53 protein-coding genes and 1 pseudogene (1 of these 54 cut by a window edge) are annotated in these 56,533 nt (G+C 61.6%); 20 read left to right on the plus strand and 34 right to left on the minus strand.

What is annotated here, in order from left to right; genetic code table 11:
- Positions 1-109: 109 nt before the first annotated feature.
- A complete protein-coding gene (locus ACODSV_RS20285; RefSeq protein ID WP_489046239.1) occupies positions 110-1,078 on the minus strand; it encodes a LysR family transcriptional regulator in 969 nt (322 codons plus the stop codon).
- 183 nt (positions 1,079-1,261) lie between these two features.
- On the opposite strand from ACODSV_RS20285, the gene ACODSV_RS20290 reads away from it, so the two are divergent.
- From ACODSV_RS20290 to ACODSV_RS20305, 4 genes are read left to right on the plus strand one after another with little or no spacing between them, the layout of a single operon-like run.
- Positions 1,262-2,797: an efflux transporter outer membrane subunit gene (locus ACODSV_RS20290; protein WP_024073537.1), complete on the plus strand. Its 1,536-nt coding sequence runs from the start codon at positions 1,262-1,264 to the stop codon at positions 2,795-2,797.
- A gap of 10 nt (positions 2,798-2,807) precedes the next feature.
- Complete coding sequence (locus tag ACODSV_RS20295) at positions 2,808-4,985, plus strand: FUSC family protein (protein ID WP_150055772.1); 2,178 nt, start codon at positions 2,808-2,810, stop codon at positions 4,983-4,985.
- Positions 4,975-5,175, plus strand: coding sequence for a DUF1656 domain-containing protein (locus ACODSV_RS20300; RefSeq protein WP_010565658.1), 201 nt, complete (start codon positions 4,975-4,977; stop codon positions 5,173-5,175). The genes ACODSV_RS20295 and ACODSV_RS20300 overlap by 11 nt, the downstream gene beginning before the upstream one ends.
- 10 nt (positions 5,176-5,185) lie before the next feature.
- The gene (locus ACODSV_RS20305; RefSeq protein WP_024073539.1) at positions 5,186-6,046 is read left to right on the plus strand and encodes an efflux RND transporter periplasmic adaptor subunit; all 861 of its coding nucleotides are present in this window, start codon (positions 5,186-5,188) and stop codon (positions 6,044-6,046) included.
- Between the two features lie 13 nt (positions 6,047-6,059).
- Here ACODSV_RS20305 and ACODSV_RS20310 read toward each other — a convergent pair whose 3' ends face one another.
- The 20 genes and pseudogenes from ACODSV_RS20310 to yaaA form a co-directional block, all read right to left on the minus strand.
- A complete protein-coding gene (locus ACODSV_RS20310) occupies positions 6,060-6,962 on the minus strand; it encodes an HlyD family secretion protein (protein WP_150055773.1) in 903 nt (300 codons plus the stop codon).
- Positions 6,959-7,609: pseudogene (locus ACODSV_RS20315) on the minus strand (ABC transporter ATP-binding protein); the annotation flags it as partial. The gene ACODSV_RS20310 and the pseudogene ACODSV_RS20315, both read right to left, overlap by 4 nt.
- A 109-nt stretch (positions 7,610-7,718) precedes the next feature.
- Positions 7,719-8,849, minus strand: coding sequence for an ABC transporter permease (locus tag ACODSV_RS20320; RefSeq protein WP_024073542.1), 1,131 nt, complete (start codon positions 8,847-8,849; stop codon positions 7,719-7,721).
- Positions 8,849-10,195, minus strand: coding sequence for an efflux transporter outer membrane subunit (locus ACODSV_RS20325; RefSeq protein ID WP_263398857.1), 1,347 nt, complete (start codon positions 10,193-10,195; stop codon positions 8,849-8,851). Before ACODSV_RS20325 ends, ACODSV_RS20320 begins: the two co-directional genes overlap by 1 nt.
- 307 nt (positions 10,196-10,502) lie before the next feature.
- Positions 10,503-10,904: a hypothetical protein gene (locus ACODSV_RS20330; RefSeq protein ID WP_024073544.1), complete on the minus strand. Its 402-nt coding sequence runs from the start codon at positions 10,902-10,904 to the stop codon at positions 10,503-10,505.
- The gene (locus ACODSV_RS20335) at positions 10,905-11,717 is read right to left on the minus strand and encodes an SDR family oxidoreductase (RefSeq protein WP_150055775.1); all 813 of its coding nucleotides are present in this window, start codon (positions 11,715-11,717) and stop codon (positions 10,905-10,907) included.
- 14 nt (positions 11,718-11,731) lie between these two features.
- Positions 11,732-12,196 carry a hypothetical protein gene (locus ACODSV_RS20340; RefSeq protein WP_024073546.1) on the minus strand — a complete coding sequence of 155 codons (465 nt, stop codon included), beginning with the start codon at positions 12,194-12,196 and terminating at the stop codon, positions 11,732-11,734.
- Positions 12,197-12,459: 263 nt separating this feature from the next.
- Positions 12,460-13,911, minus strand: coding sequence for a mannose-1-phosphate guanylyltransferase/mannose-6-phosphate isomerase (locus ACODSV_RS20345; protein WP_150095607.1), 1,452 nt, complete (start codon positions 13,909-13,911; stop codon positions 12,460-12,462).
- Between the two features lie 148 nt (positions 13,912-14,059).
- Positions 14,060-14,713, minus strand: a complete 654-nt coding sequence (locus tag ACODSV_RS20350; RefSeq protein WP_150055749.1) for an alginate O-acetyltransferase AlgF — start codon at positions 14,711-14,713, stop codon at positions 14,060-14,062.
- Positions 14,714-14,729: 16 nt separating this feature from the next.
- The gene (locus ACODSV_RS20355) at positions 14,730-15,914 is read right to left on the minus strand and encodes an alginate O-acetyltransferase (protein WP_024073550.1); all 1,185 of its coding nucleotides are present in this window, start codon (positions 15,912-15,914) and stop codon (positions 14,730-14,732) included.
- Between the two features lie 11 nt (positions 15,915-15,925).
- Complete coding sequence (locus ACODSV_RS20360) at positions 15,926-17,458, minus strand: MBOAT family O-acyltransferase (RefSeq protein ID WP_024073551.1); 1,533 nt, start codon at positions 17,456-17,458, stop codon at positions 15,926-15,928.
- Between the two features lie 230 nt (positions 17,459-17,688).
- Positions 17,689-18,798, minus strand: coding sequence for a mannuronate-specific alginate lyase (locus tag ACODSV_RS20365; protein WP_093235455.1), 1,110 nt, complete (start codon positions 18,796-18,798; stop codon positions 17,689-17,691).
- Between the two features lie 8 nt (positions 18,799-18,806).
- A complete protein-coding gene (locus ACODSV_RS20370) occupies positions 18,807-20,255 on the minus strand; it encodes an alginate O-acetyltransferase (protein ID WP_150054418.1) in 1,449 nt (482 codons plus the stop codon).
- Between the two features lie 11 nt (positions 20,256-20,266).
- Positions 20,267-21,856 carry a mannuronan 5-epimerase AlgG gene (gene algG / locus ACODSV_RS20375; protein WP_150054419.1) on the minus strand — a complete coding sequence of 530 codons (1,590 nt, stop codon included), beginning with the start codon at positions 21,854-21,856 and terminating at the stop codon, positions 20,267-20,269.
- Positions 21,856-23,343: an alginate export family protein gene (locus tag ACODSV_RS20380; protein WP_150054420.1), complete on the minus strand. Its 1,488-nt coding sequence runs from the start codon at positions 23,341-23,343 to the stop codon at positions 21,856-21,858. The genes algG and ACODSV_RS20380 overlap by 1 nt, the downstream gene beginning before the upstream one ends.
- Positions 23,340-24,731, minus strand: coding sequence for an alginate biosynthesis TPR repeat lipoprotein AlgK (gene algK / locus ACODSV_RS20385; RefSeq protein WP_150054421.1), 1,392 nt, complete (start codon positions 24,729-24,731; stop codon positions 23,340-23,342). Before algK ends, ACODSV_RS20380 begins: the two co-directional genes overlap by 4 nt.
- A gap of 2 nt (positions 24,732-24,733) precedes the next feature.
- Positions 24,734-25,900, minus strand: a complete 1,167-nt coding sequence (locus ACODSV_RS20390) for an alginate biosynthesis protein Alg44 (protein ID WP_024073557.1) — start codon at positions 25,898-25,900, stop codon at positions 24,734-24,736.
- A 38-nt stretch (positions 25,901-25,938) separates the two neighbouring features.
- Positions 25,939-27,420: a mannuronan synthase gene (gene alg8 / locus ACODSV_RS20395; RefSeq protein WP_162163588.1), complete on the minus strand. Its 1,482-nt coding sequence runs from the start codon at positions 27,418-27,420 to the stop codon at positions 25,939-25,941.
- 83 nt (positions 27,421-27,503) lie between these two features.
- On the minus strand, positions 27,504-28,820 hold the full coding sequence (locus ACODSV_RS20400) for a nucleotide sugar dehydrogenase (protein ID WP_150054422.1): 1,317 nt from the start codon (positions 28,818-28,820) through the stop codon (positions 27,504-27,506).
- 900 nt (positions 28,821-29,720) lie between these two features.
- Complete coding sequence (gene yaaA, locus ACODSV_RS20405) at positions 29,721-30,500, minus strand: peroxide stress protein YaaA (RefSeq protein WP_150056412.1); 780 nt, start codon at positions 30,498-30,500, stop codon at positions 29,721-29,723.
- Positions 30,501-30,729: 229 nt separating this feature from the next.
- Here yaaA and ACODSV_RS20410 point away from each other — a divergent pair, with 229 nt between their 5' ends.
- The 5 genes from ACODSV_RS20410 (at position 30,730) to moaE (ending at position 34,850) form a co-directional block, all read left to right on the plus strand.
- The gene (locus tag ACODSV_RS20410) at positions 30,730-31,854 is read left to right on the plus strand and encodes a polysaccharide deacetylase family protein (protein ID WP_024073561.1); all 1,125 of its coding nucleotides are present in this window, start codon (positions 30,730-30,732) and stop codon (positions 31,852-31,854) included.
- A 348-nt stretch (positions 31,855-32,202) separates the two neighbouring features.
- Complete coding sequence (locus ACODSV_RS20415) at positions 32,203-33,597, plus strand: PhoH family protein (RefSeq protein WP_024073562.1); 1,395 nt, start codon at positions 32,203-32,205, stop codon at positions 33,595-33,597.
- 88 nt (positions 33,598-33,685) lie between these two features.
- The gene (gene moaC / locus ACODSV_RS20420) at positions 33,686-34,159 is read left to right on the plus strand and encodes a cyclic pyranopterin monophosphate synthase MoaC (protein ID WP_150055853.1); all 474 of its coding nucleotides are present in this window, start codon (positions 33,686-33,688) and stop codon (positions 34,157-34,159) included.
- A complete protein-coding gene (gene moaD / locus ACODSV_RS20425) occupies positions 34,156-34,398 on the plus strand; it encodes a molybdopterin converting factor subunit 1 (protein WP_150055854.1) in 243 nt (80 codons plus the stop codon). Before moaC ends, moaD begins: the two co-directional genes overlap by 4 nt.
- A 2-nt stretch (positions 34,399-34,400) precedes the next feature.
- Complete coding sequence (moaE, locus tag ACODSV_RS20430) at positions 34,401-34,850, plus strand: molybdopterin synthase catalytic subunit MoaE (protein ID WP_150055855.1); 450 nt, start codon at positions 34,401-34,403, stop codon at positions 34,848-34,850.
- A gap of 130 nt (positions 34,851-34,980) precedes the next feature.
- Here moaE and rhlB read toward each other — a convergent pair whose 3' ends face one another.
- Both rhlB and ACODSV_RS20440 read right to left on the minus strand, forming a co-directional pair.
- Complete coding sequence (gene rhlB, locus ACODSV_RS20435) at positions 34,981-36,456, minus strand: ATP-dependent RNA helicase RhlB (protein WP_024073566.1); 1,476 nt, start codon at positions 36,454-36,456, stop codon at positions 34,981-34,983.
- 96 nt (positions 36,457-36,552) lie between these two features.
- Positions 36,553-37,209: an alpha/beta hydrolase gene (locus ACODSV_RS20440; protein ID WP_150055239.1), complete on the minus strand. Its 657-nt coding sequence runs from the start codon at positions 37,207-37,209 to the stop codon at positions 36,553-36,555.
- A gap of 345 nt (positions 37,210-37,554) precedes the next feature.
- On the opposite strand from ACODSV_RS20440, the gene ACODSV_RS20445 reads away from it, so the two are divergent.
- The 4 genes from ACODSV_RS20445 to ACODSV_RS20460 all read left to right on the plus strand — a co-directional run bounded on the left by ACODSV_RS20445 (position 37,555) and on the right by ACODSV_RS20460 (position 41,724).
- Complete coding sequence (locus ACODSV_RS20445) at positions 37,555-38,586, plus strand: amino acid ABC transporter substrate-binding protein (protein WP_024073568.1); 1,032 nt, start codon at positions 37,555-37,557, stop codon at positions 38,584-38,586.
- Positions 38,587-38,658: 72 nt separating this feature from the next.
- Positions 38,659-39,840 (plus strand): amino acid ABC transporter permease, encoded by a 1,182-nt coding sequence (locus tag ACODSV_RS20450; RefSeq protein WP_069075299.1) that lies wholly within the window; start codon positions 38,659-38,661, stop codon positions 39,838-39,840.
- Positions 39,841-39,850: 10 nt separating this feature from the next.
- Positions 39,851-40,948, plus strand: coding sequence for an amino acid ABC transporter permease (locus tag ACODSV_RS20455; protein WP_150055238.1), 1,098 nt, complete (start codon positions 39,851-39,853; stop codon positions 40,946-40,948).
- An 11-nt stretch (positions 40,949-40,959) separates the two neighbouring features.
- On the plus strand, positions 40,960-41,724 hold the full coding sequence (locus ACODSV_RS20460) for an amino acid ABC transporter ATP-binding protein (RefSeq protein WP_003171943.1): 765 nt from the start codon (positions 40,960-40,962) through the stop codon (positions 41,722-41,724).
- Between the two features lie 50 nt (positions 41,725-41,774).
- Here ACODSV_RS20460 and ACODSV_RS20465 read toward each other — a convergent pair whose 3' ends face one another.
- Positions 41,775-42,257 (minus strand): type II toxin-antitoxin system MqsA family antitoxin, encoded by a 483-nt coding sequence (locus ACODSV_RS20465; protein WP_024073571.1) that lies wholly within the window; start codon positions 42,255-42,257, stop codon positions 41,775-41,777.
- The gene (locus ACODSV_RS20470) at positions 42,254-42,565 is read right to left on the minus strand and encodes a type II toxin-antitoxin system MqsR family toxin (protein ID WP_024073572.1); all 312 of its coding nucleotides are present in this window, start codon (positions 42,563-42,565) and stop codon (positions 42,254-42,256) included. The genes ACODSV_RS20465 and ACODSV_RS20470 overlap by 4 nt, the downstream gene beginning before the upstream one ends.
- A 159-nt stretch (positions 42,566-42,724) precedes the next feature.
- Here ACODSV_RS20470 and ACODSV_RS20475 point away from each other — a divergent pair, with 159 nt between their 5' ends.
- Both ACODSV_RS20475 and ACODSV_RS20480 read left to right on the plus strand, forming a co-directional pair.
- Positions 42,725-43,384, plus strand: a complete 660-nt coding sequence (locus ACODSV_RS20475; RefSeq protein ID WP_150055237.1) for a FadR/GntR family transcriptional regulator — start codon at positions 42,725-42,727, stop codon at positions 43,382-43,384.
- Complete coding sequence (locus ACODSV_RS20480; protein ID WP_150055236.1) at positions 43,374-44,639, plus strand: CynX/NimT family MFS transporter; 1,266 nt, start codon at positions 43,374-43,376, stop codon at positions 44,637-44,639. The genes ACODSV_RS20475 and ACODSV_RS20480 overlap by 11 nt, the downstream gene beginning before the upstream one ends.
- A gap of 28 nt (positions 44,640-44,667) precedes the next feature.
- Here the strand turns inward: ACODSV_RS20480 and ACODSV_RS20485 are convergent, their stop codons facing one another.
- From ACODSV_RS20485 to ACODSV_RS20525, 9 genes are all read right to left on the minus strand, one after another.
- Complete coding sequence (locus ACODSV_RS20485) at positions 44,668-45,318, minus strand: DUF1120 domain-containing protein (RefSeq protein ID WP_150055235.1); 651 nt, start codon at positions 45,316-45,318, stop codon at positions 44,668-44,670.
- Positions 45,319-45,381: 63 nt separating this feature from the next.
- The gene (locus tag ACODSV_RS20490; RefSeq protein ID WP_150055234.1) at positions 45,382-46,005 is read right to left on the minus strand and encodes a DUF1120 domain-containing protein; all 624 of its coding nucleotides are present in this window, start codon (positions 46,003-46,005) and stop codon (positions 45,382-45,384) included.
- Between the two features lie 10 nt (positions 46,006-46,015).
- Positions 46,016-47,143: a DUF1120 domain-containing protein gene (locus tag ACODSV_RS20495; RefSeq protein ID WP_150055233.1), complete on the minus strand. Its 1,128-nt coding sequence runs from the start codon at positions 47,141-47,143 to the stop codon at positions 46,016-46,018.
- A gap of 11 nt (positions 47,144-47,154) precedes the next feature.
- Positions 47,155-49,593, minus strand: coding sequence for a fimbria/pilus outer membrane usher protein (locus ACODSV_RS20500; RefSeq protein ID WP_150055232.1), 2,439 nt, complete (start codon positions 49,591-49,593; stop codon positions 47,155-47,157).
- A gap of 139 nt (positions 49,594-49,732) precedes the next feature.
- The gene (locus tag ACODSV_RS20505) at positions 49,733-50,449 is read right to left on the minus strand and encodes a fimbria/pilus chaperone family protein (protein ID WP_150055231.1); all 717 of its coding nucleotides are present in this window, start codon (positions 50,447-50,449) and stop codon (positions 49,733-49,735) included.
- A 78-nt stretch (positions 50,450-50,527) separates the two neighbouring features.
- On the minus strand, positions 50,528-51,154 hold the full coding sequence (locus ACODSV_RS20510) for a DUF1120 domain-containing protein (RefSeq protein WP_150055230.1): 627 nt from the start codon (positions 51,152-51,154) through the stop codon (positions 50,528-50,530).
- A gap of 56 nt (positions 51,155-51,210) precedes the next feature.
- Positions 51,211-51,837 (minus strand): DUF1120 domain-containing protein, encoded by a 627-nt coding sequence (locus ACODSV_RS20515; protein WP_150055229.1) that lies wholly within the window; start codon positions 51,835-51,837, stop codon positions 51,211-51,213.
- A gap of 176 nt (positions 51,838-52,013) precedes the next feature.
- Positions 52,014-52,637, minus strand: coding sequence for a DUF1120 domain-containing protein (locus ACODSV_RS20520; RefSeq protein WP_150055228.1), 624 nt, complete (start codon positions 52,635-52,637; stop codon positions 52,014-52,016).
- An 87-nt stretch (positions 52,638-52,724) separates the two neighbouring features.
- A complete protein-coding gene (locus ACODSV_RS20525; protein WP_150055227.1) occupies positions 52,725-53,354 on the minus strand; it encodes a DUF1120 domain-containing protein in 630 nt (209 codons plus the stop codon).
- Positions 53,355-53,731: 377 nt separating this feature from the next.
- On the opposite strand from ACODSV_RS20525, the gene ACODSV_RS20530 reads away from it, so the two are divergent.
- From ACODSV_RS20530 to ACODSV_RS20550, 5 genes are all read left to right on the plus strand, one after another.
- Positions 53,732-54,541: an Hpt domain-containing response regulator gene (locus ACODSV_RS20530; RefSeq protein ID WP_150055226.1), complete on the plus strand. Its 810-nt coding sequence runs from the start codon at positions 53,732-53,734 to the stop codon at positions 54,539-54,541.
- A gap of 192 nt (positions 54,542-54,733) precedes the next feature.
- The gene (locus ACODSV_RS20535; RefSeq protein WP_150055225.1) at positions 54,734-55,369 is read left to right on the plus strand and encodes a response regulator; all 636 of its coding nucleotides are present in this window, start codon (positions 54,734-54,736) and stop codon (positions 55,367-55,369) included.
- A gap of 92 nt (positions 55,370-55,461) precedes the next feature.
- On the plus strand, positions 55,462-55,932 hold the full coding sequence (locus tag ACODSV_RS20540; protein ID WP_138816733.1) for a nuclear transport factor 2 family protein: 471 nt from the start codon (positions 55,462-55,464) through the stop codon (positions 55,930-55,932).
- 40 nt (positions 55,933-55,972) lie between these two features.
- On the plus strand, positions 55,973-56,245 hold the full coding sequence (locus ACODSV_RS20545; protein ID WP_024073588.1) for a GIY-YIG nuclease family protein: 273 nt from the start codon (positions 55,973-55,975) through the stop codon (positions 56,243-56,245).
- A gap of 76 nt (positions 56,246-56,321) precedes the next feature.
- On the plus strand, positions 56,322-56,533 hold the start of the coding sequence (locus tag ACODSV_RS20550) for a glutathione S-transferase family protein (RefSeq protein WP_150055224.1). It continues 724 nt past the right edge of the window; 212 of the gene's 936 nt are visible here — the first part of the coding sequence; its start codon is at positions 56,322-56,324; its stop codon lies off the right edge, out of view.

Genomic DNA, 56,533 nt, shown 5'->3' on the forward strand with positions numbered 1-56,533 from the left:
GCTGCCTGGCACACTGCAGCGTTCTTATTGGGGCTGCTGCGCAGCCCAACGCGGGGCAAGCCCGCTCGCCACACCAACCCGCTCACTACACAAGTGGGGTCGTTTAATATCAGTTCGCCATCCGCACGCTGCCCAGGCTGCCGCTCACCTCATACGCCACCAGTTCCGCCTGGTGCGCCGCCAGAATCTCCGGCAGCGAGCCGCGCAGGTATTCCACCCACGTCTTGATCTTCGCATCCAGGTACTGGCGCGACGGGTAGATGGCGTACAGGTTCAATTCCTGGGACCGGTAGTTGGGCATGACCCGCACCAGCGTGCCGTTGCGCAAGCCTTCGATGGCGGCGTACACCGGCAGCAGGCCGACGCCCATGCCGCTGGTGATCGCGGTTTTCATCGCGTCGGCCGAGTTCACCAGGAACGGCGAGGTGTTGATCGCTACGCTTTCCTGGCCTTCGGGGCCGTTGAAGGTCCATTTGTCCAGTTGGATCACCGGGCTGACCAGGCGCAGGCACGCGTGGTTGAGCAAGTCATGGGGGCGTTGCGCGCAGCCCTTGGCCTTGACGTAATCCGGCGAGGCACAGGCGATGCTGTAGGTAATGCCCAGGCGCTGGGACACGAAACCCGAATCCGGCAGCTCGCTGGCCAGCACGATGGACACGTCGTAGCCCTCGTCGAGCGGGTCTGGCACGCGGTTGGCCAGGGTCAGGTCGAAGGTCACGTCGGGATGAGTACGGCGGTAGCGCGCAATCGCATCGATGACGAAATGCTGGCCGATACCGGTCATGGTGTGCACTTTCAACTGCCCGGCCGGGCGTGCATGGGCGTCACTGGCCTCGGCCTCGGCCTCCTCGACATAGGCCAGGATCTGTTCGCAGCGCAGCAAATAACGTTTGCCGGCTTCTGTCAGTGCGATGCGTCGGGTGGTGCGGTTGAGCAAGCGGGTTTGCAGATGGGCCTCCAGGTTGGAGACTGCGCGCGAGACGTTGGCAGTGGTGGTGTCCAGTTGGGCGGCGGCGGCGGTGAAGCTGCCGGCTTCGGCCACGCAACTGAAAGCGCGCATGTTTTGCAAAGTGTCCATGGAGTGTTCTCAGGGGAGATAACAAATTGTGACAGAAAGTTACGCCGTCCAGTGATCCCTACCAACGGATTATCGCCTGAACGGTAACAAAGATTCACAGGAATACCAGCTTATCGCCATTCCCCTGGCCGCCTAGAATTGCGCCACCTTCCCCGCAACACCCACCTCAGGAATTCGTTCGCCGTGCCGCGTCGCATCAGCAGAGAGCTGAAGACTCTCATTTACAGGGAGCTGAAGGCTCTCAGTGTTTGCGCCTTATCGTTAGCAATCAGCGGCTGCATCGGAACCGGAGGAATCGCCCCCCAAGGCCAGGCCCTCGACGCCAATCAATTGGCCACCGACGAGGCGATCCAGAGCGCCGCCCGCGACGCCCACTGGCCCACCGCCCAATGGTGGCAAGCCTACGGCGACCCGCAATTGAACCGCTGGGTCGACCTCGCTACGCGTGACAGCCCAAGCATGGCCATCGCCGCTGCTCGGGTGCGCGAAGCGCGGGCCATGGCCGGGATTGCCGAGTCGGCCGAGTCGTTGCAGATCAACAGTGACACCACCCTCAAACGCCACAACTGGCCGAACGATCAGTTCTACGGCCCGGGTGCATTGAGCGGTTCCAACACCTGGGACAACAATACGTCCCTGGGCTTCAGCTACGCACTCGACCTGTGGGGCCGTGAAAGCAATGCCACCGAACGTGCCGTCGACCTGGCGCACATGAGCGCGGCCGAAGCCCGCCAGGCTCAGCTGGAATTGCAGAACAACGTGGTACGCGCCTATATCCAGCTGTCGTTGCACTACGCCAACCGCGATATCGTCGCGGCGACGTTGGCCCAGCAACAGCAGATTCTCGACCTGGCCAATAAGCGCCTGAACGCCGGGATCGGCACCCATTTCGATGTCAGCCAGGCCGAAACCCCGCTGCCGGAAACCCACCGTCAATTGGATGCGCTGGACGAAGAAATCGCCCTGAGCCGTAACCAACTGGCTGCGTTGGCGGGCAAGGGGCCGGGGGAGGGCGCGCAGTTGCAACGCCCCACGTTGTCCCTTGCGGCCCCCCTGAAGTTGCCATCGAGCCTGCCGGTGCAACTGCTTGGCCAGCGTCCCGACGTGGTCGCCAGCCGTTGGCAGGTCGCGGCGCAAGCCCGTGGCATCGATGTGGCGCATGCCGGTTTCTATCCCAATGTCGACCTGGTCGGCAGCCTCGGCTACATGGCCACCGGCGGTGGCCTGCTGGGCTTTCTCGCCGGCAAGAAATTCAATTACAACGTCGGCCCGGCGATCACCTTGCCCATTTTCGACGGCGGCCGCCTGCGGGCAGAGTTGGGCGAGGCCAGCGCCGGCTATGACATCGCCGTGGCGCGCTACAACCAGACCCTGGTCAATGCGCTCAAGGGCATCAGCGACCAGTTGATCCGCCGCGAATCCATGGACAAGCAAGCGGGTTTCGCCGCGCAGTCGGTGGCCTCGGCGCAGAAAACCTACGACATCGCGATGATCGCCTACCAGCGTGGCCTTACCGACTACCTCAATGTGCTGAACGCCCAGACCCTGTTGTTCCGCCAGCAGCAAGTCGAGCAACAGGTGCAGGCCGCCCGCTTGAGTGCGCATGCCGAACTGGTGACCGCCCTGGGCGGCGGCGTCAGAGCCGGCGACGACGTACCGCAGGACACCAGGACCCTCCCGAGCAAAACCCCTGCGGCGCTTGCCGTGTTTGATCACTGAGTAGGCGTTCATGACTCCCTTGCCTGCACCGCTGCGCTGGCTGCACTCCCTTGAGTGGCGCCGTGGCTTTTTCGACTGGGCACGCAGTGATGGCGTGACTTGGGTGTACATCTTCAAGGTACTGATCGCTGCCTTCCTCACGCTGTGGCTGGCCATGCGCCTGGAACTGCCGCAACCGCGCACCGCGATGATCACCGTGTTTATCGTGATGCAACCGCAGAGCGGCCAGGTGTTCGCCAAGAGCTTCTATCGTTTCCTCGGCACCCTCGCGGGGTCGGCGGTGATGGTGTTGTTGATTGCGTTGTTTGCGCAGAACACCGAGTTGTTCCTGGGGGCGCTGGCGATCTGGGTCGGCATTTGCACCGCTGGCGCGACACGCAATCGCAACTTTCGCGCCTACGGGTTTGTACTCGCGGGCTATACAGCGGCGATGGTCGGCCTGCCGGCCCTGGCCCATCCCGACGGCGCCTTTATGGCGGCGGTATGGCGGGTGTTGGAAATCTCCCTGGGGATTCTCTGCTCCACGCTGGTCAGCGCCGCGATCCTGCCGCAGACCTCCAGCGCCGCGATGCGCAATGCGTTGTACCAACGCTTCGGCGTGTTCGCGCTGTTCGTCACCGATGGCCTGCGTGGGCGCAGCCAGCGTGAAGGGTTCGAGGCCACCAATGTGCGCTTTATCGCCGAAGCCGTGGGCCTGGAAGGGTTGCGCAGCCTCACCGTATTCGAAGACCCGCACATGCGTCGACGCAACGGCCGGCTCAGTCGTCTCAACAGCGAGTTCATGAGCATCACCACGCGCTTCAATGCCTTGCACCAGTTGCTCGAACGCCTGCGCGCCGACGCTGCCGATCACGTTGTCGCGGCGATCAAGCCGGGGTTGCAGGACCTTGCCGAAGTGCTCGACGGTTTCTCCGGGCGTGCCCTGACCAGCCCCGACGCCGCGCGCCTGGTCAACCAGCTGAGCTCCTACAAGGATGGCCTGCCCGCCAAGGTGCGCAGCCTGCGCGCGATCTTCCAGGAGGGGCACCCGAGCGAGGCCGAGCAGCTGGATTTCCACACCGCCTACGAGCTGCTCTACCGCTTTGTCGACGACCTGCACAACTACGCGCAGACCCACGCCTCCCTGGCCGACCACAGCCATGCGCGCGAACAGTGGGACGAAACCTTCAGCCCGAAAACCAACTGGCTGGCCTGCGCCGCCTCGGGTATTCGCGCATCGTTCATCCTGATCGTGCTCGGCAGTTACTGGGTTGCCACCGCCTGGCCCAGCGGCGCCACCATGACCATGATCGCCGCCGCCACCGTCGGCCTGTCCGCCGCCACGCCCAACCCCAAGCGCATGGCGTTCCAGATGGCCTGCGGCACGTTCATCGGCGCGCTGGTCGGCTTTGTCGAAATGTTCTTCGTGTTCCCCTGGATCGATGGCTTCCCGTTGCTGTGCGTGATGCTCGCGCCGGTGATCATCCTCGGCGCCTTCCTCGCTTCACGCCCGCAATACGCCGGGGTGGGCGTCGGCCTGCTGATCTTTTTCAGCACCGGTTCGGTGCCGGATAACCTCACGGTCTACAACCCCTACAGCTTTATCAATGACTACATCGCCATGATCCTCGGCATGCTGGTGTGCGCGGCGGCGGGGGCGATCATCCTGCCGCCCAACAGCCGCTGGCTGTGGCGCCGCCTGGAGCAGGACCTGCGCGAGCAAGTGGTGTATGCGATCAGCGGCAAGCTCAAGGGCCTGGCATCGAGTTTTGAAAGCCGTACCCGCGACCTGCTGCACCAGGCCTACGGCCTCGCCGTCGGCCAGCCGCAGGTGCAACGCGATTTGCTGCGCTGGATGTTCGTGGTGCTGGAAGTCGGCCACGCGATCATCGAGTTACGCAAGGAACAGGCGATCCTGCCGGTGCACCCGGCCTATGCCGAATCCCAGCCGTGGCGCCAGGCGATCCGGGTAATGGGGCGCTCGCTGGTGCGACTGTTCCTGCAACCCAGCGCGAGCAACCTGGAGCGCGGGCTGATTGCCGTCGACCACGCGATCAGCCGTGTACAGGCCACCGACGAACCCTTCGCCCCGCACTTCGACACATCCGCCCTGCGCCGGGTGAAGAGCTACCTGCACTTTATCCGCACCTCGTTGCTGGACCCGCAATCGCCGTTGGCGGCCCTCAAAGGATCCCCGCATGCCTCGTGAAATCGCCTTCCACGGCGTCTATATGCCGACCATGACCCTGATGTTCTTGATCGCGGCGGGCCTGGCCTGGGCGCTTGATCGCTTCCTGGCCGGGTTCGACCTGTACCGTTTTTTCTGGCACCCGGCGTTGCTGCGCCTGAGCCTGTTCGTTTGCCTGTTCGGCGCCCTGGCGCTGACCGTCTACCGTTGAGAATGCCCCGATGAAAAAGTTTTTCAGCCTGCTTGCGACCTTGCTGGTACTGGCTTTGGCAATCTGGATTGGCCGCACGCTGTGGGTGCATTACATGGAGACACCCTGGACCCGCGACGGCCGTGTGCGCGCCGACATCATCAACGTCGCGGCCGACGTCACCGGCGAAGTGGTCGACGTGCCGGTGCGCGACAACCAGTTGGTGAAAAAGGGCGACCTGCTGATGCAGATCGACCCCGAGCACTACCGCATCGCCGTCAAGCAGGCGCAGTCCCTGGTGGCGTCCCGCAAAGCCACCTGGGAAATGCGCAAGGTCAACGCTCACCGCCGTGCCGACCTCGACGCCCTGGTGATCTCCAAGGAAAACCGCGACGACGCCAGCAACATCGCCGACTCGGCCCTGGCCGACTACCAGCATGCGCTGGCGCAACTGGAAGCCGCCGAACTGAACTTGAAGCGCACGCAAGTGGTGGCGGCCGTCGACGGTTACGTCACCAACCTCAATGTGCATCGCGGCGACTACGCGCGCATCGGTGAAGCGAAGATGGCCGTGGTCGATATGAATTCGTTCTGGGTCTACGGCTTCTTCGAAGAAACCAAGCTGCCCCACGTGAAAGTCGGTGACAAAGCCGATATGCAACTGATGAGCGGCGAGACGTTGAAGGGGCACGTAGAAAGCATCTCGCGCGGCATCTACGACCGCGACAACCCGGAGAGTCGCGAGTTGATCGCCGATGTGAACCCGACCTTCAACTGGGTGCGCCTGGCCCAGCGCGTGCCGGTGCGGATTCATATCGATGAAGTGCCCGAAGGCGTGTTGTTGGCGGCGGGGATCACCTGCACGGTGATTGTCGACCCTCTCCAGCACTGAACGTGACCATTACCTACGGCCCAAACCTTACCAGCATGCGTTGTCCCACCCGCAGCGACTGCGGCGCCGGTTGATCGAACGCCAATATGCATTCAACCGTACGTGTATTGGCCCTGACCAAGGCGTCGTCTTCCAGGGTGCTGTTGCCCAGTACCGCGCTGATCCGCACCACATGGGCGGACAGCACAACGGAGCCTGCGGCGCTGTCATCGGTGACTTCGGCCTTCATCCCGGGGAGCACCACGCCGGTGAAGGACTCATTGAGCTCGGCCCTGACGATACGCGCCTGGTTCGGCAGCAACACGAAGGCCGGCCCGGACTGTGCGGAGACCGCGGCGCCGGGTTGAATCAGGCGACGAACCACTTCGGCGTCGACCGGCGCGCGCAGACTGTGTTTCGCCAGTTCGTAGCGTGCCGCAGTCAGCTTGTTCGCCGCGACTTCAGCGTCTGTCTGGGTCTTTTCAATCTCGTCGCGCAAGCGCTCGGCGGCCTCGTGGGCCTCATCGGCACTCTGGCTGTCGCCGGCGCCTGCCTTGGCGGCGGTGGTCAGGCGGCTGGCCTGCTGCTCGGCAAACTTAAGCTGCCTTGCCAACTGTTTGGCTTGAGTCTGCACCTGTCGTTGCTCGGTCAGCGCGGCGCTGACCGTCAGCTGTGCCAGTTCGCTGTCCAACGTGGCGAGTAATTGGCCTTTCTTGACCTGTTCGCCCTCCGCCACCTTGATCTCGGCGACCACGCCGTCGCGGCCCACGCCGAGCTTGAGCAAACCGCCTTCCACATCGATACGGCCGCGAGCGACGGCCAGGTAGGCGGGGGCCGATGACGTCGGCTGAGGGGGCGCATCTTCACGGGAGCAGGCGCTCAGCAATACAAGTGCGGTATTCAGAAGCAGCCAAGAGCGAAGCGAACGCGCGTTCATACAGAATGTTCCTGGGTACCGACCGTAGCGGCCGGTGGGAAGGGAAGGGATTGATCGTTCAAAATGCGGCCGTCCTCGATGGTCAACACGCGGTCGGAGTTACTGATCAGGCGCGGATCGTGGCTGACGCACAGCACCGTGGTCCCGCGTGTGCGAGCGATGCGGTGCAAAATATCGATCACGATTTGACCGTTGGCCGCATCGAGGGCGCTGGTCGGTTCGTCGGCGAACAACAACTCGGGGGCCTTCGCCACGGCGCGTGCAATGGCTACGCGCTGCTTTTCGCCGCCGGACAATTCGGCCGGGCGCAGTTTCATGCGCGAGCCCAGACCGACATCCTCCAGCGCCTCAATGGCGCGCGCTCGGACTTCCGTGCTCGGCAGCCCCAGGTAGCTCAAGGGCAGTTCGACCTGTTGCTGCGCAGTCAAGGCTGGAAACAGGTTGAACCCCTGGAATACGAAGCCGGTGTGCCGCAGGCGAAAATACTCCAGGGCCCGCGTGTCGAGGCTTGAAAGGTCGTGCCCCAGGGCCGATGCGCTGCCGCGGTCGGGCTGCTGCAAGCCACTGAGAATCGCCAGTAGCGTGCTTTTGCCACAGCCGGACGGACCTGAGATCAGGGTCAGTTCGCCGGGTCGTATCGCCAAGCTAATGTCATGCAGCACTGGGGTTACGACCCGGCCCGAGGTGAATGATTTACTGATATTGCTGGCTTGCAGGGTGAAGGGTGGGGCGGATGTCAGGAGGCTCATGGCAGTGCTATCTCAGAAGGCTGGCCGGGTCGGCATGGCGTAAGGTGCGGATGGCCGCCAGGCCCGACACAAGTGCCAGGAGCATGCTCAGGAACAGGCAGGCTACGGCCGCGACGGGCGAGAGCTGCACCGGCACGTTGTAGTGCGCCGCCAGGGCGAAGAACAGGCCTGCAAGCACCGAACTGCCCAGCAGCCCCAGTGCCCCGACCCAGAAAGCCTGCTCCATGACCACTTTGCGCAGGGCGTTCACGCCGACGCCAAGGGCGTTCAAGGTGGCGTACTCGCGGATGGAACCCACGACGGCGGCGACCAGCGTCTGGCTGGTGATGACCGCGCCCACCAGGAACACAATCGCGGCCAGAAACAGCACGCCGGCCCCGGCACCGGTGTCGAACATCCAATACATCTGCGAGCGTTGGGCGAACTGTTTTGCGGTCCATACCGCGTAGTTGCCGAACGCGCGGCCGTCGCTCAGGCGCGCGGCAACAGCGCCTGCCTGAGCGGGATCGCGCACTTTGGCCACCAGGTAGGTAATGCGGTCCGCTGCCGTGGTGGTGTCGAGCTGTCGGGCAGTGGCCAGCGACGCCAGCACGTTGACCCCGCCCAGCGCGCGCAGGCCGCTGGTGACGCCCACCACGCGCACACGTTGCCCGTTGATGGTCGCGGCGTCCCCCAGGTTCACGCCCAGGGTGCTCAGGTCGGCGCGGTCAACGATCACCGCGCCGGGCTCGGCCAGGCGGGCGCGCAGTGCCGTCGGCAGGGCGCGCGCAAACATCAGGCCGTCTGGCCCGGCGTCGATGCCGCTGACAAACACCGACACGCCACCGGTATCTCGCGCACCGCGCCAATCGGCGTCGACCCAGCGAAACGACTCGACGCGCAGTACGTCGGCGTCCATGCGCAGGCGCATTTCCACGCCCGCATCGATCGGTCTCCCGAGGTTGACGCTTTGCGTGCCGGGGTAACCGACCCAGAGGTCAGCCGTAGAGCCGGTGATATAGACGCTGGCACTGCCGAAAATACCCAGCACCAGCGCGGCCTGGAGCAACTGCAGCAACCCCGCGAAGCCCACGGCAATCATCGCGGGCAGGAAGCGCCGCCATTCGTGGACCAGTGTCAGACGGGCAAGCGCCACCATCAGTCAGCATCCTTCAAGGTCGGGTTCGGTAACGGCGCGCCGCCCAGGGCTTTATAAAGCGCGATGTAGGCGATGTCCCGTTCGGTGCTTGCGCTGTCGGCCTGTTGCATGGTTTGGAGCGCCTGCACGTTGGCGGTCGTCAGCTCCAGTGGGCTCATGAGCCCCAGGCGTGCCCGGTGTTGCAAGGTCTCTAGGTGGGTCTGTGTCGCCCTCTGGGCCTGGCGCGAGGCGTGCTCGCGCAGGCGCGTTTGTTCGAGGTCACTCAGGGCGATTTCGGCTTCGGCGACGCCTTGCAACACCGCCTGGCGATAAGCCAGAACCGCGGCCTGCAACAGGTGGCCTTTGGCGCGCGCGGTGGCGACACGTTGGCCCCAGTCGAACAACGGGATACTGATCCCCGGCCCTGCGGAGAAAATGCTGTTGCCGTTGGGCGTGTGCTTGCGGTTGCTGGCAATGTTCAGCGACCACTGCAATGAGGCGCCCAGGCTGAGGTGCGGGTAGATATCGGCACGGCTCATCCCCAACTCCCCGGCGGCCACGAGCACCTCGGCCTCGGCGTTGGTAATTTCCGGGCGTGTGCGCAGCAGGTCCGCCGGCACGCTGTTGAGTTGCCATTGGCCGAGTGTGGGCTGTGGTCCGGGCTGCAGCCAGCGAGGGTCGGGCCCGGGGCGACCGGCCAACAGCGCCAACTGCTGCACATGGCGTTGGATCTGTTGTTGTGGTGCGCTCAGTTGCCTCTCGGCGCGCGCCAGGTCAGCCTCGGCGTCCGCCACGTCAGCGTGCGGCGCCAGGCCAAGTTGCTCGCGCACACGCAGCAGCGCCAGTTTTTCCTGCTGCGCGTCACGAATGGCCGTCAGCGCGCGTTCGGCTTGTTGCGCCGAACGCAGCTCAACCCACTGCCGGGTGACCTCGGCGACCAGCGACACCTGGACGCTGCGCAAGTCGGCGGCCACCAGCGCCTGGTTACCCTCGGCGATGCGATCCGCGCTCTGCCTGGCCCCGAACAGTGGCAGTTCCCACTGCGCATCGAAGCCGATCAAGAAGTACGAACTGCTGGTGTCCGGGCTTATCGCGTCGTGGGTCTTGATCCCGAGCGAGGGCAGATAGGGGGCTTGCGCATGTTGGCTCAACACACGCGCAGCCCGCAGGCGCTCGACTGCGGCGGCGACGTCGAGGTTGTTTTGCAATGCCTGATCCACCAGGGTATCGAGTTCAGGATCATTGAATGCCTGCCACCACCGATTGAGGTCGGGCCTGGCCGGCGCCAGAGGGGACGGTGCGTTGCGCCATGCCTCGGGCGCGGGCGGTTTCAACGCGGGCAGAGGCGCGACCGAACAGCCTGTCACCGCAGTTAACCCCAGTGACAGTGTGAGCAGCGTCCGACAGGCGCGCGATGTGTTTGAAGGCTTGATAGGGGTCACCCAAGAGGTACCGGAACGGCTGTGCTGAATCGATGCGGACAGCGATCAACGACAAGCGGGCATGAGGTCTGAGCGCGTTGCGTCAGAAGTCAGCGCGTGACTCTAGCGAGAGTGTCCGTTCAGTTCTGTAGCGAAATTGTATTGACACCCATGAGGGGGGCTCGGGGCGATGGGCTGCGCGCGCAAGCGTGGGGGCGCTTGCGCACGTATTGGCGGGGTGTTGCCTATGGGGTCAGGCCTGGCAGTACGTCTCGTGCAAATGACGCCACAGCAGCGCGCCGCTGGCCTGTTTCTCGAAGACCACCGTGGCCCGGCGATCGGTCTGGGTGCCGCTGTCGTCGATCTGATGTTCGCGGTAACTGACGACGGCGCCGCGTGCATGCCGGTCAATGCCGATCAGTTCGCTCAAGGTGATCTTCAACCCTGGCCGCTGCCCGCCCAGGCGGGTGAACAGGTACTTGACCCCTGCCGCGTTCATGCGTGTGCCGGTGGAGGGTGCAATCATGCTGAACTCCGGCGAGAAGCGCGCGAGCAGCCTCTGCAGGGTGTCTTCAGGTGCCACGCCGGCAAACCACTGTTCGATCTCGACGTGGGTCTGGATCACTTCCTCGAAAAAGTCGCTGTAGTCGATCATTTACAAACTCCTATTCAAACCAAAGCGTTTTTTCAACACGGTTTCCAATAATCCTTTGGGCAACAACGCCGCCATCAACGGCAACGCCCGACTGCCATTGCCCGCGCGCAACAGGCGCGGCGGCTGCGGTTGTTGCACGGCCTTGAGCACATCCGCTGCAAACACGCTGGCCGGGGTGGGCTTGTCCTGGGAGGCCTGGCTGCGTGCCCGGATACCCTCGCGCAACGGCCACCACGGCGATTGTTCGTTGATCAACAGCTCAGCCTGGGCCCCGGCGTTTTTTGCAAAGCTTGTATTAATGGCGCCGGGCTGCACTTCCATCACGCGGATGCCAAACGGCGCCAGTTCCATGCGCAATGCATCGCTCAGCGCATGCACCGCCGCCTTGGAGGCGCAGTAGGCGCCAGCGAACGGCGTGACCAATACGCCGGAAACGCTGCCGATATTCACCACCAGGCCTTTGCTGCGGCGCAGGGCCGGGAACAGCGCCTGGGTCACGCCGACGAGGGCAAATACATTGGTCTCGAACTGGCGCTGTATCGCCTCGGTGCCGCCATCAAGCAGCGGGCCCATGGCGCCGTAGCCGGCGTTGTTGACCAGCACATCCAGCTCGCCCAGTTGTTCGGCCAGGCGCTGCAATGCGGCGCTGTCGTTGACGTCGAGTTCGACGGCATTAAAACCCGCGGCGGCGAGGGCGGTGACGTCTTCCGGGCGGCGGGCGCTGGCCCACACGTTGAAACCGGCGGATTTGAAGGCATCGGCCAGGGCGCGGCCAATACCGCTGGAGCAACCGGTGATCAGTACGTTGGGCATGGATCAGTCCTTTGTCAGTCCGAGAAACTGCCTTGCAGGTGCTCGGCGCGAAATTCCAGGGTTTGTGGGCGATAGCCGGGGCGCAGGGGCGGGGTGGGCAGGCAGTCGTCCCAGGTGGCGCCGGCCTGCAACTCGCCGGGGCCACGATAGCGGGGGGCCGCGTAGACGTTATCGGCCAGGTTGACCGTGTCACCCGGCGCATAGGCGGCGACGCGCCAGCGCAGTTCGGTCAGCGGTACGTCGTTGCCGTTGTTCAGGGTCAGTTTCAGTGGGCGGTCGGCGGGGCATTCCTGCGGGGCGTAGCTGATGCGCAACTCCAAGCGCGCCAGTTGCGAGGCTTCGCGGTTGTCCAGCCAGACCACCCAGACCGCGACAAGGCCCAGGCCGGCAGCGGCGGCCAGTGACACTGGCAACGCCTTGGCCGGGTAGCGCAGCAGGAGGATCAGCCAGGTGATGATCAGGAGAACGCCGAAGAACATGGAGACCACCTCGAATAGGGAACGAGCATCCTAACTTAAGCGTAGGTGGGATTGGCTACCTTGAGTGCTGTGGTGGCCGGGTGGGCCTCATCGGGGGCAAGCCCCCTCCCACACTTGAATGTATTCACAGATCAACGGTGGGAGGGGGCTTGCCCCCGATGAGGCCCTCACAGCCAGCACAAATCCCCAACAAAAAGCCCCCACCCAACCCACTGCGGATAGGGGACGCAATGGGTTGGGCGAGGGCTTCTTGTACGACTGTTTTACTGCGCGATAGTTTTCACCGACACGCCACGTTCAACCGGCGTCGAGCGACCGTAGATATCTTCAAACCGCTCGATATCGTCTTCGCCCAGATAGCTGCCCGATTGCACTTCGATGATCTCCAGCGGGATCTTGCCCGGGTTGCGCAGGCGGTGCACCGAGGCGATCGGGATGTAGGTGGATTGGTTCTCGGTGAGCAGGAACACGTTCTCGTCACAGGTCACTTCGGCCGTGCCGCTGACCACGATCCAGTGTTCGGCGCGGTGGTGGTGCATCTGCAGCGACAGGCATGCGCCCGGCTTGACCGAGATGTGCTTGACCTGGAAGCGCCCGCCCATGTCCACCGAGTCGTAGGAGCCCCACGGACGGTAGACTTCGCAGTGGTTCTGGGTTTCGCTGCGGCCCTGTTCGTTGAGGGTCGCGACCATCTGCTTGACGCCCTGGACCTTGTCCTTGTGGGCAATCATCATCGCGTCCTTGGTTTCCACTACCACGATGTTGTCCAGGCCGATCACCGACACCAGCTTGCCGTTGCCATGGATCATGCAGTTCTTGCTGTCCTGGATCACGACGTCGCCCTTGGTGACGTTGCCGTTGATGTCTTTATCGTTGACCGCCCACAGCGAGGCCCAGCAACCCACGTCGCTCCAGCCGGCACTCAGCGGTACCACGCAGGCGCGTTGGGTTTTTTCCATCACGGCGTAGTCGATGGAGTTGTCCGGGCAGCAGGCGAAGGTGGCTTCGTCGAAGGTCACGGTATCGGCGGTCTGCTCGCTGCGTTCCAGGGTCAGCACGCAGGTGTCGTAGATGTCCGGATCGTGTTTTTTCAGCTCTTCGAGGAAACGGCTGGCGCGGAACAGGAACATGCCGCTGTTCCAGAAGTAACCGCCGCTTTTGACGAACTCGATGGCGCGTTTTTCATCGGGTTTTTCCACGAACTGTTGCACGCGGCTCACGCCTTCGGGCAGCAGCGAATCGTTGGTGGACTTGATGTAGCCATAGCCGGTTTCCGGGCGGGTCGCCGGCACGCCGAACAGCACCATCTCGCCTCGCTCGGCAGCCACGGTGGCCAGGGCCAGGGCGCGTTGCAGGGCTTTCTGGTCGTCGATCACGTGGTCGGCGGGCAGGACCAGCATCAATTCGTCGCGGCCTTCGTTGACCAGCATCATCGCGGTCAGGGCCACGGCCGGCGCGGTGTTGCGGCCGAAGGGTTCCATCAGGATGCGCTGGGCTTCCAGCTTGCGCACGCTCAGTTGCTCGTTGACGATGAAACGGTGGTCCTTGTTGCAGACCACGATCGGCGCGTCCATGCCTTCGAATACCAGGCGTTCCAGGGTTTGCTGGAACAGCGTGTGCTCGCCGGTCAAGGCCAGGAATTGTTTCGGGAACTGTTTACGGGAAAGCGGCCAAAGACGTGAGCCGCTACCACCGGAAAGGATTACTGGGATCATGTGTTTCTCCTTGAATCAATTTGGGTCAGAGCCTGTGGGAGGGGGCTTGCCCCCGAAAGCGGTGTGTCAGTCGGCACATTGGCTGATGAACCACCGCATTCGCGAGCAAGCCCGCTCTCACAGGGGGAGCGTCAATTTCAGAATCCAATCAGCGGGTCGACACTGGGCGCTTGACCCAGACTGGCGAGATGCTCGAACCGGAGCCCGTCACATACAGCACCGCCGCTTCACCACGTTCCAACGCAACCGGCTTCACATCGCCGACTTTCTTGTCACCGTCATACAACGCCAGGCTCACCTTCACCGGGTTGATTTCACGCTCGCCACGGCCCTTGGCCGCCACGGACTTGACCACTTCGGTCTTGCCGTCAGCGGTTTTCAGGGTCAGGGCCTTGTCGCTGAGGTTCTGTACGCGCACCAGGGATTTCTGCTTGTTCTTGAACGGCGGTTCTTCGATCAACTGAGGCTGGCCGCTGCCGTTGTTGACCAGGGTGTAGTAGTGATCGGCGGCGAGTTTGACCGGCACGGTCTGGCTGCCGACCTTGGCGCTGTAGTCGCCGCCGGGCATGAAGCTGAAGTCGCTGCTGGCCAGTGGGGCCACTTCGTTGAGGTTGGTGCTGCCAACTGTCGCGCTGACTTCCTGGTTGGAGGCGTTATAGACGCGCACGAAGCTTGAGCCTTTCGGTGCGACTGGGCCGTACAAGGCGGCGTCACCGGCGAAGGCGGACAGGGATACCACGCTCATACCGGCAGCCAGGGCCAGAGTCTTGGCGAGACGACGCGGAGTAGTAGTGAAAGTCATGTGAGTTACCTCTCTTTCAGTTTTGCGCCCGGTCGGGCGTCTCGGATTTTTGGTGTTTAACTGGGGTGTTCAGTGCCATGTTTTGTTGGCGCGAACCGGCTTGTTTAAGTTGCGCAACCCACGATGGGTCGGCATCACCGATTTCGTTGTTCACGGGCAGATAACGTTCAGGAAACTCCCAGATCAGCACTTGTGGCGGGCTGTTCTTGAAGTCGTCACTTTTCAGGTAGCTGAGCATCGGCAGGATCGGGCCGTGGCCGTCTTCGGCGTAGCTGACCACGTCGCTGCCCAGGGCTTGCTTGAGCGCACCGACGAAGTTCCAGTTGGGGTTGGCGCTGTAGCTGGTGCCCACCAGTGCTACCGGGGTTTCGCTGTCGGTGAACAGTGCGTCGTCGCCCTTGGTTTCGGCCAGGTGCGTCACGCGTTTTTCCAACGGCTCCTTCGGTGGCATCAGGTTTTCGAACAGTGGGTCCAGGGGCAGGAACAGACGCAGGTCGCCTTTATGCGGTTCGGTCTTTTCGGCTTCGGTGACAAAGCGCTGCGGTTCGCCGTTCAGTGGGGTTTTGTCGGCAATGGTTTTAGCCAACTGCTTGGCGGCGATTTCGGCGCCGTCCGGGGTCCAGTGGGTGTCGGTACGCAGGAACACTTGCTTGCCGCCCAGCTTGGCCTGTTGCAGCGGGCCCAGCAGGTCGGGGGCGATGATGTGGTCGGCGGCGACACGGGCGTGGAAGTCCTGGTACAGGTTGGCGTGGATACTCGCCGGTTTCACTTCGCCCAGGTGTTCCGGGTACAGGCGTACCTTGGCCGGAATGATCGCCATCACCAGCTCAATGCCTTGGGCCTTGAGTTTCTGGCGCACGCCTTCGACCAGGGCGTAGTTGCCTTCCAGGTTCTGGTCTTCGTTGACGGCGGGGTTGAACTCCTCGTCGCTGTACAGCCAGTGATCGCGACCCAGCACCACGCCAGGGCGGCCTTCATTGAACAGCTTGTAGTCCAGCGCGGCCCAGAGGTTGGTGCCGATGCGCTTGATCGGGAACTGGTCGTCGTAGTGCGTCTCGACGGCCTTGGTCCAGCGACCGTTGAGCACGGTCGCATCAGCGTTGGTGCTGAAGCCGAAGAAACTGCGCATCGACCAGGCGCCCAGGGCCAGCAGCACCAGCAGGAACAGTGCGATATAGAGGACGCGGAATGAACGGGTCATGGTCGGCTCCCTCAGAATTGGAAGTAAAGGAACGGCGAGAAGCTCTGCGCCGATAGTTTCAGGATCGATGCCACGAACAGCAGCAGCACCGCAGCGCGCATGGCGTAGCGTGGCCAGTCAGCGGTCCAGTAGGCCGGTTGCACGGCGGCGTCTTTGCCCACGGTGAAACCGGGTTGGTGGATGCTGCCCGGGTCGTCGCCAGGCACGGCCTTGATCAGGCTCGGGTCGGCCGGCTTGGTTTTTTCGGCGGGGCGGTTGGTGTAGAAGTCGCGCAGGCCGAAGAATGCCAAGGTTGCGTACGCCACCACCAGGGTTGCCACTTGCAGGCCCGTGAGGTTGGCGCGGTTGAGTTCCGAGAGCGACCACTCGCCAAAGCTGAACATCGCGCCGTACATACGGCCGGCCACATGCAGGTTTTCGGAACGGAAGATGACCCAGCCCATCACCACCAGCAGGAAGGTGAAGGCCCAACGGACAACGTTGAAACTGCGTGGTGCGGTGTTGAGGCCGATGGCTTTCTCAATCGCCAGCCACATGCCGTGCCAGGCACCCCACACGATGTAGGTGATGTTCGCACCGTGCCACAGGCCACCGAGCAGCATGGTCAGGAACAGGTTGCGGTAAGTGGTCAGCGTGCCTTTGCGGTTGCCGCCCAGGGTGATGTACAGGTAGTCACGCAGCCAGGTCGACAGGCTGATGTGCCAGCGCCGCCAGAACTCGGTGATCGACTGGCTGATGTACGGCTGCTTGAAGTTTTCCATGAAGCGGAAACCCATCATCAAGCCCAGGCCGATCGCCATGTCGCTGTAGCCGGAGAAGTCGAAGTACAACTGCGCGGTGTAAGCCAGCGCGCCAAGCCAGGCATCGCCGGTGGTGGGGTTTTGCAGGGCAAAGCAGTGGTCAGCCACCACCGCCAGGGTGTCGGCGATAAACACCTTCTTGATGAAACCCTGCATGAACCGCGTGCAGCCCTCGGAGAACTTGTCGAGGGTATGGGTGCGGTTATTGAACTGGTCGGCCAGGTCGCGGAAACGCAACACCGGGCCGGCGATCAGGTGCGGGAAGATCGCCACGAACGCCGCAAAGTCGATGAGGTTGCGCGTCGCCGGGGTATCGCCACGGTACACGTCGATGATGTAGCTGATGGACTCGAAGATGTAGAACGAGATCCCGATCGGCAACAGCACGTGGGTGAGGATGAACGGCTCGAGACCCACCGACTTCATCATCACGTTGATGCTGTCGACACCGAAGTTGGCGTACTTGAAGTAGCCGAGGATGCACAGGTCAACGGCCACGCCAAGCAGCAGCCAACGTTGGGCCGGCTTGGTACGCACGCCGGCTGCACCGACCTTGAGGCCGATCCAGTAGTTCCACAGCGTGACGGCCGCGAACAGCGCCAGGAAGTCCACTCGCCACCAGGCGTAGAACACGTAGCTGGCAATCAGCAGCAGCAGATTGCGATAGCGTTGCCCGCTCAAGTAGTACAAGCCGAGAAAGATCGGCAAGAACAGAAACAGGAACACATTGGACGAGAAAACCATCCCGATCTCTCCATGTTTAACCAACAGTCAAGGGCCAGAGCCCCCCCAAACCCCCCCACGATGTCGGGGGAGGTTGTATTGCAATCTCACTGTCGAAACCGGCGTCAAATGTGGGAGGGGGCTTGCCCCCGATGGTGGTGAGTCAGTCACCGGATGCATCAACTGATACACCGCTATCGGGGGCAAGTCGAATCGTCGCACCGCCCCTCCCACATTTTTACCGAGTTCACTCAGGAACCTTTGTTGCCTTTCTCATGTGTCGGGTCGTAGACCTTGGTCAGGTCGCCGCCGAGGCGGAAGGTCTTGAACGGCTGCATCCCGTGCTTGCGTTCGAGTACATCCGGCGCGCAGGTGTAGAGGGTGCAGAAGGGTTCGAGCCAGGCGAATTTCATGTCTTCCTTGAGATCCTTCATGTCCTGTTCCTTGCCGTTCTTCTGTTCGAAGATCTCCGGATCCTTGACCCCGGCCAGCACCTTGTCGCCCAGGCGCTTGAGCGCGCCGTTGTTTTCCTGGCGCAGGTCAACCCCGTTGACCAGGGCAAAACTGGCGATCATCGACAGCGGCGGCAGCGCGTAGTTGTGGTACGACAGGGCGCGTTGCTGACGCTTCAACTCGTTGGGCAAAAAGCCCTGGTCATCGACCTGGTTGACGCCGACCTTGTATTCCTTCACGGCCCAATCAAACAGGTCGCGACGGTTGGTGGCGATGGAGGTTGCCATCACCGACCAGGCGGCCCAGTAGGAGTGGTTGTTGGTTTTTTCCAGCGGCAGGTTGTCCCAGTCGCTGACCACCTGGTCCGCCAGCTTGTTGAACCAGGCTTCGATCAGTTGCGATTCCTGCTGGTGGTTGGCCAGCGGATGCGAGTCGGAGAACTTCAGGCGGACATAGGCCGAGGCCATGCTGCCCAGTGCCCATTTGCGCATGGACTTGCCGGTGTGGTTGAAGTCCTTGGACATCAACGCGTCAGCCTTGGCCCAGCTGGTCAACCAGTTGAGCGTGCATTCCAACTGCTCCGGACGACCGTCGCGCATGAACTGCATCACGCGCTTGCTGGTGTCTTTTTCCAGCTTGGTGATGTCGGCGGTGCTGTCGCGAAAGGCTTTTTCCGACTGCACATTCAGCGTGGAGCGGGCCTTGTCGGAGCCTTCGTACTTGCTGCGAAATTGCAGTGGGCCGGTGTACGGCGTGGGCATGGCATCGCAGTCATTTTTGAAATCGCCGGTCTTGAACGCTTCAATCGGTGCGAAGTAGCCCTGGGGCGGACGCAGCGGCGCGGCGGCGCTGGCCGCGCCGGCGAAGATCGCCAGGCCCAGTAACGATGGAATCAGTAACTTCTGCATAGGTAACCTCATTGCCCGAGTGAGGCAGTCTTCTGACCGCCGCTTGGGAATACGTTGCGTGTGCAAATTTTCGCTTCGACCTTCTGCGCGGCAGCGCCCGCTTCGGGGCCCTGCACTTCCACGGCCAGCAAGTTCTGCGAGGCCCAGTCTTCATCGGTGCGCAGTTCAAAGGCGAAACGCCCGTCTGTATCGGATGTTTCGGGTTTCTCGATCTTGATGTCCTCGTGGCGCCCGTTCATGTACCAGAGGGTGGCTTGCAAGGTTTTCACCGAGGGATCGGCGAAGCGGATATCGACCTGATGGTTGGCATTGCGCAGGTCTTTGTTCGAACTGTTAACCAGCAATTCGTTCTTGCCGGGTTTCAAGGTGGTGCTGGCGCTCATCTGCGCGGTCTTGCCTTCGCAGCCGTTGTCCAGCAGCGCCATCATCTGGCGGTAGATGGTTTCCTGGTCGAGTCGATACAGCGGCGAGAATTCCCAGATCAAGATTTTCGGTGGGGTTTTCTGGAATTCGTCGCTGCCCAGGTACTGGATCATCGAACCTTCCAAACCACCGCCGGGGAAGGCGACGTTGAGGATGTCGGCACCGATTTCCTCTTCGAGGAAGCCGGCGAAGTTGTAGTTCTTGCCGCTGTGGCTGGTGCCGACCAGGGTGATCTGCGGGTTGCCCGAATCGCTGAACAGGTCGCCGTCGCCCGCTTCGCCCTTGGGCTCGGTGGTGAACTGGTCCATGTACTGGATCGCGTAGCTGGTGCCGCACAGTTGCCCGGCCATGTTGTGCAGGGTACCGGTCTTGCCCATGCGTCCGGAGCGCTTGGTCTCGAACTCACGCTTGGGAATATCGGCGAACTCCGGCATCGCGCGCACTTTGGCACCGACGATTTTCGCGGTGCGCTGGGCGCCATAGGGGGTCCAGTGCTGGTCGCCACGGAAGTAGAAATCGTGGGCCGGCAATTCGTCCGGCAGTTGCTCGTTGGTCAACGGCGACAAGTCCGGCACCACGTAGCCCATCTTGGCGAAGCGGCCGAGCATGGTCTTGTAGTTGCTCAGGGCCTTGTCGAAATCGAACGAGGCTTTTTCTGCCGGGTTGAGCTTGTTGCGGTTCACCAGGCCACGGGTCGGCTGGTAGACCACCACCAGTTCCACGCCTTTGGCCTTGAACGCATCGTGCAGTTGTTGCATGCGTTTGTAGCCGGCGGGGCTGGTGTCGAATTCGGTGCGCAGGTCTTCCTGGGTACGGAACAGCCAGTCGCCCTGGGCTTGTACCAGGGTGGTGAAGTTCTGCTGGTAGCGCGTGGTGTAGTTCTTCGCGTCGTGGGCGGCAGGGCACAGGCTGCAGCACGGCTCGGCGGTAAAGCTCGGCGCCTTGATTTCATCGGCGCGCACGCCCTGGCTGGCCGCGAGCAGGCCGAGGGTCAGACCCGAGAGGCTCAGCAGTTTGATCATGTGTGGGTGCATAAGGGTCATCCTCAGTCCTGCATTTCGGTCTGGCGTTCGACAGGGTCGATCAGCACGGCTTTCTGCTGGCGCACCAGCAGGTCGAGAATTTCTTCCTGACGATCGCCCAGCACGCCGTTGAAGCTGATGCCGCTGGATTTGGTCGGCGCCAGCATCGACACGCGATACAACTCGACACTCAACGGCGAGTCGATCGACAGCGGGCCGCTGCCGTTACCGGCCAGCTCACCGCCGACCACGATCAGCGAGACCTTGGCGTCGAACGGGTCGAGGGCAATGTCACGGTCGGTGTCGGTCAAATCCTTGATGTGGCCGTACACGCCGGTCAGGCCGTTGGCCATCGAAGTGTTTTCGTACAGGCGAATGTTCACGCTGTTACGAATCCGGATGCCGTGGCGACGGTTGGCGATCACCTTGTTGCCCCACAGCAGGTTGTCACCGCTCTCATAGAGGGTGATGCCGTCGGTATGGTTGCGGTAGATCTCGTTGTCGGCGATCAGGTTGTTCACGCTGTTACGGTCGATCACCAGGCCCGAGAGCTTGTTGTCATAGCTGCGGTTATTGAAGATGAAGCTGTCGTTCACTTCCCGGGAAATGATGATGCCGTGCTTCTTCTTGGTGCCGTAGACGGTGTTGTCCGCGATGATCAGGCCGTGGGAACGGTCATGGGGGTCAATGCCGTAGACGATGTTGTCTTTGTAGGTATTGCCCTTGACCACAAAGCCTGTGGTCTCGTAGCAATAGAAGCCGTACCACATGTCCGAGAACTCGGAATCGATGATCCAGCCGGTCGGCTCAGGGCGCTTGAGTACCTTGGCCATGTTCGGCGTGTACTGGGAAATACTCACCCCGTACGACTTACTGTTGGCGTAGCCGAAGCTGGCCATCTTGGTGTTGGAGATGTAAGTCTCGGTGCCGCCCCAGGCCAGCAGGAACGGGCGGAATTCCTTGGGCGACTGGAAGGTCGCCGGGCCGTTGGCCTTTTCTTTCCAGCCGGTGACCTTGGTATCGCGCACAAACAGTTGGCCGTCGTTGATCAGGAACGAGCCGGCTTCCTGGGACATGCGCAGTTCTTTGGTCTGCTTGTCGATTTCCAGGATGCCCTTGCGCCCGACCACGATCGGCAACTTGGACAGGAACACGCCCGGCGAGGTTTCGCTCAAGTACTGCTTGGGCACTTTACCCAGCAGGTCCTTGAGGTTCATGTAGCCGTCGTCGACAAAAATGGCCTGGGGAATGCCGTGTTGGCGCACCACCCATTCGGCCATCTTGTTGTCGCCGCCGATGAAGTCCTTCAGGGCGTCTTCCTGCATCATGCGGCGGATGCTGATCTTGCCCGGCTTGGTTCTGACGATTTTCTTTTCCATCGCCGCGGCGGTGTAGCCCGACAGGTCCGGCAGGGCAGGCTTGGCCATTTCCAGCGGCGCGGTCGGCGGGCTGGAGATGGTGTAGGTCTTGGCCTGTTGCAGTTCTTTGGCGATGGTCGGCGCCTTGACCGGCTGCGCGGTATCGGCGAACGCTGTGGCACTGGCCATCAGCATCGCGGTCACCAGCAGGCATCTGCCTGTGAAGGGGTGAGCAATCATTGCGCGGGCTCCCATCAGAACTTCCAAATCACGTCGACAAAGGCGCGATGCATGTACGAGTCGACTTGGCTGCCATAGGCGTCGCCCGGTTTGAACACACCTGCACGCAAGCGCACCAGGGCCGACGGTTCGTCGATCGAATGGCTGAGCCCCGCCGGCAGCAGGCCGGTCTTGAAGTACTTGGTGACCACCAGGTCCATCTCCTGGCCCAGGTCTTTCTTGCCGTCTTCCAGGGGCAGGGACGTGCTGGACAGGATCGCGCCGGTCACGTCATCGGTGTTGTTCTGCACGGCGTCGATGCCGTTGCTGCCGACCGGCTTGTTGCCGTCGACGCGCCAGAACTTGTGGTACACCAGGCTGGCGTCATAGTCCTCGCGCAGCTGCCAGGAACCGAACAGGCTCATGGACTGCATGTTGTTCATTTCGCCGCGGAATGCTTCGCCGAAACGGTGGACGCGGGACTGGGTACCGGTCCAGTTCGAACGGTTGCTTTGCAGGCCGTTCTGCTCGTATTCGGCACTGGCACGCGAATAGGCGGCGCCCACTTGCCACTGCGGGTCAAGGCGCAGGCGCACACCCAGGTCGGTGGCCCAGCCATTCAGGTCGTCGCTGCGCTTGGCGTTGGCCGGGCGGGTGCCGTCGGCGTTCAAGGCATTGACCGTGTCGCGGTTGCCCTGCATGCCGGTGACGCTGGCCCAGTAGTTGACGGTGTTGGTGTTACGCCAGTTGTAGGCGTCGCTGTTGGCTTCGATGCCAAGCCAGGTCAGGTCGCCGTTTTCGCGCTTGTCCAACGAGTCGGTGGGCACGCCCGGCTCGGGATAGTCGAGCTTGCCGTCGTCATGGGTATGGTGACCGCGCAGGCCGATCCACTGCCCCGGCGTCCACTGGTAGGACGCGTCGGCGTAGAAGTGCTGGCGGTCCTTGTCCTCGGGCGACAGTTCCTTGAGGTCGGTTCGGTATTCGCTGAAGCGTTCGGCTGCGCCGACATTGGCCTTGAGCAAGGTGGTGTCGAAGGTCCAGTTCAGCGCTTCGATATTGGTGTCGCGCCATTGGCCGTCGTCATTGTGCAGGCGTTGGCGACCGAGCTTGAGGATCTCGCCAGGGTAGGGCGTGAAGCCGCTGTAGCCGACCCAGAATTCGCGCATGGCCAAGTAGTTTTTCTTGGTCTTGCGGTCGTCGTTGGTGGTTTGCTGGTTTTCATCATCCGCCGACTGTTGCAGGGTGTCGGTCTCGATAATGTCGCTCGAAGCAACCGCCTGGCCCATGGCATAGGCGCTCCAGTTGCCGCTTTCGCCGTAGATCCACGGGCGCAGGTCGAGGCCGATGCCGTTGACGTCGCCGCCTTTCTGGGTGCCCAGGTCGCGGTCGTCTTCGGACTGGCCGGTGATTTTAACGTCCATGCCGAAATTCTTGGTTTCAGTCAGTGCGGCCAGGGTCGGGCACGACCACAGCAGGGCAAAGGTCAGGCCGATGCCGGCCTGCACGAATGGATTGAGCTTCATAGGGATTCCTCGCCGTCTTCTTCTTGCAGGGCGTGCAGTTGCAGCGTGCTTTGGGCCAGGGTGCCGCGCGCGGCCAGTTCCTGTTGCACCAGGCGTTGGCCTTCGGCGCGTTGTTCCGGCGTCAGCGGGGCTTCGAGCTGCGTCGCCAACTCATTGGCCTCTGGCGTGTCCTGGGCTTTAGCCAACTGGCTGAAGACATAGGCGTTCAGTGGGTCGGGCTTGGTGCCCTTGCCTTGGGAAAACAATTGGGCGATGGCGAAGTCGGCGCTGTTCTGGCCGTTACGCGCGGCGGTGAGCAAATGGTCCAGGGCTTTTTGCGAGTACACCTTGCCCAGGTAGCCACGGCGGTAGATCTGGCCGAGGTAGTAATCGGCGGCCACTTCCTTGCCTACGGCTTTTTCGAAATGCGCTTCGGCCGCCTTGGCGTCCGCCGGCACCCACTTGCCTTCGTAATAGAGCTTGCCCAGCAACAGCTCGGCGCGCGGCTGGTCGGCGGCGCGGCCGTTGTCCAGGTACTTCATCATCTGGTCGACGTCGCCCAGTTCCGGGAAGTCGTAGAGCAGTTGCGCCAGGCTGACCCAGGAAGCGGGGTAGCCGGGGGCGATTTTTTCCAGCAGGGCCTGGGCGGTCTTCTCGTCGGTCTTGCCCAGGGTTGCATCGCCCAGCACGCGGGCGACGCTGTCGACGCGCTGTGCGGTGACGGTGCCACGGCTGTAGCCGGCTTCCATTTGCTTGAGCAGCTCGGCTTGTTTTTCCGGCTCGGCTTTTTTCTGGTAGACCGTGGCCAGTTCGACGTAGCAGATGTCGGTGGTGTTCAGCGCGGCTTTGCAGATGCGCTCTACGTCATCCAGGTGCTGGTCGTAGGTGTCCTGGGTGCGATACAGCAGCACCTGGGCCAGACCGGCTTCCGGGTAACCGGCCGCCTGCCATTTGTTGATCTGCTGCTGGGCATTCACGTTGGGGAAACTGTGCGGGTATTGCAGGTACAGCATCGCCAGCGGGATCAGGGTGTTGCCTTCGCCATTGGCAAAGGCTTTTTTCAACAGGCCTTCGGCTTCATGGTGTTCGGCCTCGGTAGAGCCTGGCTTGGCCACCAGCAGGCGACCGAGACGGGCCTGGGCACGCGGCGAGGTATCCGCCGCTGCGCGGTAGGTGGCTTCGGCCTGTTTGATTTGCGCCGGATCGCGGGTGCCTACCTGGATGTCGGCCAGGCCCACCTGGGCCTCGCTGTAACCCAGGTCTGCCAGTTGCTGGTAATTCTGCTGCGCGGTGACGGTATCGCCACGCTTGAGCGCTTCATTGGCCAGGCGTTGGTCGGGCAGGCCGGCGCAACCGGCGAGGGCGATGGCCAGCGCCAGGGGCACCGGTAGGGTTCGAAGGGCGCTCATGATTAAAGACCTGCTGCCATGGCTTTATCGATCAGCCAGTTCAGGGAGGGGCCACGGTCGCTGGTCACTTCTACCGGGCGGCCGGCGTAGGTGCTGTCCAGGGGAGCATCCGGCTTGATCTGCACACGAATGTCGGAGGACAGGTCGGCGCTGTTCAGGCTGGTGCTGCTGACGATGGTGCCGGTGCGGACCTGCTCTTCGTCGGCGACCTGGAAGCTCACCGGGGTACCAGGGCGTACGTCGGCGAACTGGCGATAGGTGAAGCGTGCTTCCACATTGGCCAGGCTGCCGCGTGGCACCAGTTGGAAGATCACATCGCCCTTGCTGGCGTACTGACCGTCGGCCACCAGTTGCTGGGCCACGACGCAGTCGCATGGGGAGGTCAGGGTGCCGGTCATTTGCTTGCCGAACAGTTCTTCGACCTTGGCCGGTTGCAGCTGGTCTTCGTCGAGGTGGCCCTTGAGTACGTCGAGCATGCTGGTGCTGAAGGTGGCCAGTGGCGCGCCCTTGGCCGCAACCGCATCACCTTTGAGCAGGCTTTGCACGGTACCGTCGCGCGGCATGGTCACGTTCATGCCGGGTACGCTGACCAGGCCCGCCTGGGCGTGGGTAACGAAGTACATGCCGTACAGCGACTTGAAGACAAACCCGAACGCCGCCAGGCCCACGAGGAAGATCGCCAGGCTGAACGTCACGGCGCGCAGGCGGCCGAAGGCGCTCATGTTGCTGCCGCCATCCTTGACCTTGCGGGCCTTGGTGAAGTTGTCGCGTTGCAGGGTGGCGAGCACATCACCCATGGTCACGATGTCGCCGGACAAGTGCGAGGTGATCAGGTGGCGCAGGGTGGAAATATCCTGGGCGTCGAGGTTCTGGAACTGGCAACCGGTACGGCCGCTCTGGCGGTCGTAGGAGCGAATCTGCAACTCCACATCCATGGCCAGGCCGAGGTTATCGATGACGAATTGCAGGCGGCCCTTGTGCACTTCACCCACGGTCAATGGCTGGGTGGCGGTGAACGCCAGGCCGCCGGCGGACAGGTCGATCACGCGTGCTTCGGTCTGGGTGCGGTCAGTGTTGAAGAAGCGCAGCTTGGCCGGGATTTTGACCCGGGCATGTTGGCGCTGGGCTTCGGATTCGTGGACAACGTTGGCGTTTACTTGGCTGTTCATCAGGGCAATTTCCTAGAGTTAATTCAGGCTTGGCAGGGTCAGACCATCATCAGCAACACGGCGACGAAGATGCTGCCGGCGGAGAAGGTCATGGTCCGAGACGACCAGGTGTTGAACCAACGTTGAAAGCTGGCCAAATCGCGGGTCAGTTTGGTGTCCTGGCGGGTCCAGGACTGTTGATCAAGGCGGAAGAACACGTAGATCTTCACCAGCGCGCCCATGATCTGGTTGTAATAGAGAATCACCGGGTAGGCCGGGCCGATCTTGTGGCCGGAGCACGACAGCAGCAGGGTGAGGATCAGGCGGGTGATGCCGATCCACAGCAGGTAGGCGAGGATGAACGCGCCGCCGTACTTGAAGGTGGCGATGATCGCCACGGTCAGGCCGAGCAGGGAGGTCCACATCGACACGCGCTGGTCGAACAGCACCACGCTGGTGAACAGGCCCAACCGACGTACGCCCAGGCCCAGGGCACGGGAGTTCTGGCGCAGGTTGTTGCCGTACCAGCGGAACATCAGCTTGCGGCTGGCCTTGATAAAGCTCTTTTCCGGCGGGTGTTCCACCGTATTGATCGCGGCGTCCGGCACGTAGAACGTGTCGTAGCCCAGGCGCATCAGGCTGAACCAGCTGGACTTGTCATCGCCGGTCAAAAACTTGAAGCGGCCCAGGCGCCAGTGTTGCAGCGAGTCGCTTTCCACATCGGCGATAAAGCCTGGGTCAGTGACGACGCTGGCACGGAACACCGACATGCGCCCGGTCATGGTCAGTACGCGCTTGGACAGGGCCATGGAGCACATGTTGATGTGACGTTGGGCGAAGCGCAGTTTGTGCCACTCGCTCATGATGTAGCCGCCGCGGACTTCGCAGAACTCGTTGGTGGTCAGGCCGCCGACGTTGTCGAACAGCTGGAACCACGGCACGGTCTTGCGCACGACGCCTTCGGCAAGCACGGTGTCGCCATCGATCACGGCGACCACGGCACGCTCGTCCGGCAGGTGGCGGGAGATCGCGCGAAAGCCGAAGGCCAGGCCGTCGCGCTTGCCGGTACCGGCGATGCGCACGAAGTCGAGCTTGACGTGGTCAGGCGGGTTCATGCGTTCCCACAGGCTCTTTACCAGCAGCTCATCGGACATTTCCACCAGCGAGCAGACCACGGTGGTGGGGAAGCCGCACTCGATGGCCTCGCGAATCACCGAGCTGTACACCTGGGCTGTGGTCAGCGCGTCGATACGGAAGCTGGTGACCATCAGGAACACATGGGACGGGTCTGCGGCTTTGCCCAGCTTGCGCACTTTGCGGCGCAGGTGGGGGTAGACCACGTACAGGAACAGCATGCCGCGAAAGAAATGCGTCGCACCCATCGAGTAGCGCCAGATACCGACGGCGCCAATCAGGAAAATAAAATTCTTCGACTCCGAGTCGAATGTACTCGCCGGCAGCAGCAGGGCGAGTCCCATCAGCAGGCTGAGGAACAGCAGCCAGCCGGCGGATTGCAGTAGTACATGTTTTAACTTGGACATAAGCGTCATCCGGAAGGGAAGGAGGTTCCAGGCTGCAAGCGCTGGGGATGAAGACGCTTGCAGCCCGGAACTTGCCGTCGCTGTTACCAGCAAATACCTTCGGTGCGGCCGCTCACACTGGTGGCTTTGGACATGAAGCCCACCAGGTCGACCACTTGCTTGCCATCCGGCGCGTTATGCGCCAAGGCACGGAACTTCTCGTCACGGTTGCCGAGGATGATCACGTCGGAGTTGTTGATCACGTCGTCGAAGTCCGAATTGAGCAGGGACGACACGTGCGGGATCTTGCCTTCGATGTAATCTTTGTTCGCACCGTGCACACGGGCGTATTCGACGTTGCTGTCGTAGATGCTCAGGTCGTAACCCTTGCCGATCAGCATCTCGGCCAGTTCTACCAGCGGGCTTTCGCGCAGGTCGTCGGTACCGGCCTTGAAGCTCAGGCCCAGCAGGGCGACTTTGCGCTTGTCGTGGCCAGCGACGATGTCGAAGGCGTTCTGTACCTGGGATTCGTTGCTGCGCATCAGCGAGTTGAGCAGCGGCGCTTCGACGTCCAGGGAGCTGGCGCGGTAAGTCAGGGCACGCACGTCTTTGGGCAGGCAGGAGCCGCCGAACGCGAAGCCTGGGCGCATGTAGTACTGGGACAGGTTGAGGGTCTTGTCCTGGCAGACCACTTCCATCACTTCGCGACCATCGACGCCGACGGCCTTGGCGATGTTGCCGATCTCGTTGGCGAAGGTCACCTTGGTGGCGTGCCACACGTTGCAGGTGTACTTGATCATCTCGGCGACGGCGATGTCCTTGCGGATGATCGGAGCGTCGAGTTCTTCGTACAGCGACTGCAGGACGTCGCCGGAAGCTTTGTCGAACTCGCCGATAACGGTCATCGGTGGCAGGTCGTAGTCGGCGATAGCGGTGGATTCACGCAGGAATTCCGGGTTGACCGCGACACCGAAGTCGACGCCGGCTTTCTTGCCGGAGCAGTCTTCGAGGATCGGGATCACCACGTTGGCGACGGTGCCCGGCAATACGGTGCTGCGCACCACGATGGTGTGACGGGTGGTCTTGTCACGCAGGACAAAACCGATCTCGCGGCATACCGATTCGATGTAGTTGAGTTCCAGGTCGCCGTTTTTCTTGCTGGGCGTGCCGACGCAAATCATCGACAGGTCCGTATCGCGAATCGCTTCGGCGAAGTTGGTCGTACCGCGCAGGCGACCGTTTGCGATGCCTTGGCTCAACAGTTCGCCCAGACCCGGCTCAACGATCGGCGATTTACCGGCATTGATCAGGTCGATCTTTTCCTTGGAGATGTCTACGCCCACCACTTCGTGGCCACGGGCAGACAGGCAACCGGCACAGACTGCGCCGACGTAACCCAAACCAAATATGCTGATGCGCATCGCAATTACCTCTTTGTCATTGAAGACGGTATTTAAAACATGCCATTAGATGGCCGGAGTTCATGTTTGCAAGCGTCACAAATGCCGCGAAAGTTGGGCGAATAGACGCCGACTTGCCGCGTACAGGCATGTTGAATAACGAGTGACTAACTATTGCACTCAAGTTGTGCGCAACTTGGCCTTGTTATTGGGGCCTGCCCTCAAATGCAGCCAGCCTTCCTGGGAGAAGGGCCTGACGTCAGTGCCGCAGGGCTTTGATAAAGGCTGCAAGCCTTTAAATATCAATGCCTTGGGTTATCTCACTGACCCATTAGGGTAAGCACAGCCTTGGCCTATAGTGCGTGGCAATTCATCCTTGTCGCCGCTCTTAACTAATCGGTTGGTAAAGTGACCCCTGAGTCAAAGTTCAATGTGACAACTTCGCTACTTCCGTTGGTCGGCCATGTAAGTCATCTCTTACAGAAACAGAGAATTTCGTTACCGGTGGTATGAGCGGTGCTTTAGGACGAAGTTCCGGGCCACTCATCCTGTTTCCGGAAATTTCTTGAAATATTGGCAAAGATGGCACTGGTACTATATTGATAGCACTTGCTATTTGGGCCAGTAGTTACGGGGAGTTGGCGCGCGGGGATAGTTTTGTGCCACTAGTGATTAAAAATTGGGGTGCCACTACGAAAAAAAATCGGAAATGTCGAGTGAAATAAAATTTAGAGATACGTCAAGATATTTTTTGACGCCAAACAATTGACGATTCTTGATGTGGAATGCAGGCAAAAATGTGGGAGGGGGCTTGCCCCCGATGGCGGTGTGAGTCATACATGTGTCGACTGATTCACCCCCATCGGGGGCAAGCCCCCTCCCACATTTGGATTTCATTGTCTGAAAGAGGCTGGTACGGCCTTATTCCGGTGCGTGATCGCGCAAAAACACCAGCTTGTCCGGCTTGGACTGCTCTGCATTGAAGCGGTAGCCCTGCACCTCGAACTGCTTGAGCTGGGCCGGGTCATTGATGCGCTCTTGGATCACGAAACGGCTCATCATGCCCCGGGCCTTTTTTGCGTAGAAGCTGATGATCTTGTACTGGCCGTTCTTCAGGTCCTTGAACTCGGTATTGATGATCCGCGCGTTCAGGACCGTGCGCTTGACCGCCGAAAAATACTCGTTGGATGCCAGGTTGAGCAGCACGTCATCGCCTTGTTCGGCCAGCGCCTGGTTGAGCCACTCGCTGATGCGCGTGCCCCAGAAGGCGTACAGGTCCTTGCCACGGGCGTTGGCGAGCTTGGTGCCCATCTCCAGGCGGTACGGCATCATCAGGTCCAGGGGGCGCAGCAGGCCGTACAGGCCCGAGAGCATGCGCAGGTGGTCCTGGGCGTAGCTGAAGTCGGCATCGCTGAAGGTGTCGGCGTTGAGGCCGGTGTACACGTCGCCCTTGAACGCCAATAAGGCCTGCTTGGCATTCTCTGGGGTGAAGGCCGGGGTCCAGCTGCCGAAGCGGGCGGCGTTGAGGCCGCCGATCTTGTCGGACACGTGCATCAATTCGCTGATCTGCGCCGGGCTCAGCTGACGCAGTTGCTCGATCAGTTCCTGGGAATGGTCCAGGTATTGCGGCTGGGTGAAGCGCGCAGTGACCGGCTTTGACTCGAAGTCGAGGGTTTTGGCGGGGGAAATCACCATCAGCATGAAGTCGTCTCCTGTAATCGTGCGCGGATTCTAGGGGTTGCGGCGTTTTGACTCCACCTATGAAACCCATAGATGCCTCGATTTCTGTAGGAGCAAGCTTGCTCGCGAAAAACGAAAAGACACCGCGTTGATTCAGGATGCCCGCGTCAGCGTTAACGTATTTCGCGAGCAAGCTCGCTCCTGCAATGATCGGCTATAGTGCGCGACGACTCTGGAGAAGGAGACCCTGGTGCGAATTGCGCTTTTATTATCCGCTTGCCTGTTCTGCATGAGCGCCCAAGCGGCGCCGGTGGACGTAGCCAGCCTGGACCGTGGCACCTGGCCCGAAAAGCTCAGCAGCCCGGCGCTGTTCGATGTGGCTTCGCGTGCGGAAATCCTGATGTTTGCCCATAGCCTGATCGCCAGCGAAGCCCAGGATGACGCGGCGCTCAAGCAGCGCCTGGGGCTGAAGATCATCAACCTGGCGGCCATCGATGACCTGCGTCGCCAGCTCTGGCGGCGCTTGCTGGAGAACTACACCTTCGCCCAGCAGAGCTGTGAGGAAGATGCCTCGTTCTGCTACCTGGTGGAAAACATGGACGATCTGCGCGAGCAGGCGGGCAAGTTCGAAGTCGGCGAAAACTCCTTCTATATAGGCTGGGCCGGCCCGAGCCATGTTTTCCATGAGCGTTATCTGGACGAGCTACTGCGCAAGGCCGCGCTGTTCCCGCAGATCAGCAGCGAAGTCGCGCGTTTCGGTGATCACGAGCGCAATGGCGATGAACTCAACGACCGCCTGTTCCTGCTGACCTTCGACGGCGGGCCGGCACCGGTCAGTGGCAATACCGACTGGCTTACCGAGTACCTGCGCAAGCAGAAGATGAATGCCACCTTCTTCGTGCTCGGCAGCAGCCTGCAAAACCGTGTGGAGCGTAGTTCGGCTGCCGATGTGCAGGCGCTGTACCAGGGCCAGTGCGTCGGCATCCAGGGGTGGCAGTACCGTTCCCACAGCCATTGGGTCGACTGGCAGAGTTCGATCACCCGCAGTGCATCGCTGGCGCAGAACCTGATGCCGGAAAACTACGTGCCGCTGTTTCGCCCGCCCTACGCTCAGCGGCGTGCGGACAGCCAGGGCTTCTTCCAGGCCCAGGGCCTGCAGGTGGCGTTGTGGGACATCGACTCCCAGGACGAGCCGGGCAAACTCAAGGCCGATGAGTCGGCGCAACGGGTACTGACGCTGATGCTGTTGTGGCGCAAAGGGGTGATTGTGTTTCACGACACCCAGGACAAGGCGCGGGTGGCATTGCCGCTGTTGCTGCAGGCAACGGCGCAAAGTGGCCTGGGCTGGCAGGACTGTCACGAGGCGTTTCGTTGAAAAGATGAAGTGCCCGGCCCTGTTGGGGATGAGGCGTTTACGGGGAGATTTTGTGCGACATTTCGATGCAGGCGGACTTCCGACTTTAACGGGGTAGCTGGCACTCGGCTAGTGCTATTCGTCATCCTGAAAAATAAACTTCAAAAAACCGTCAAAGTGCTTTTTCCTGTCATGGGTTTTGCGGTATTACGAAGTCAGATCGCCGAAACCTGCAACACAGGTGGCGTCTTCCAAGACTCCTCATGTGGGCACTGCCCTTGATGTCACTCAAGGTGCGGTCGGTGGTCGAATCGAGGCGCAGCACTGTTGTGGTATTGCGTCGACTGGCTCCCACAAAGGTGACCGAGTATGGATGATCATGGACGTAACCCTTCTTCCGACCAGCCAATCCTTTATGTGCTTGATACCAATGTATTGATCCACGATCCAAACGCACTGCTCAACTTCGAAGAACACCACGTCGCCATCCCGATGATCGTGCTTGAGGAGCTCGACAAACTCAAAAGCGGGCACCACAGCGTGGCTGCCGAATGCCGCCAGGCCATCCGCCTGATCGACAAGACCCTGGGCGAAGCGTCACCCGAGGATGTTGAAGTCGGCGTGCCGATCCAGCGCGGCAAAAGCGGACCCAAGGGCTTGCTGTCGATCCTGATGAGCAAGCGCAGCGAGCCCAACAGCCTGCTGCCGGAAAACCTGAACGACAACAAGATCATCAACCAACTGATCGACCTGCACGCACGCGACAAGGACTTGCGCCTGGTGCTGGTGACCAAAGACATCAATATGCGCCTCAAGGCACGAGCGTGTGGGATCGCTGCCGAGGACTACAGTACCGACCAACTGGTCGACGACGTGTCGATGCTGTCCCGTGGTTATCACACCATGACCGGCTCGTTCTGGGACCGTGTCAGCAAGGTCGAAACCCGTCAGGACCATGGCCGCACCTGGCACCAGGTGCAACTGATCGACAACCTGCCGGCCGTGCACATCAATGAATTCATCATCGACGAACAGGGCTTTGTGGGCTGGATCAAAGAGATCCAGGTCGACAAGCTGCTGATCCTCGACCTGCATCAGGAGCCCCTGTTGCACCAGGAGGCCTGGGGCCTGAAACCGCGTGACATCTACCAGAGCCTGGCACTGTATGCGCTGCTCGATCCGGACATCCACCTGGTCAACCTGACCGGCGCCGCGGGCTCGGGCAAAACCATCCTTGCCCTGGCGGCCGCCATCGAACAGACCATGGTGACCAAGCGCTATCGGCGCATCATCGCCACCCGCAGTGTGCAGGGCCTGGACCAGGAAATCGGCTTCCTGCCGGGCACCGAAGCGGAAAAAATGGAGCCATGGCTGGGGGCGATCACCGACAACCTCGAAGCCTTGCACATGGATGACGAAAACACCCATGGCAGCGTCGACTACATCCTCAGCAAAGTGCCGTTGCAGTTCAAATCCCTCAACTACATCCGAGGCCGCAGCTTCCAACAAAGCCTGATACTGATCGATGAATGCCAGAACCTTACGCCGCACCAGATGAAAACCATCATCACCCGTGCCGGCGCCGGTTCCAAAGTGGTGTGCCTGGGTAACCTGGCACAGATCGACACCCCCTACCTGTCCGCGACCAGCTCCGGGCTGACTTACCTGACGGAACGCTTCAAAGACTTCCCCAACGGCGTGCATATCGCGCTGCAAGGGGTGCCTCGCTCGATTCTGGCCGAATACGCCGAATCGCATTTGTAAACGTGGTCAGTGTGGGAGGGGGCTTGCTCCCTCCCACATTTGTTATGCATTGGGTTTACAATCGGTGCTCCTGATCAGGAGTATCCCTGTGCTGACTCATCTCGATTCCCAAGGTCGCGCCCATATGGTCGACGTCACTGACAAGTCCGTGACGTTCCGTGAAGCGGTGGCCGAAGCGCGGGTGCGCATGCTGCCCGAGACCCTGCAAATGATTGTCGACGGCGTCCATCCCAAGGGCGACGTGTTCGCCGTGGCCCGCATCGCCGGGATCCAGGCCGCGAAAAAAACCAGTGACTTGATCCCCCTGTGCCACCCGTTGATGTTGACTGGCGTCAAGGTCGAACTGAGCGCCGATGGCGCAGACTCGGTGCATATCGTGGCGCGCTGCAAACTCTCCGGGCAGACCGGCGTGGAGATGGAAGCGCTGACAGCCGCCAGTGTCGCCGCGCTGACGATCTACGACATGTGCAAGGCCGTGGACCGCGGCATGACCATCGAAAACATTCGCCTGCTGGAAAAACTTGGCGGTAAAAGCGGGCATTTCAAGGCGGATCAGGCATGAGCATCAACGTACTGTTTTTTGCGCGCTACAGCGAAGCGGTGGGCCTGGACTCGCTGGAGATGGAGGGCGACTTCGCCACCGTCGACGCTGTGCGCCAGGCGTTGGCCAGTGATCCGGGCTTCGAAGTGCTCAACGAAGCCAGCTTGATGTGTGCCCGTAACCAGGAGCTGTGCGCTCTCGACGAGCCGTTGCAGGCCGGTGATGAAGTCGCGTTCTTCCCGCCCGTGACCGGAGGCTGAACATGGCCATTCGTGTACAGGTCGAACCGTTTGACCCCGGTGCCGAGGTCAACGCGATGCACGCGGCGAATGTGGGCGTGGGCGCGGTGGTGAGTTTTGTCGGCTATGTGCGCGATTTCAACGAGGGGCGCGAGGTGTCTGGCATGTTCCTCGAACACTATCCGGGCATGACTGAAAAAGCCTTGGCCAAGATCGCCGTCGAAGCCGAGCAACGCTGGCCGCTGCTCAAGCTCGAAGTGCTGCATCGTATCGGTGCGCTGGAGCCCGGCGAGCCGATAGTGTTCGTGGCCGCCGCCAGTGCCCATCGCCAGGCCGCGTTCGATGCCTGTGCGTTTGTGATGGATTACCTGAAGACCCGTGCGCCGTTCTGGAAGAAGGAAAGCACCCCTGAAGGCGCGCGCTGGGTGGAAGGGCGCAGCAGTGATCACGCAGCAGCGGATCGCTGGAAATAGTCAGCCGAACATAGATGCAAATGTGGGAGGGGGCTTGCCCCCGATGGCGGTGTGTCAGTCAACTTATGTATCGACTGATGCACCGCCATCGGGAGCAAGCCCCCTCCCACAATTTTGACTGCATTTCAGCTTAAGGGCGTTTGCGCTCTACAGCCCGCAGCAAGTGCGTCGGCGGTGTCTCACAGCTGATCTTGCGACCCAGCAGCGCCTCGATCGACGGTAACTGATACGAGTCATCTTCGCCGGCAAAGCTGATCGACACACCCGCCGCGCCTGCGCGACCGGTACGGCCGATACGGTGCACGTAGTCGTCCGGCACTTCCGGCAGGGTGAAGTTGATCACGTGGCTGATGCCATCGATGTGAATCCCGCGCCCCGCCACGTCGGTGGCCACCAGCACGCGAATCTTGCCTTCGCGAAAGCCTTCCAGGGTCTTGATGCGCTTGTGCTGTGGCACATCGCCCGACAGTTGCGCGGCGTTGACTCCATCGCGCACCAGGCGCTCTTCGATGCGGCGCACTTCGTCCTTGCGGTTGGCGAACACCATCACGCGCTCCCAGCCGTTGTCGTTGACCAGGTTATAGAGCAGCTTGTACTTGTCGGCACCGGCCACGGCATAAATGTGCTGTTCGACGTTTTCGCTGGCCACGTTCAGCGCTTCGATCTCGACGATGGACGGGTCGGTGGTCCACTGCTTGGCGAGGTTCATCACGTCTTCGGTGAAGGTCGCGGAGAACAGCAGGGTCTGGCGCTCGTTTTTCGGCGGGGTCTGGCGAATGATCTGGCGTACTTGCGGGATAAAACCCATGTCGAGCATGCGGTCGGCTTCGTCGAGCACCATCACTTCGACCATGTCCAGGTGCACGTCGCCGCGCTGGTTGAAGTCCAGCAGGCGGCCCGGAGTGGCGACCAGGATGTCGCAATGGCGGGCTTCGAGGTGCTTGAGCTGCTTGTCGAAGTCCATGCCACCGACGAACGTCATGACATTGAGGCCGGTGTACTTGGTCAGGTCGGCGGCGTCCTTGGCGATCTGCACCACCAGCTCCCGGGTCGGGGCGATGATCAGCGCGCGCGGTTCACCCATGTAGCGCTCTTTCGGCGGCGGGGTTTGCAGCAGCTGGGTGATGATCGAGATCAGGAACGCGGCGGTCTTGCCGGTACCGGTCTGGGCGCGACCGATGGCGTCTTTGCCCGCCAGGGTGAAGCCCAGCACCTCTGCCTGGATCGGCGTGCAGTACGGGAAACCCAGGTCCTGGATGGCGTGCATCAGTTCCGGGGCGAGTTTGAAATCGTGGAAGCGGGTCTTGCCTTCCTGGGGTTCGACGACGAAGTCTTCGAGTTTCCAAGGGGTGACAGGCGGTTTTGGCGCGCGTTCGCGGCGGGGTGCTTTTGGCTGGGGCGCCGGCTCGGGGGCGGCCTCGGCAGGTTTTGCCTGTTCAGGCGGCGTCACCGCTGGCTTTTTTTGCGAGGCGACAGGTGCGGGCCGGCCTGGCTGTTGACCGTCATGGCGGCTGCCGGGCGTGGGGACAGGAGCACTGGGAACAGGCGCGAGCGGCTCAGCCTCGCTTTTGCCGAACATCTTCTTAAGTGCTTTGAGCACGGTCATCTCATTAATTGGTTAAGGAATGTACGCCGGCCAGTGTAATGCAAGAATCGGGCGCGGCGTAGTGCGTCTGTCATACGGCTACATAAACGCGGGCTTTCAGCCCAGGCGAGCGGTCAACCAGGCGCCGATGTCGTGTATCTCCTGAGGTAACACTTCGTGGCCCATTGGGTATTCCTGCCATGTCACGGTGACACCACGGCTTTTCAAATGCTCATAAGCGCTGCGGCCCATGGCGTTCTGTACGACGTCGTCATACTGGCCGTGCAGGCACAGGGTGGGAATGCGCTGCTGGCTGGCGGATAACTCCAGTTCGTCATCGAAGGTAGGCGCGTAGGTCGAGAGGGCGATCACGCCGCCCAGGGCACCTTGCCATTTCTTGAATGCTGTGTGGAAAACCACTGCGCCACCTTGGGAAAAGCCGGCTAAGAAAATTCTTGAAGCGTCTATTCCGCTGCTTTTTTGCTCCTTGATCAAATCCGTGACCATGTTGGCTGACTCTTTCAGCTCTTCCAGGCTGATCGAACGAGCCGGGCTCATGGCCTTGATGTCGTACCAGCTTGGCATTTCGTAACCACCGTTGATGGTCACCGGGCGAGTGGGCGCCTGGGGCAATACAAAGCGGGTCGACGACAAGGTTTCCTGGAGTGCCTCGGCCACCGGCAAAAAGTCGTAGCGATCGGCACCCAGGCCATGCAACCAGATTACGCAGGCGTCTGCGGGCTTGGCGGGCTGAATAATCAGGGGTTCGGTCATGGTTGCTCCATCTATGTGCGTGCGCTCCGATTGAGTGCATCGGAACGGTGCGCGACAGGTTGATCTGTTAAGAGAATGTCGCAAGGTTGAATGTTTTGCTATTGACCATGGGCTGAAACGACTCAGCCGGTACTCTGGTACGCGCCTTGCTATGTGTAGGTCGATGTCAGAACTTTCCTAGGGCGGTAACACTATCAGTGACTGCCGCCTGTGGGATAGCAACTGGAATTACCGCGACAACTTCATGCTGCTTGGCCCCAAAAAAAGCCAACACGGGTCAATATCGCCTCACAAGGGTGCGCTGAAGTTTTAGCTCCGACACAACAAGAGCAACTGGAGGTTTGAATGAAGGTATTGAAATCCACCCTGGCCATCGTAACCGCGGCCGCTGTACTGGGTGTCAGTGGTTTTGCCCAAGCCGGCGCCACCCTGGACGCCGTGCAGAAGAAAGGCTTTGTGCAATGTGGCGTGAGTGACGGCCTGCCGGGTTTCTCGGTACCGGATGCCAGCGGCAAGATCCTCGGGATCGATGCTGACTATTGCCGCGCTGTGGCCGCTGCCGTGTTTGGCGACGCCACCAAGGTCAAATTCAGCCAGTTGAACGCCAAGGAGCGTTTCACCGCGCTTCAGTCCGGCGAAGTCGACATCCTGTCGCGTAACACCACCATGACCAGCTCCCGCGATGCGGGCATGGGCCTGAAATTCCCAGGCTTCATCACCTACTACGATGGCATCGGCTTCCTGGTGAACAACAAGCTGGGCGTTAAAAGTGCCAAGGAACTGGACGGTGCAACCATCTGCATCCAGGCCGGTACCACCACTGAGCTGAACGTTTCCGACTACTTCCGTGGTAACAACCTGAAATACACCCCCATCACCTTCGACACCTCCGACGAAAGCGCCAAGTCGCTGGAATCGGGTCGTTGCGACGTGCTGACCTCCGACAAGTCCCAACTGTTCGCCCAGCGCAGCAAGCTGGCCTCGCCGAAGGACTACGTGGTTCTGCCTGAAACCATCTCCAAGGAACCGCTGGGCCCGGTCGTGCGTAACGGCGACGACGAGTGGCTGGCTATCGTGCGCTGGGTTGGCTACGCCATGCTCAACGCTGAAGAAGCCGGTATCACCTCGAAGAACGTCGAAGCTGAAGCCAAGTCCACCAAGAACCCGGACGTCGCGCGTCTGCTCGGTGCTGACGGCGAATACGGCAAAGACTTGAAAGTGAAGAAAGACTGGGTCGTACAGATCGTCAAGCAAGTCGGTAACTACGGCGAAGTGTTCGAGCGCAACCTGGGCAAGAGCACCCCGTTGGAAATCGACCGTGGCCTGAACGCGCTGTGGAACAACGGCGGCATTCAATACGCACCACCTGTGCGCTGATCGCTGATGGTTCTATCACCCGGTGGGCCAACCGCCGGGTGATGTTCTGTTCCATTATTTCCGGGGCACTCCATGCAAAATCAAATTGGCGCACACAAGCAGAAGCTCAGCTTCAGCGATCCCAAGGTGCGTGCGTGGCTATTCCAGATCGTCACGATTGTGGCGGTGGTCTCGCTGGGCTGGTACCTGTTCAACAATACCCAGACCAACCTTCAACACCGGGGCATTACCTCGGGTTTCGACTTTCTTGAGCGCAGTGCCGGCTTCGGCATCGCTCAGCACCTGATCGACTACACCGAATCGGACAGCTATGCCCGGGTGTTCGTCATCGGCCTGCTCAACACCTTGCTGGTGACCGTGATCGGTGTGGTCCTGGCGACCCTGCTCGGCTTCATCATCGGCGTGGCGCGTTTGTCGCCCAACTGGATGATCAACAAGCTGGCGACCGTGTATGTGGAAGTGTTCCGCAACATCCCGCCGCTGCTGCAGATCCTGTTCTGGTACTTCGCGGTGTTCCTGACCATGCCGGGGCCGCGTAACAGCCACAACTTCGGCGATACCTTCTTTGTCAGCAGCCGTGGCCTGAATATGCCGGCCGCGCTGACCGCTGATGGTTTCTGGCCGTTTGTGGCCAGTGTGGTGCTTGCCATCGTGGCGATCGTGCTGATGGCGCGTTGGGCCAACAAACGCTTTGAAGCCACCGGCGTACCGTTCCACAAGTTCTGGGCGGGCCTGGCGCTGTTCATCCTGATCCCGGCGTTGTGCACCTTGGTCTTCGGCGCGCCGCTGCACTGGGAAATGCCCAAGCTGCAGGGCTTCAACTTCGTCGGCGGCTGGGTACTGATCCCTGAACTGCTGGCGCTGACCCTGGCGTTGACGGTGTACACGGCGGCGTTTATCGCCGAGATCGTGCGCTCGGGCATCAAGTCCGTCAGCCACGGCCAGACCGAAGCCGCGCGCTCCCTGGGCCTGCGCCCAGGGCCGACGCTGCGCAAGGTCATCATCCCGCAAGCCTTGCGGGTGATCATTCCGCCGCTGACCAGCCAATACCTGAACCTGGCGAAAAACTCTTCGCTGGCCGCCGGTATCGGTTATCCGGAAATGGTTTCGCTGTTTGCCGGCACGGTGCTCAACCAGACCGGCCAGGCCATCGAAGTCATTGCCATCACCATGAGCGTGTACCTGGCGATCAGCATCAGCATTTCCCTGCTGATGAACTGGTACAACAAGCGCATTGCGCTGATCGAGCGGTGAGGAAACGCACATGAGTTCGCATACGTTCAAACCTGATATGCCGCCGCCGAGCAAAGTCTTCGGGCCGATGGCATGGATGCGCGCCAACCTGTTCTCCAGCTGGCTCAATACCCTGCTGACGCTGTTGGCGTTTTACCTGATCTACCTGGTGGTGCCGCCGATCCTGCACTGGGCCATCCTCGATGCCAACTGGGTCGGGACGACGCGCGCCGATTGCACCAAGGAAGGCGCCTGCTGGGTATTTATCCAACAGCGCTTCGGGCAGTTCATGTACGGCTACTACCCCGGCGACCTGCGCTGGCGCGTGGACCTGACCGTGTGGCTGGCCATTGTCGGCGTGGCACCGTTGTTCATCTCGCGTTTCCCGCGCAAGGCGATCTATGGCCTGAGCTTCCTGGTGCTGTACCCGATCATTGCCTACTTCCTGCTGCACGGCGGCATCTTTGGCCTGAGCAACGTGGCGACCAGCCAATGGGGCGGCCTGATGCTGACTCTGGTCATCGCCACCGTCGGTATCGCCGGCGCGTTGCCGCTGGGCATTGTGCTGGCCTTGGGGCGGCGCTCGAACATGCCGGCGATCCGGGTGGTCTGCGTGACCTTCATCGAATTCTGGCGCGGCGTGCCGTTGATCACCGTGCTGTTCATGTCTTCGGTGATGTTGCCGTTGTTCCTGCCCGAAGGCATGGGCATCGACAAGCTGCTGCGGGCGTTGATCGGCGTGATCCTATTCCAGTCGGCCTATGTGGCTGAAGTGGTGCGCGGTGGTTTGCAGGCGATTCCCAAGGGCCAGTACGAAGCGGCCGCGGCGATGGGCCTGGGTTACTGGCGCAGCATGGGCCTGGTGATTTTGCCGCAGGCCCTGAAGATGGTGATCCCTGGCATCGTCAACACGTTTATTGCGCTGTTCAAGGACACCAGCCTGGTGATCATCATCGGCCTGTTCGACCTGCTCAACAGCGTCAAGCAAGCCGCCGCCGACCCGAAATGGTTGGGCATGGCCACTGAAGGCTACGTGTTCGCCGCCCTGGTGTTCTGGATTTTCTGTTTTGGTATGTCGCGCTATTCCATTCATTTGGAACACAAGCTCGACACAGGCCACAAGCGTTAGGAGTTGTTGTTATGAGCGAAGCGATCAAACAGCCTGTGAGCCCTGAAGGCATTATCCAGATGCAGGGCGTCAACAAGTGGTACGGCCAGTTCCACGTGTTGAAAGACATCAACCTCAACGTCAAGCAGGGCGAGCGTATCGTGCTGTGCGGCCCGTCGGGTTCCGGCAAGTCCACTACCATCCGCTGCCTCAACCGCCTGGAAGAGCACCAGCAGGGCCGCATCGTGGTCGACGGCGTGGAACTGACCAACGACCTCAAGCAGATCGAAGCGATCCGCCGTGAAGTCGGCATGGTGTTCCAGCATTTCAACCTGTTCCCGCACCTGACCATCCTGCAGAACTGCACGCTGGCGCCGATGTGGGTGCGCAAGATGCCCAAGCGCAAGGCTGAAGAAATTGCCATGCACTACCTGGAGCGCGTGCGCATTCCAGAGCAGGCCCACAAGTTTCCGGGCCAACTCTCGGGCGGCCAGCAACAGCGTGTGGCCATCGCCCGTGCGCTGTGCATGAAACCGAAAATCATGCTGTTCGACGAACCGACCTCGGCCCTCGACCCGGAAATGGTCAAGGAAGTACTCGACACCATGATCGGCCTGGCCGAAGACGGCATGACCATGTTGTGCGTGACCCACGAAATGGGCTTCGCCCGTACCGTGGCCAACCGTGTGATCTTCATGGACAAGGGCGAGATCGTGGAGCAGGCGGCGCCGAATGACTTCTTCGACAACCCGCAGAATGACCGGACCAAGTTGTTCTTGAGCCAGATTCTGCATTGATCGATGCTTGAAAAAATAAACCCGGCCTGGCCGGGTTTATTTTTGTCTGTTCAGGAGGCCTTGAGCGCCTCATCCTCTGTGTTCACGGTATGAGTGAACCCCCGCAGGTCAGCGCCTTCGGCCAATACCTTGGCGTCGGCGAGCAAATGAGGGTAACGGTCCAATAATCGCATCAACAGAACCAGTGGCTTCGGTGGCAGAAGCTCACCGCGTTCATAACGTGAAAAAGCGTTGTGCCCGCCACCGGATAACAGTTGCACGGTTTCTTTTTGCGTAAGGTGCAGCTTGCGACGGATGCGTTTCATCTCGTTGCCGATCATTGTCCGCGCGGCGTGGACGAGTTCATCCCCAGCTTTTGCGTGGCGCTCTGCACTATCCGGGTCATACATGCCGTCGCCGCATGCATGGCATTCCCAGCCAGAAAGGTCATCGACACGACGCTCCATCCCTTTGACGCTAATGGTCTCGCTACGGCCCTCGAACCGAGTCATGCCGTCGGGCGTACCGCATATAAAACACTGTTGAGTCTTCATGAGTTGCACTCTTTGAAGGAGATTACCGGTGGATTACCGCCTGAGCGGTAAGTGACCTTTATGTAAATCTCCATGCCGTGTGAACTGATGTGGTACACGTCCTGCCAGACCTTATGGTCTGCATAGGTAGTCATTGATTTGTACAACATCCTGGTTTGCAATTGAAAAACGACTTCTTGCATTTCATGGATCTCAAAGCCGAGTTTCCTTCCTGTGCTCTTCGCCGTTGAGGTAAATGCCTTTTCCTTAAGCCGCCTGACATCCGCCTTGATCACCGCCAGATCGTAATGAGGTGTGTACTTTTCCATAAGACACCTGAGCTGGATAATTACCCTCTAAGGGTAATTTTACTAATCGAAAATACTGCTCCTTTTCCTGCCTAAGAACCCTAGTGCGTTGCCTTTGTAGGTAACTCTGAATAGGCTGTAGGAAAATTCATCCTATGATTGGACGAAAGCCAACATTCCATGAAAGACATCGCCCCCCTGATCAAACGCTCCCTGGTGGACCAGGCCCTGGAGCAGTTGCGCTGGCGCATTACCGAAGGCAAGTGGGCCATCGGCGAGCGCCTGCCCACCGAGCCGGAGCTTTCTGCCGAGTTGGGCATCAGCCGCAATACCGTGCGCGAAGCCATGCGCGTGCTGGCGTTCTGCGGGTTGATCGACATCCGCCAGGGCGACGGCAGTTACCTGCGTTCGATGACTGACCCGCTGGGGGCCATGCGGGCGTTATCCCATTGCACCCTGGGACAGGCGCAGGAGACGCGGCAGATTCTCGAAGTGGAGGCCGTCGGCCTCGCTGCCGCGCGCCGTACCGAGGACGATCTCAACGGCCTGCACGAGGCACTCAAGGCCAGCGCCGAGCTGTACCACGGTGATCTGGAGGCCTATATCAGTGCTGACCTGGTGTTCCACGCACGGCTGGTGGACGCCGCGCACAACCCGGCCTTGAGCGAGCTGTACCAGTATTTTTCGGCGGTCATCGGCGCCCAGTTGCGCCAGACCCTGAATATTTCGCCGCGCCGCCAGGCGGTGTTCGACCTGCATATCGCCCTGCTCGACGCCGTGGAACACCAGGACCCGGAACGCGCCAAATCCATCTGCCGGCAGTTGATTAATGAGCCTTGAAGCCAAACGCACGCCCGAACTCGAAGAACTGTTGATCGATGCCGAAGCCGACGACGAGGTGGTGCAACACCGCCGCCCGGTGGTGAATCGCCCGTGGCTGTTGCTGTTGGGCCTGATCCTGGTGGCCTTGAACTTGCGCCCGGCGCTGTCGAGCATGGCGCCGTTGCTGGCAGACGTTTCCAGCAGCCTGGGGTTGTCGGCGGCCAGGGCCGGTTTGCTCACCACCTTGCCGGTGTTATGCCTGGGCCTGTTCGCCCCCACGGCGCCGATCCTGGCCCGGCGTTTTGGCGCCGAGCGCGTGGTGCTGGGGATTTTGCTGACCCTGGCCGCCGGCATCCTCCTGCGCAGTGCTTTTGGCGAAGTGGGGTTGTTCGCCGGCAGCCTGGTCGCGGGCGCGAGTATCGGCATCATCGGCGTATTGCTGCCGGGCATCGTCAAGCGTGATTTCGCCAGGCAGGCCGGCGCCATGACCGGGGTCTACACCATGGCCCTGTGCCTGGGGGCAGCGCTGGCGGCAGGTGCAACGGTGCCCCTCAGTCATTATTTCGGCGATCGCTGGACCTTCGGCCTGGGCTTCTGGATTGTGCCGGCGCTGGTGGCGGCGTTGTTCTGGTGGCCCCAGGTCGGCCAGAAGCAGAGTGCCCACCAGGTCGCCTATCAGGTCAAAGGCTTGCTGCGCGACCCGCTGGCCTGGCAGGTGACCTTGTACATGGGCCTGCAATCGTCCCTGGCGTACATCGTGTTTGGCTGGCTGCCGTCGATCCTGATCGGCCGTGGCTTGAGTGCCACCGAAGCCGGGTTGGCGCTGTCCGGCTCCATCATCGTGCAATTGTTCAGTTCACTGGCCGCGCCCTGGCTGGCCACGCGCGGTAAGGATCAGCGCCTGGCCATTGTGGTGGTGATGCTGCTGACCCTCGGCGGCCTGTTCGGCTGCCTGTATGCGCCACTCGACGGGCTGTGGGGCTGGGCCATTCTGTTGGGGCTGGGCCAGGGCGGGACGTTCAGCCTGGCGCTGACCTTGATTGTGCTGCGCTCGCGCGATGCACACGTGGCCGCCAACCTGTCGAGCATGGCCCAGGGGATCGGTTACACGTTGGCGTCCATGGGCCCATTCGCCGTCGGCCTGGTGCATGACTGGACGGGAGGCTGGCAGGCAGTGGGCTGGATTTTTGCGGTGCTGGGCCTGGGAGCAATCATTGCCGGGCTGGGCGCGGGGCGGGCGAAGTATGTCGGCGTCGTCAGCGAAAAAGCCTGAGTCTGGGTTTTTTCGCGGGGCACGGGCATCACAGGTACACCACTTCCAGCGTCGCCGAGCCGTCTAATGGCGTTTCCTCGTCGAGGACCAGGTTTTGCCGGGCGTTGATCGTGGCTTCCAGTTTTACGGTGGCGCTCAAGTTCTGAATGGCCGATGGCCCGAGCGTGCTGCCCACCAGGTCGGTGAAGCCCAGATAGCTTCTGGAGCCGATGTCGATGGGGTTGCTGTTGGAGGTGCGCCAGGCCACGCCGCCGGTGGTGGATTCGGTACCGTAGATCACTGGCACGCTATCGGCCACAGTCTGCGTGGGGTCGAAGGTCAGGGAATACACCCCCAGCTTGTTGCCACTGTGGTCCAGCCCCAGGCCGTAGAAAATCTCGCTGTTGACGTGGCCGGTGCCTTCGCGGTTATCACGCATGCGCAGCGCGTAGCGTGCGGCGCCATTGCAATTGACGGTCAGGGTCAGGTAGTGGAGCGGCAGGCGCGTGCCTTTCGTCACGTTGAGGTCATTGCGCGAGATTTTGCCGAAGTCCACCAGCCCGCCGCCGACAAATATCGGTGTGCAGGCCATGGGGGTGATCAGGCCTTTGACGGTCAGGTCGATGGTAGACGCGGCGTGGACGCTGAAGCCGGCGCCGAGCCCTGCGAGGACGCTCAAAGGGATCAAAATCGTTTTCATAAGGGTGTTGTTCCTATACGTCGATGGGTTGAGGGGCGGCCGCGTCCTTGCGCCGCTCCTGCGTTACAAGTAAGTCATGGTCAGGGTCATGAAACCGTCGATGGGCACTTGCGTTTCAAGGGGCAGGGTATTTGCCGGGGCGAGGGTCGGTGTGATCTCTACGTCTGCATCGAGCCGCTGTATCGGCGTCGGGGCGGAACTGCCGGCGTGGAAGGCGGTGAGGGTGTGGTGCGACAGGATTGCCGTCGGGGCCCAGGTCGCTTCACCCGTCTTGGCGATCGGCTGCATATCCCTGCCATCGGCCACGATCGCCAGCAGGCGCAACGTCATATAGCCGAGCTTTTGATTGGTGTGCGTCAGCCCCAGGCCGAATTTATACGGTTGATCGACACCGTAACCGGAGCCGAGGCGGTTATCCCTGGGCTCCAGCGCCACCAGGGTCAGCGCTTCGCAGCTGATCGTCAGTTGCAGGCGGTGGATGGGCAGCGGGGTTGTCTGGTCGGCATTCAAGTCCCTGGAGGCGACCTTGCCCAGGTCATACAGGCCGCCATTGGACAGCCCGACCTCGCAAGCGCTGGGGGTGATCCGGCCGCTGACGCCGAGGTCGACGGTGGAGGCGGCCTGCGCAGGCCAGGCGCCGCTTAGCCATGCCAGGGTGATCAGGGTAATTGACGTCGTCTTGTTCATGAGCAAATGCCTAGAGGTAGATGATTTCAAGGGTGGCCGAACCGTCGAGCCGCACTTCGTTGCCCAGGTCGAGTGAGCCGAGGGGCGCAATGAAGGCTTCCAGGCTCGCTGTCACGCTGAGGGTTTGAATCGGGTCGGGGCCGCTGGTGCTGCCATCACTGGCGCCAAAGCCCAGGTAGCGCGCCGCACCGATGGCGAGTAATTGGCTGCTGGCGCTGCTCCAGGGCTTGGTCCCGGTGGCGGAGTCGGTGCGATAGAGCCGGGCAAGACTGTCAGCGGTGGCGCGGGTCGGGTCGAAGACCAACCGATAGCGCCCGATCTTTTGCCCGCGTGCATCGAGCCCCAGGCCATAGTCGGTTTCATTGGCAACGCCGGTCGCCGACCCGGGGCGATTGTCCTGCAGGCGCAAGGCAAAGGCCGTCGGCCCATCGCAGCCCACGCTGACCACCAACGGCCGGCTGGGCAGCGGGGTTTCGCGGTCCATGTGCAAGTCCATGACTGACAGCTTGCCGAAGTCCACCGTGCCGCCGTTGGACAGCCCCGGCGTGCAGGCGGCCGGGGCAAAACGCGCTTGCAGGCGCAGTTCCCGTGAGCGCCCGGCGTTGATGGCATCGAATACGCCACTGGTGTCCCAGGTCACCGCGTCACGTACCCGAGTGGCGTCTTCGCTGGCCCAGGCACTGACTTCAAGCTGCACGGAGAAGCTTTGCCCCTTCAGCGCCACGCCGGCGCGTATGGGCACGATGCCGTGATCCGGGCGCCATTTGAGCGCAGTGCCGGTGCTGACCGGCGGTTGGTTGCTGCCCGTCAGCAGGCCGAGTTCCACGGCCTGGCCATCGAGTACTGCATCGCTCACTCGCACGGTGTAGCTGCCGCGCTCGGTGAACGCGAAGCGCTCGGTACTGATCGCCAACGCACGGTAGAAGAGGCTCATGTCGGTCGGCTGCGGGCAGTTCAAACTCATGTTCAAGCGTCGTTCGCCCAACAGGTGTTCCGCTGCGCTGCGCACGGAGACCGCGCGATTCGTCAGGCCGAAATCCAGGCTCGACTCACTCAGGTTGAGTTGGCAGTCCTGCGCTCCCCAGGCATTGGCGCCCAGCAATACAGTGCATGACAGCAAGACGGTTTTTACACCCATGGTGAAGGTCCTCATGGCAGGCACCGCGCCGGTGCGGTTTCGTAATACACCTCGGGGTCGCCGTTTTCGGGCAGCTCGAATATCAAGCGGCAGGGGGGTTGGCCGGGCGTCTTGACCCATAGCGCGCGTCGGTCGAGTACATCGGGCAGAAACACCTGGCCGTTTTCCTGCACCAGTGTCACGAACTCACCGTTGGCGGTACTCACCGTCGCGCCACGGGGCAGCGGGTGGCCGTCGGCGCTGGTGACGGTCAGCAGCGCGCGGCGGGTCAGCGCCACGTCGAACTGCACCTTGTCCACCGCACCACGGCCAGCGGAAACCACCGCCAGGCCATTGCTGATGTCGGCGTTGCGCGGCAACGAGCGGGTTTGCACTTCCACCGCGCTGCGGCTGTAGGCATTGAGCTGCGGCACGACGGCCTGGCCTGTCCAGTCGGTCCACACCGGCCCGCTGGGGGTGGTGACTTGCACGCCGGGCATTTCGCCCACCGACAACACGGCGAAGGTGTCGCGGACCGGGTAGGGGGAGAAGGTCACACCGTCACCGTGCACTACGACGGCGCCACGGGCGCTGCCTTGATAGCTGGAGCGTTCGGCATCGGAGCGCGTGTAGTTGAAGTCCAGCTGGCTGAAGTACGGCAGGGCCGACATACCCAGGGTCGATTCCACTTCGCGGTCGCGGGTGTCGTGTTCAACACTGACCCGATAGGCCAACTGATCGTTGAGCTGTTCGTTCATGCCCATCCCGGTGCGGTGTTCGCCACCGGAGTTGCGGACCCAGGCGCGACCCCGACGATTTTCGCCCAGGGGCAGGCTGATGTTCAGGTACACACTGTCATCACTGTTCCTGCGCCCACCCATTTGCCATTCGGCCGTGGCGGAGATCGACACGCCGCCGACCTGGGTGCCCCAGGAGGCCAGTGCGCGGCTGCTGCTGTCGCCCTGGAACGAAGACGAGCGTGACACCCCGGCGCTGAACGCGCCCCAGCCTGGGTGTGACCAGGAGGCGGTGGCGCTTTGCTGGTCACGGTAGCGTGACTGCTGCTGTTCGCGGGTGTCGGTGATGTAGGTCGATTCGGTGAGGTCGCGGTACCCCAGGGTGCGCCAGGAGTTGGCGGCGCTGACCGACCAGCGTTCGCCGAGCAACTGGGACCATGACAGGTCCGTCTGCAGGCCGTGGTTGTTCTCCTGGCGCGTGGCTTGCGCCGCGACTACCGCCAGTTGTATTTGACTGTCCTGCCACGGTAAAAGCCCCAGGCTCACGCCGGCCGAGCGATAGTCTTCGGCGGCCAGCAGGCCGTTGCTCAGGCTCAGCCGCGGGAGTGGCACACTGCTCCAGCCGGCACTGACGACCCAGGGCTGGTCGCCTCGGTCGTCGCCGATATTGCGCACCTGCCCGGCCGCCACCGAATAGCCCGGCGCAGGCAGGCTCTGCCCCAGAATCGCGGCCGGCACCGTGAAGCGACGCGCCTCGCCGTTGGCTTCCTTGACCGTGACTTCGACGTCGGAACGACCATTGAGGCGCGGCACGTTGCTTAGGGAAAAGGGCCCGGCCGGCACCACGGTGGAATGGATCAATGTGCCGTTCTGGCGGACCTCGACCTGGGACGGGCCATTGGCGATACCGTCGATGGTCGCCCCTTGATTCTGGCCTTGCAGGGCCTGTTCGGTGAGCACTTGCACGCCGTTGATCTGGGCGCCGGCCAGCACCGGGTTGTAGAGGTTGATCTGCCCGGCCTGCAACACCGCTTGATGGCTGGCGAAGGTGCGCTGGGCATAGGCGTCCAGATGGGTGGTACGTGAGAGGCTGTCTTGCCAGGTCTGGACCTGACGGCTGCGCACGATCCAGTCGCCGGCATTGAAACCCAGCTCGGAGTTGAGTGAGCCGAAGCGGCTGGACGCGTCGCCATAGCGGTTGTACAGGCCGGTCATGTCGTAATTGAACAGCGCGGCAAACCCGCCGGTTTGATAGCCCGAGATGTCCTGGGCGACTGGACGCAACGCCTGGGTCGGCACCACCAGGCCCAGGCTGAGGCCGGCCGGGTTTTGTTCGATGACTGTTTGCGGGTATTCCTGGACGAAGTCGTAGCAGCTGTCTTCCTGCCCAGGGCCCGATGACGGCATCACCAATTGCCCGGCCTCCAGCAGCGGTGGGTCGAAGCACAGGGCGCCCTGGGCGTCAAAGGTGACATCGACCCGCCCACGACGCTGGCCGTTGACCGTCAGGTTGAGCGCATGCCGCCCTTGGGTAAAATGCGGCGCCTGGAGCAGCAGGTGGGCGAGTTCGGGGTCGATCCCGCGTTGATGCAGGGTCTGCGCGTCAAAGGCGCCAGCGGCAGGTGGCGTCTGTGCCCATGCCTGGGGCGCCAGCAGTCCATGGCTGAGGGCCAGCGCAATAAGTGACAGGCGTGGTGAAGCGCCGGGCACGGCTTTGCCGTCACGGTAATTCATGACTGTGTTCACACAAATGCACTCTTATGATGGAAGTGCCCGGCTCGATTTCCTATCGCGCCAGGGCGTCTTCCCGGTGACCTTCAGTAGGGGGTCACTTCGTTATCGTAGCGCCGTGGCATCCCTGGGCGCCGCGGCATCACAGGGTCAGGGGGGCGTCATGGGGCGCGACGGCAAAGCCATACACCGTGGCGGGCTGCAGGCGCACGGTCGTGGCCCCGGAACCGCTGGCGGTGACGGTCAGCGTCTCGCCGGGCAGCACATACGTACGCGGCAACATCGCCGAGCCGGTACCGGGCATCAGTCGCAGCTCCTGGGCCAGGCGGACCACGTACGGCGTGGGGTTGTGCACGCTGAGCTGGTCGCTCTTCAGGCTCCAGGCCAGGCCCAGCCACGGCGTGCGATTGGGCGCCAGCCCCTTGGGATGAATGAGCACTGGCAGGTTCTGCCTGACGGTCACTCCCACTTGGGCGTGTCCGGCCTGGGCCAGGTCTCGCTGGGCAGGCATGCCCTCGAAAATCACCCGTTTGAGGCGCTGGGTTTGCAGCGGCTCGCGGGTTTGCAGAATGAACCGCACCTGCTGGTTTTTCGACGCCTCGACCCGTGCCAGAGGCGGGGTCACGAACAGCAGCGTCTCAGTATCCTCGGGGATATCTTCCAGGGTCACGTGCAGCAGGGACAGCTTGTCGTCGGTGTTGGTGACCGACACGGTGGCTTCGCCGTCCTGCTCGTGGACGATCACCACCGAGGTGTCCGGGACCATGCCATCGGCCTGTGCGGCGGTGCTGCCAAATGCCGTCAATGCAGCACAACAGAGGCCGGGGGCCCAACGCAAAACTGAGGAAAATAGATTCATAACGAGGCTCTTTAATAAAGGGCTCTTCAAGTAGGCCGCCTTGTGCTCGGTGAGTGACCGGGCGCCGGCGGCACGCTATTAGAGGTAACGCAGTTCCAGCGTGATCGAGCCATCGAGGGGCACCTGCTCCTTGAGTGTCAGGCTGTTGGCCGGGCTGATCGAGGTGTCCACCCGTAGCGAGGCCACCAGTTGCCGCAAGGGCATGGGCAGCGTATCGCCAACCCGGGCAAAGCCCATGAACAGACCCGGATACGCATAAGGCTCCGGTGCCCAAGTCACCCCTTCGTCATGCGAGGTGAGGGTTTGCAGCGATTGCGAGTCGCCCACCGGACCGCGCAGCGACAGGCTGACCGAACCCAGGCGTTCGCCGGGGGCGTGGATGTTCATCCCCAACCCATAGAAAAAATCAGGCGCCGCCGATGACTCCCGCTTGTTGTCGATGCCCACCAGGGCGAACAACACCGGGCCTTCGCAACTGACGCTCAAACCCATTTGCTGGTTGGGCAGCACGGTGAACTCGCTGGGGTGCAGCGTATTCGCCATGATCTTGCCGTGATCGACCAGGCCGTTGTCCGACAGCGCGATGGCGCATGCGCCGGGCGTGATTCGCCCGTTGACCTGCATGTCCACGCTGGAGGTGGCGAAGGCCAAGGGCGCGACCGCGAGTAAATAGGCAAAGGCCAGCAAGCAAGTAAGCAGGTTCATGCGATGAGTTACCTGGTGTTGAACGGGCGGTACGGGCATCGGGCCAAGCGGCGGCCTTACAGGTACCGAAGCGTGATCGTGGCCAAGCCGTCAATGGTCTCGTCCGTACTGATCGTCAGGTTCTGTGCCGGATTAATGAACGGTCGCACTGTCATTTCCACCTGCATGTCCTTGGCCGGAATCGGCACCGACGCCGCGCCGATCTGCTTGATCGAGACCAGGAAGTTGGTTTGCCATCCGACGTCATCCCACATGCGGCCCCACGTGCTGCCGTTGGTCATTGACTGGATCATCTGAACAGGTGTTTCGTCGGCGATGGCCTGGTCGAGGAACATGGCATAGCCGCCGATGCGTTCACCAGCGGTGGTGGTGCCGAGGCCAAATTCGACGACGTTGTTGGCGGAGTCTGAGCGATTGTCGGTGGCGGTCATGGCGAACAGCGATGGGCCCTCGCACTGGGTGAACACTTGCAGGGTGGAGGGGGGCAGGTTGGTTCGGGTGTCCTGGTTAAGGTCTTTGACCGAAATCCGCCCCACGTCGATGGTGCCGCTCGACAGGCTCAGCGTACACGCCGAAGGCACAATAAAGCCCTTCACGGCGAGGTCGGTAGTGGACGCTGCGGATGCCGGCAAGGCACCGGCAATCAATAAGCCAGCCACGCTGCTGCACAGTAGTTTTTTCATAACAAGTAACGCTCCAGGGATGAGTGGGAACACAGGGTTTAGGGGGGTTCAGGGGTGTTTCAATTCACGCAATCGGACGCTTACGTGGCCGTTCGAACTCAGGTTTCGCCGTGGTCTTCTGCTGACGCCACCGGGCAGTCAAGGTGGCGTTGGCCAGGGTGAGTCGCCTGAGCGAGTTACAAGTACGTCACCTGCACGGTGGCGTGACCGTCAATCAGGATGTCATCCACCTTTGACAAATCGTTGCCCGGCACCAGGGTGGTGAAGGCACTCAACCGGGCGTTCAATTTCCGCACGGCGATGGGGGCCGCGAGATTATCGGGGGAGGCAAACCCGGTTTTACCAAGGTGGCCCAGGTAGGGCGAAAGCCGCCAGGTGGCACCGCCGTCGAGGGACAGAATGACCAGCACCGACTGGCCGTCGGCGATGACGTCGTACAGGCGGAAGGCGACACTGCCCAGCTTCTGGTGTTCGTCAGCCATGCCCAGGCCATGGCTGGCGGGATGAATGGCTGAGGTGCCAGCGCGGTTGTCGATGGTGGTCAAGGTGAACAGGGTCGGCGCTTCGCAACTGATCTCCATTTGCAAGCTGCTGGTGTGCAGGTGAGTGGGCTCGTCGGGGTGCAGATCCCGAACCGACAACTTGCCGTGGTCGACGATGCCGCCGTCGGAAAGCAGCGGGGTGCAAGAGCTGGGGACAAGAGCCCCACGCACGCCCAAGTCGGTTGAGTTGGCGGCCAATACGCCGGTTGAGCAGGCCATCAGCAATGTGGTCACGAGAGCAGGGGCGTATCTAGCCATGGGTAAACGTCCTGGTGGAGTGTGCGTGCTGGCGGTACTACGCAGGCGAGCAGTCGTCCCGTAGCGTGCCGTTCAGTCGGGCGTGAATTACAGGTACTTCACTTCGAAGGTGGCATTGCCGTCGAGGCTGACTTCGTTGCCCAGGTCCATGCCGTCGGTGCGGTAGATCGCAGTACGCACCAGGATCTCAGTGGTGACGTTCTTGAGGGGGATAGGGCCCAGTTGGCCGGTTCGAGTGTCACGAAACCCCAGCAGGTCCAGTGGGCGGGTGCCGGCATCTTCATTGTTGAACCAGGTTTGGCCACCATCCCTCGAGTTAATCGGGTAGATGGTGCCGCCGTCGCCGCTGACAGGGTTCCGAAACTCCAGCTGGTAATGGCCGAGCTTTTGCGTGCCGTTGATAAAGCCCAGGCCAAAGGCGTTCGGAAAGTTGCTGGAGCCAACACGGTTATCGGTGGCCTGGAGGGCGAACAGGGCTTCGGCGTCGCAGCTCACGGTCATTGTCAGCAGGGCCTGGGGGAGCCAGGTCGAGTCGGTCGGGCTGAGGTCCTTGGCTGAGATTTTGCCGTGGTCGATGACCTCGCTGGACAGGCCCGGCGTGCACGCCGCTGGCGTGATCAGGCCGCTCACGGTGAGGTCGACGGTGCTGGCAGCGAACGCAGCGCCGTGGCTGGCGAGGACAAGGGCGGCGGTGAGTGTCGCTAGGGACTTCTTCATTTCAATGGCTTCCGGTGCAAGGTTGGCTGGCGGCGGCAGGGGACCTCGGCCAGGTACGTTAGCGACCGCCTGCAATGGGCCGGTCGTATCCCTCTCCAGGGGGACGACGCAGAATTTATCGAGGGGCTGCCCTGGGGGAAATACAACAACTACGACAATGGACGCTCGTCGCTCAGGCGCCACCGGCAATGTCGGAACACGTACGTTTGCGTGTAGGAAATGAAAGTGTTTCGTAGTTGTTGTATCGCTACGCACGGCTCATGTGCGTAGTTTTTGTGCCGACATACATTCAAGTCTTGTGTGTTGCATCCCTGCCGGCGATTGCGGTTCGGGGTGAAGCACTGTCCCCATTCACCAGTGAAGCAGCAGAGGTAGTCATGTCATCGGGCGTTCTCCCAGGCAAAGGCACAGGGAGGACGCCGCCGCATTGGCGTAGCTTCAGGGTATTGGTGGTTGACGACCATCGTGCCTATTGCCTGTTGATGGGCGCCATGCTGCAGCAGCTGGGGGTGAGTGTTGAGACCTGTCACGACGGGCAGGCCGCACTGGCAACCCTTGAGGTCATGCCGGTGGCCTTGGTCTTCAGCGACTGCCAGATGCCGACGTTGGACGGCTATGCCATGACCCGTGAAATACGTCGGCGTGAACGGTTAGCCGATGCCCCGGCGGTGCCGGTCGTGGCCCTGACGGCCAGCCTGGGTGGCGACGTCATCCGCCGTTGCCGGGCGGCGGGCATGAGCGCTTGGCTGGCCAAGCCTGCGACACTCGAACAACTGCGCAATGTGCTCATCACCTGGCTGCCCGGTCAGGCGCTTGATTCGCCGCCAGGTCGGCGCAAACAGACACGGGCACCGCAACCGGCGTGTTGGCCGAGCAGGGCGCAATTGCTGGACCTGTTTGGCACCGAGCAGGCGCTGGAACGCATGCTGTCGACCCTGATGCATGAAGCCCAGGAAGACCTGCTCGCCTTGGCCGATGCGACCGATCGCCTGGATGCCTCGGCCGCGGCGCAGCATCTGCACCGATTGGCTGGCAGTGTCGCCTTCCTGGGGGGTGGTTTTTTGGAAGCGCGCGGCATCCAACTGGTCGCCGCCGTCATCGACGACGGCGTGGCGGCGAACGCAGTCGCCTTGGGGTTGATGCGTGAAGAGCTGGTGCGTTACTTGAACTATCTGTCGGCGCTGTGAAGGCGTTTTTGCAGGATCTGTCTATTTGTTTTGTGGGTTTTGTGAGTAGGCAATTTCTGTTTTTGTTGTGGGGATGAGTCGGGTCTTCATTGATTGCTGGGCCATCTGCCAGTAGCGCTGTCGGGGGTGGTTGTTGCGTGTGCGATCCAGGGGTATTTTGCGCGGATTCAAGTTGCCATCATGGTGGTGCTCATGCTTCGTGTAATTATTGCTGACGATCATCCCATCGTACGTATCGGGCAGAAAGTGGTGATCGAAGCCAATGGCCGGTGCAAGGTCGTCGGAGAAGCCGACGGTCCCGATCAGTTGCTGGCGCTGGTCGAGGGCACCGCGTGCGATATCCTGGTGACGGACTTTGCCATGCCGGGCAACCAGCAAGCGGACGGCTACGGCTTGCTGGGCCTGTTGCGGCGCCGACATCCCCATTTGCCGATCATTCTGGTGACCATGTTCGCCAGCGTCGCGACACTGCGCGAGTCGTTTGCCCAGGGGGCCAGGGCCGTCCTGGCCAAAAGCGCGTCCGCCCGTGAGCTGCCGCTGGCGATCGCGGCGGTCAGTGACGGGCGCACCTTCGTCAGCGAATGTTTGCGTGCGCAACTGGCGCAAGCCGGTACAGGCAACCAGCAAGCGGTGCCGCAGTTGTCGGGCAAGGAGCGTGAAGTGGTACGCATGCTCGCCAGCGGCATGACCGTCAGCCAGATCGCGGCGCGGGTCAACCGCAGCATCTCGACTATCAGCAAGCAGAAAAGCACGGCCATGAACCGGCTGTGCATCTCCACCGATGTGGATTTGTTCGCCTATGCGCGCAGCAGTGGCATGGTGCCGTAATACCGTTCATTTGCGTGGCGAATGTCAGTAGCCTTGGCAGCGCGGGCGGCTTATCGTGCGCCTATCTTTTCGACGCCAGCGGAGCCCGCCCCATGAGTGATGCCCATAACGCCCTGATCACCGAGTTCTACAGTGCCTTCCAGCGCCTGGATGCCGAAGCCATGGCCGCCTGCTACACCGACGACGTGGTCTTCAGCGACCCGGCGTTCGGCGAGTTGCGCGGGCGTGATGCCGGGGATATGTGGCGCATGCTCACCACGCGGGCCAAGGACTTTTCCCTGACGTTCGACCATGTGCGCAGCGATGACCGCACCGGCAGCGCGCATTGGGTGGCGACTTACCTGTTCAGCGCGACCGGCAACACAGTGGTCAACGACATCGGCGCGCGGTTTGTGTTTCGCGATGGCAAGATCTGCGAGCACCACGACCATTTCGACCTGTGGCGTTGGTCGCGCCAGGCCCTGGGCCTCAAGGGGCTGCTGCTGGGCTGGTCGCCGGCACTGAAAAACGCGGTGCGCGCCCAGGCGCTCAAAGGCTTGAAGGCATTCCAGGCCGGTCGTTGATAAGATCAGCGTTCTTCTGGTTTGCCGAAATCGATTCGTGATGACTCCCACTCAAGCCAAACCCTGGTTCGTGTACCTGGTGCGTGCCGCCAATGGCTCACTCTATTGCGGCATCAGCAACGACCCGGTGCGCCGCTTTGCTTCTCATCAAAGCGGCAAGGGCGCGCGGTTCTTTTTGTCCAGCCCCGCCGTGGCGTTGGTGTACACCGAGCAATGCGCGAGCAAGGGCGAGGCGCTGCGCCAGGAACGGCTGATCAAGAAGCTGAAGAAAAGTGCCAAGGAGTGCCTGGCCGCGAGTGGTTCATTGATTTGACTGATGGGTTCCCATCGGCCCCAGGTGCGGTTTTGCAGGCTAAGCTAGCGGTTCATTCCATTGAACGGAGCCTGGCATGTCCGAGTTGATCCTGCACCACTACCCGCAGTCCCCCTTTGCTGAAAAAGCCCGCTTGCTCCTGGGGTTCAAGGGTTTGTCGTGGCGCTCGGTGTTTATCGCGCCGGTGATGCCCAAGCCTGATTTGACCGCCTTGACCGGGGGCTATCGCAAGACGCCGGTGTTGCAGGTCGGCGCCGATATTTACTGCGACACCGCCTTGATCGCCCG

Source organism: Pseudomonas sp. FG86, from assembly GCF_057808775.1.

Bases quoted from the DNA above. Each gene is read 5' to 3' on its own strand.
- ACODSV_RS20285 (WP_489046239.1), bottom strand. From the start codon at position 1,078: ATGGACACTTTGCAAAACATGCGCGCTTTCAGTTGCGTGGCCGAAGCC.
- ACODSV_RS20295 (WP_150055772.1), top strand. From the start codon at position 2,808: ATGACTCCCTTGCCTGCACCGCTGCGCTGGCTGCACTCCCTTGAGTGG.
- ACODSV_RS20300 (WP_010565658.1), top strand. From the start codon at position 4,975: ATGCCTCGTGAAATCGCCTTCCACGGCGTCTATATGCCGACCATGACC.
- ACODSV_RS20305 (WP_024073539.1), top strand. From the start codon at position 5,186: ATGAAAAAGTTTTTCAGCCTGCTTGCGACCTTGCTGGTACTGGCTTTG.
- ACODSV_RS20310 (WP_150055773.1), bottom strand. From the start codon at position 6,962: ATGAACGCGCGTTCGCTTCGCTCTTGGCTGCTTCTGAATACCGCACTT.
- ACODSV_RS20320 (WP_024073542.1), bottom strand. From the start codon at position 8,849: ATGGTGGCGCTTGCCCGTCTGACACTGGTCCACGAATGGCGGCGCTTC.
- ACODSV_RS20330 (WP_024073544.1), bottom strand. From the start codon at position 10,904: ATGATCGACTACAGCGACTTTTTCGAGGAAGTGATCCAGACCCACGTC.
- ACODSV_RS20335 (WP_150055775.1), bottom strand. From the start codon at position 11,717: ATGCCCAACGTACTGATCACCGGTTGCTCCAGCGGTATTGGCCGCGCC.
- ACODSV_RS20340 (WP_024073546.1), bottom strand. From the start codon at position 12,196: ATGTTCTTCGGCGTTCTCCTGATCATCACCTGGCTGATCCTCCTGCTG.
- ACODSV_RS20345 (WP_150095607.1), bottom strand. From the start codon at position 13,911: ATGATCCCAGTAATCCTTTCCGGTGGTAGCGGCTCACGTCTTTGGCCG.
- ACODSV_RS20350 (WP_150055749.1), bottom strand. From the start codon at position 14,713: ATGACTTTCACTACTACTCCGCGTCGTCTCGCCAAGACTCTGGCCCTG.
- ACODSV_RS20355 (WP_024073550.1), bottom strand. From the start codon at position 15,914: ATGACCCGTTCATTCCGCGTCCTCTATATCGCACTGTTCCTGCTGGTG.
- ACODSV_RS20360 (WP_024073551.1), bottom strand. From the start codon at position 17,458: ATGGTTTTCTCGTCCAATGTGTTCCTGTTTCTGTTCTTGCCGATCTTT.
- ACODSV_RS20365 (WP_093235455.1), bottom strand. From the start codon at position 18,798: ATGCAGAAGTTACTGATTCCATCGTTACTGGGCCTGGCGATCTTCGCC.
- ACODSV_RS20370 (WP_150054418.1), bottom strand. From the start codon at position 20,255: ATGCACCCACACATGATCAAACTGCTGAGCCTCTCGGGTCTGACCCTC.
- algG (WP_150054419.1), bottom strand. From the start codon at position 21,856: ATGGGAGCCCGCGCAATGATTGCTCACCCCTTCACAGGCAGATGCCTG.
- ACODSV_RS20380 (WP_150054420.1), bottom strand. From the start codon at position 23,343: ATGAAGCTCAATCCATTCGTGCAGGCCGGCATCGGCCTGACCTTTGCC.
- algK (WP_150054421.1), bottom strand. From the start codon at position 24,731: ATGAGCGCCCTTCGAACCCTACCGGTGCCCCTGGCGCTGGCCATCGCC.
- ACODSV_RS20390 (WP_024073557.1), bottom strand. From the start codon at position 25,900: ATGAACAGCCAAGTAAACGCCAACGTTGTCCACGAATCCGAAGCCCAG.
- alg8 (WP_162163588.1), bottom strand. From the start codon at position 27,420: ATGTCCAAGTTAAAACATGTACTACTGCAATCCGCCGGCTGGCTGCTG.
- ACODSV_RS20400 (WP_150054422.1), bottom strand. From the start codon at position 28,820: ATGCGCATCAGCATATTTGGTTTGGGTTACGTCGGCGCAGTCTGTGCC.
- yaaA (WP_150056412.1), bottom strand. From the start codon at position 30,500: ATGCTGATGGTGATTTCCCCCGCCAAAACCCTCGACTTCGAGTCAAAG.
- ACODSV_RS20415 (WP_024073562.1), top strand. From the start codon at position 32,203: ATGGATGATCATGGACGTAACCCTTCTTCCGACCAGCCAATCCTTTAT.
- moaD (WP_150055854.1), top strand. From the start codon at position 34,156: ATGAGCATCAACGTACTGTTTTTTGCGCGCTACAGCGAAGCGGTGGGC.
- moaE (WP_150055855.1), top strand. From the start codon at position 34,401: ATGGCCATTCGTGTACAGGTCGAACCGTTTGACCCCGGTGCCGAGGTC.
- rhlB (WP_024073566.1), bottom strand. From the start codon at position 36,456: ATGACCGTGCTCAAAGCACTTAAGAAGATGTTCGGCAAAAGCGAGGCT.
- ACODSV_RS20440 (WP_150055239.1), bottom strand. From the start codon at position 37,209: ATGACCGAACCCCTGATTATTCAGCCCGCCAAGCCCGCAGACGCCTGC.
- ACODSV_RS20445 (WP_024073568.1), top strand. From the start codon at position 37,555: ATGAAGGTATTGAAATCCACCCTGGCCATCGTAACCGCGGCCGCTGTA.
- ACODSV_RS20450 (WP_069075299.1), top strand. From the start codon at position 38,659: ATGCAAAATCAAATTGGCGCACACAAGCAGAAGCTCAGCTTCAGCGAT.
- ACODSV_RS20455 (WP_150055238.1), top strand. From the start codon at position 39,851: ATGAGTTCGCATACGTTCAAACCTGATATGCCGCCGCCGAGCAAAGTC.
- ACODSV_RS20460 (WP_003171943.1), top strand. From the start codon at position 40,960: ATGAGCGAAGCGATCAAACAGCCTGTGAGCCCTGAAGGCATTATCCAG.
- ACODSV_RS20465 (WP_024073571.1), bottom strand. From the start codon at position 42,257: ATGAAGACTCAACAGTGTTTTATATGCGGTACGCCCGACGGCATGACT.
- ACODSV_RS20470 (WP_024073572.1), bottom strand. From the start codon at position 42,565: ATGGAAAAGTACACACCTCATTACGATCTGGCGGTGATCAAGGCGGAT.
- ACODSV_RS20475 (WP_150055237.1), top strand. From the start codon at position 42,725: ATGAAAGACATCGCCCCCCTGATCAAACGCTCCCTGGTGGACCAGGCC.
- ACODSV_RS20480 (WP_150055236.1), top strand. From the start codon at position 43,374: ATGAGCCTTGAAGCCAAACGCACGCCCGAACTCGAAGAACTGTTGATC.
- ACODSV_RS20485 (WP_150055235.1), bottom strand. From the start codon at position 45,318: ATGAAAACGATTTTGATCCCTTTGAGCGTCCTCGCAGGGCTCGGCGCC.
- ACODSV_RS20490 (WP_150055234.1), bottom strand. From the start codon at position 46,005: ATGAACAAGACGACGTCAATTACCCTGATCACCCTGGCATGGCTAAGC.
- ACODSV_RS20495 (WP_150055233.1), bottom strand. From the start codon at position 47,143: ATGGGTGTAAAAACCGTCTTGCTGTCATGCACTGTATTGCTGGGCGCC.
- ACODSV_RS20500 (WP_150055232.1), bottom strand. From the start codon at position 49,593: ATGAATTACCGTGACGGCAAAGCCGTGCCCGGCGCTTCACCACGCCTG.
- ACODSV_RS20505 (WP_150055231.1), bottom strand. From the start codon at position 50,449: ATGAATCTATTTTCCTCAGTTTTGCGTTGGGCCCCCGGCCTCTGTTGT.
- ACODSV_RS20510 (WP_150055230.1), bottom strand. From the start codon at position 51,154: ATGAACCTGCTTACTTGCTTGCTGGCCTTTGCCTATTTACTCGCGGTC.
- ACODSV_RS20515 (WP_150055229.1), bottom strand. From the start codon at position 51,837: ATGAAAAAACTACTGTGCAGCAGCGTGGCTGGCTTATTGATTGCCGGT.
- ACODSV_RS20520 (WP_150055228.1), bottom strand. From the start codon at position 52,637: ATGGCTAGATACGCCCCTGCTCTCGTGACCACATTGCTGATGGCCTGC.
- ACODSV_RS20525 (WP_150055227.1), bottom strand. From the start codon at position 53,354: ATGAAGAAGTCCCTAGCGACACTCACCGCCGCCCTTGTCCTCGCCAGC.
- ACODSV_RS20530 (WP_150055226.1), top strand. From the start codon at position 53,732: ATGTCATCGGGCGTTCTCCCAGGCAAAGGCACAGGGAGGACGCCGCCG.
- ACODSV_RS20535 (WP_150055225.1), top strand. From the start codon at position 54,734: ATGCTTCGTGTAATTATTGCTGACGATCATCCCATCGTACGTATCGGG.
- ACODSV_RS20540 (WP_138816733.1), top strand. From the start codon at position 55,462: ATGAGTGATGCCCATAACGCCCTGATCACCGAGTTCTACAGTGCCTTC.
- ACODSV_RS20545 (WP_024073588.1), top strand. From the start codon at position 55,973: ATGACTCCCACTCAAGCCAAACCCTGGTTCGTGTACCTGGTGCGTGCC.